The 41937-nt window shown below is 61.6% G+C and carries 32 protein-coding genes, 1 tRNA gene and 4 pseudogenes; 13 read left to right on the top strand and 24 right to left on the bottom strand.

The genetic code is table 11. The features are described 5' to 3' along the window. Window positions 1-32: 32 nt before the first annotated feature. From pcaD to catC, 3 genes are read right to left on the bottom strand one after another with little or no spacing between them, the layout of a single operon-like run. The gene (gene pcaD / locus MKK84_RS17320) at window positions 33-824 is read right to left on the bottom strand and encodes a 3-oxoadipate enol-lactonase (protein ID WP_243921821.1); all 792 of its coding nucleotides are present in this window, start codon (window positions 822-824) and stop codon (window positions 33-35) included. 13 nt (window positions 825-837) lie between these two features. Next, window positions 838-1134, bottom strand: a complete 297-nt coding sequence (locus MKK84_RS17315) for a YciI family protein (protein ID WP_243921819.1) — start codon at window positions 1132-1134, stop codon at window positions 838-840. A 12-nt stretch (window positions 1135-1146) separates the two neighbouring features. After that, complete coding sequence (gene catC, locus MKK84_RS17310; protein ID WP_243921817.1) at window positions 1147-1431, bottom strand: muconolactone Delta-isomerase; 285 nt, start codon at window positions 1429-1431, stop codon at window positions 1147-1149. 215 nt (window positions 1432-1646) lie between these two features. Between catC and MKK84_RS17305 the strand changes: the two genes are divergently transcribed. Then, a complete protein-coding gene (locus MKK84_RS17305) occupies window positions 1647-2702 on the top strand; it encodes an enoyl-CoA hydratase/isomerase family protein (RefSeq protein WP_243921815.1) in 1056 nt (351 codons plus the stop codon). 199 nt (window positions 2703-2901) lie between these two features. Here the strand turns inward: MKK84_RS17305 and MKK84_RS17300 are convergent, their stop codons facing one another. The 4 genes from MKK84_RS17300 to MKK84_RS17285 all read right to left on the bottom strand — a co-directional run bounded on the left by MKK84_RS17300 (window position 2902) and on the right by MKK84_RS17285 (window position 4689). Continuing rightward, a complete protein-coding gene (locus tag MKK84_RS17300) occupies window positions 2902-3198 on the bottom strand; it encodes a hypothetical protein (RefSeq protein ID WP_243921813.1) in 297 nt (98 codons plus the stop codon). Window positions 3199-3355: 157 nt separating this feature from the next. Continuing rightward, window positions 3356-3616 carry a hypothetical protein gene (locus MKK84_RS17295; protein ID WP_243921811.1) on the bottom strand — a complete coding sequence of 87 codons (261 nt, stop codon included), beginning with the start codon at window positions 3614-3616 and terminating at the stop codon, window positions 3356-3358. A 114-nt stretch (window positions 3617-3730) separates the two neighbouring features. After that, the gene (locus MKK84_RS17290; protein WP_243921809.1) at window positions 3731-4129 is read right to left on the bottom strand and encodes a cupin domain-containing protein; all 399 of its coding nucleotides are present in this window, start codon (window positions 4127-4129) and stop codon (window positions 3731-3733) included. A gap of 191 nt (window positions 4130-4320) precedes the next feature. Beyond that, window positions 4321-4689, bottom strand: a complete 369-nt coding sequence (locus MKK84_RS17285) for a hypothetical protein (RefSeq protein ID WP_243921807.1) — start codon at window positions 4687-4689, stop codon at window positions 4321-4323. A gap of 313 nt (window positions 4690-5002) precedes the next feature. On the opposite strand from MKK84_RS17285, the gene MKK84_RS17280 reads away from it, so the two are divergent. Next, on the top strand, window positions 5003-5440 hold the full coding sequence (locus tag MKK84_RS17280) for a MucR family transcriptional regulator (RefSeq protein WP_243921805.1): 438 nt from the start codon (window positions 5003-5005) through the stop codon (window positions 5438-5440). Between the two features lie 94 nt (window positions 5441-5534). Then, window positions 5535-5960, top strand: coding sequence for a GFA family protein (locus MKK84_RS17275; protein ID WP_243921803.1), 426 nt, complete (start codon window positions 5535-5537; stop codon window positions 5958-5960). A 13-nt stretch (window positions 5961-5973) separates the two neighbouring features. On the opposite strand, the pseudogene MKK84_RS17270 reads toward MKK84_RS17275, so the two are convergent. The 3 genes and pseudogenes from MKK84_RS17270 to MKK84_RS17260 form a co-directional block, all read right to left on the bottom strand. Continuing rightward, window positions 5974-6188 (bottom strand): annotated as a pseudogene (locus tag MKK84_RS17270) (putative sulfate exporter family transporter); the annotation flags it as partial. Between the two features lie 10 nt (window positions 6189-6198). Continuing rightward, window positions 6199-6660, bottom strand: coding sequence for a YeeE/YedE family protein (locus MKK84_RS17265; RefSeq protein WP_243921801.1), 462 nt, complete (start codon window positions 6658-6660; stop codon window positions 6199-6201). After that, complete coding sequence (locus tag MKK84_RS17260; RefSeq protein WP_243921800.1) at window positions 6657-7067, bottom strand: YeeE/YedE family protein; 411 nt, start codon at window positions 7065-7067, stop codon at window positions 6657-6659. Before MKK84_RS17260 ends, MKK84_RS17265 begins: the two co-directional genes overlap by 4 nt. 271 nt (window positions 7068-7338) lie before the next feature. Here MKK84_RS17260 and MKK84_RS17255 point away from each other — a divergent pair, with 271 nt between their 5' ends. The 4 genes from MKK84_RS17255 (at window position 7339) to MKK84_RS17235 (ending at window position 12113) form a co-directional block, all read left to right on the top strand. After that, window positions 7339-7545, top strand: a complete 207-nt coding sequence (locus MKK84_RS17255) for a hypothetical protein (protein ID WP_243921798.1) — start codon at window positions 7339-7341, stop codon at window positions 7543-7545. 13 nt (window positions 7546-7558) lie between these two features. Then, window positions 7559-8404 (top strand): serine O-acetyltransferase, encoded by an 846-nt coding sequence (gene cysE / locus MKK84_RS17250; protein WP_243921796.1) that lies wholly within the window; start codon window positions 7559-7561, stop codon window positions 8402-8404. Window positions 8405-8821: 417 nt separating this feature from the next. Further along, entirely contained in the window at window positions 8822-10213 is a 1392-nt protein-coding gene (locus MKK84_RS35490) for a family 2B encapsulin nanocompartment shell protein (protein WP_279599579.1), read from the top strand. Beyond that, on the top strand, window positions 10200-12113 hold the full coding sequence (locus tag MKK84_RS17235) for a family 2A encapsulin nanocompartment cargo protein cysteine desulfurase (protein WP_243921794.1): 1914 nt from the start codon (window positions 10200-10202) through the stop codon (window positions 12111-12113). Before MKK84_RS35490 ends, MKK84_RS17235 begins: the two co-directional genes overlap by 14 nt. A 33-nt stretch (window positions 12114-12146) precedes the next feature. On the opposite strand, the gene MKK84_RS17230 is transcribed toward MKK84_RS17235, so the two are convergent. Together MKK84_RS17230 and MKK84_RS17225 are read right to left on the bottom strand one after the other, a co-directional pair. Continuing rightward, window positions 12147-12806, bottom strand: coding sequence for a carboxymuconolactone decarboxylase family protein (locus tag MKK84_RS17230; protein ID WP_313899346.1), 660 nt, complete (start codon window positions 12804-12806; stop codon window positions 12147-12149). A 225-nt stretch (window positions 12807-13031) separates the two neighbouring features. Next, entirely contained in the window at window positions 13032-14375 is a 1344-nt protein-coding gene (locus MKK84_RS17225) for a tyrosine-type recombinase/integrase (protein WP_243921791.1), read from the bottom strand. Window positions 14376-14510: 135 nt separating this feature from the next. On the opposite strand from MKK84_RS17225, the gene MKK84_RS17220 reads away from it, so the two are divergent. The 3 genes and pseudogenes from MKK84_RS17220 (at window position 14511) to MKK84_RS17210 (ending at window position 18696) form a co-directional block, all read left to right on the top strand. Further along, a complete protein-coding gene (locus MKK84_RS17220) occupies window positions 14511-15152 on the top strand; it encodes a hypothetical protein (protein WP_243921789.1) in 642 nt (213 codons plus the stop codon). Window positions 15153-15552: 400 nt separating this feature from the next. After that, a pseudogene (locus tag MKK84_RS17215) lies at window positions 15553-15732 on the top strand (hypothetical protein); the annotation flags it as partial. A gap of 1662 nt (window positions 15733-17394) precedes the next feature. Continuing rightward, a complete protein-coding gene (locus MKK84_RS17210) occupies window positions 17395-18696 on the top strand; it encodes a hypothetical protein (RefSeq protein WP_243921787.1) in 1302 nt (433 codons plus the stop codon). 1406 nt (window positions 18697-20102) lie between these two features. On the opposite strand, the gene MKK84_RS17205 is transcribed toward MKK84_RS17210, so the two are convergent. The 5 genes and pseudogenes from MKK84_RS17205 to MKK84_RS17185 form a co-directional block, all read right to left on the bottom strand. Further along, the gene (locus MKK84_RS17205) at window positions 20103-23234 is read right to left on the bottom strand and encodes an efflux RND transporter permease subunit (RefSeq protein ID WP_243921785.1); all 3132 of its coding nucleotides are present in this window, start codon (window positions 23232-23234) and stop codon (window positions 20103-20105) included. Between the two features lie 29 nt (window positions 23235-23263). Then, complete coding sequence (locus tag MKK84_RS17200; protein WP_243921783.1) at window positions 23264-24367, bottom strand: efflux RND transporter periplasmic adaptor subunit; 1104 nt, start codon at window positions 24365-24367, stop codon at window positions 23264-23266. Window positions 24368-26023: 1656 nt separating this feature from the next. Then, complete coding sequence (locus MKK84_RS17195; RefSeq protein WP_243921782.1) at window positions 26024-28078, bottom strand: putative bifunctional diguanylate cyclase/phosphodiesterase; 2055 nt, start codon at window positions 28076-28078, stop codon at window positions 26024-26026. Between the two features lie 628 nt (window positions 28079-28706). After that, a complete protein-coding gene (locus MKK84_RS17190) occupies window positions 28707-29387 on the bottom strand; it encodes an OmpW/AlkL family protein (RefSeq protein ID WP_243921780.1) in 681 nt (226 codons plus the stop codon). A 194-nt stretch (window positions 29388-29581) separates the two neighbouring features. Further along, a pseudogene (locus MKK84_RS17185) lies at window positions 29582-30424 on the bottom strand (IS630 family transposase); the annotation flags it as partial. A gap of 281 nt (window positions 30425-30705) precedes the next feature. Here MKK84_RS17185 and MKK84_RS17180 point away from each other — a divergent pair. Next, window positions 30706-31620 (top strand): class I SAM-dependent methyltransferase, encoded by a 915-nt coding sequence (locus MKK84_RS17180; RefSeq protein ID WP_243921778.1) that lies wholly within the window; start codon window positions 30706-30708, stop codon window positions 31618-31620. A gap of 287 nt (window positions 31621-31907) precedes the next feature. Here the strand turns inward: MKK84_RS17180 and MKK84_RS17175 are convergent, their stop codons facing one another. Continuing rightward, window positions 31908-32204, bottom strand: a complete 297-nt coding sequence (locus MKK84_RS17175; RefSeq protein WP_243921776.1) for an acyl-CoA thioesterase — start codon at window positions 32202-32204, stop codon at window positions 31908-31910. An 887-nt stretch (window positions 32205-33091) separates the two neighbouring features. Continuing rightward, the gene (locus MKK84_RS17170) at window positions 33092-34510 is read right to left on the bottom strand and encodes an SEFIR domain-containing protein (RefSeq protein WP_243921774.1); all 1419 of its coding nucleotides are present in this window, start codon (window positions 34508-34510) and stop codon (window positions 33092-33094) included. 110 nt (window positions 34511-34620) lie between these two features. Here MKK84_RS17170 and MKK84_RS17165 point away from each other — a divergent pair, with 110 nt between their 5' ends. After that, window positions 34621-35121, top strand: a complete 501-nt coding sequence (locus MKK84_RS17165) for a histidine phosphatase family protein (protein ID WP_243921773.1) — start codon at window positions 34621-34623, stop codon at window positions 35119-35121. Between the two features lie 441 nt (window positions 35122-35562). Here the strand turns inward: MKK84_RS17165 and MKK84_RS17160 are convergent. Then, a tRNA-Arg gene (locus MKK84_RS17160) sits at window positions 35563-35639 on the bottom strand. 302 nt (window positions 35640-35941) lie between these two features. On the opposite strand from MKK84_RS17160, the gene MKK84_RS17155 reads away from it, so the two are divergent. Further along, entirely contained in the window at window positions 35942-36652 is a 711-nt protein-coding gene (locus MKK84_RS17155) for a L,D-transpeptidase (RefSeq protein ID WP_243921771.1), read from the top strand. 177 nt (window positions 36653-36829) lie between these two features. Here the strand turns inward: MKK84_RS17155 and MKK84_RS17150 are convergent, their stop codons facing one another. From MKK84_RS17150 to MKK84_RS17135, 4 genes and pseudogenes are all read right to left on the bottom strand, one after another. Continuing rightward, window positions 36830-40018 carry an efflux RND transporter permease subunit gene (locus MKK84_RS17150; RefSeq protein ID WP_243921768.1) on the bottom strand — a complete coding sequence of 1063 codons (3189 nt, stop codon included), beginning with the start codon at window positions 40016-40018 and terminating at the stop codon, window positions 36830-36832. Window positions 40019-40026: 8 nt separating this feature from the next. Beyond that, complete coding sequence (locus MKK84_RS17145; protein ID WP_243921766.1) at window positions 40027-41361, bottom strand: efflux RND transporter periplasmic adaptor subunit; 1335 nt, start codon at window positions 41359-41361, stop codon at window positions 40027-40029. A 34-nt stretch (window positions 41362-41395) separates the two neighbouring features. Further along, entirely contained in the window at window positions 41396-41593 is a 198-nt protein-coding gene (locus MKK84_RS17140) for a polyhydroxyalkanoate synthesis regulator DNA-binding domain-containing protein (protein WP_243921764.1), read from the bottom strand. 211 nt (window positions 41594-41804) lie between these two features. Next, window positions 41805-41912, bottom strand: a pseudogene (locus tag MKK84_RS17135) (glucokinase); the annotation flags it as partial. Window positions 41913-41937 lie beyond the last annotated feature (25 nt).

Here is a 41937-nt window from a genome sequence, read left to right as displayed (position 1 = left end):
TCCTGTCTGGACCATCGCGATCGAGCACGGCTCTACGACGCGCGCGTTTCGCCGAAGAACCCGATCAGGGCCTCGTTGAAGCGCTCGACATCCTCGAGATTTGTCAGGTGCGCGCCGCTAAGTTCGCGATACTGCGCACCGGCGATGTGGTCCGCCAGGAAGCGGCCATCCGCCGGCGGCGTCGCGAGGTCGTGCGTCCCGGCGATCACCAGCGTCGGCACGACGATCCGCGGAAGCTCGCCGCGGAAATCGGCGTCACGCACCGCCAGGCAGGCCGCCGCGTAGCCCTCCGACGCCGTGGCAGCCAGCATCCGCCGCAGGCTGGCCGCCAGCTCGGGTTGGGCGGCCGCGTAGCCCGCCGTCAGCCAGCGCGAGGCCACCGCATCGGCGATGCTGCCGACGCCGTTCGCGCTAACCGCCTCGACCCGGCTGGTCCAGTTCTCAGGCGGTCCGATATACGCGGCCGTGTTGCACAGGGCGAGGCGCGCCAGCCGCTCCGGATGGTTCAGGGCGAGCCACTGCCCGGTCAGGCCACCCATCGACACGCCGGCGAAATGCACCCGCTTCAGGCCAAGGTGATCCAAGAGGCCGACCACGTCCCGGCCGAGTCGGGCGATCGTGTAGGGTCCGGTCGTCACCTCCGACTGGCCGTGGCCGCGTGTGTCGTAGCGGATCAGGTGGAAGTGGCGCGCCAGGGGCTCGACCTGCGGCGCCCACATGTCCAGCGACGCACCCAGCGAGTTGGACAGCACGAGCGCGGGGTTCGCGGGATCGCCATCCGCACTGTAGTGCAACCGCACGCCATCGAGTTCGGCGAAAGCCATATGCGCCCCTCCCTCAGAGATAGCTTCTGCCGTCGAGATAGGCCTTGCGCCAGCGCTTGATCTCGACGCGCGCGAACAGGCCCACCGTGTGGAACGGATCCGCCTGGATCAGCGCCTCGGCCTCGGCGCGGGTCTCGACATCGACGACATAGAGGCCGCCGCCCGCATCGCTGCCGTCGTCGTTCAGCTTGGCGCCGCAGGCCAGGAGGCTGTCCTTGATCCGGTCGAGATAGGCCAGATGCTCGGCGCGGTGTGCCTTGCGGATCTCGAGGCTGCCGGGCTTGTCGAAGGTCTCGATGATGAAGGGCATGGTTTCGACCTGTCAGTTGGCCGCGATGGCTGAGGGATGCTGGGCCAGCGGCGTGACGTGGATCGTCATGTACGGGTAGAGCGGCAGCGCCGTCAGGATGTCGTGCAGTGCGTCATTCCCTGCGACATCGAAGACGCTGTAATTCGCGTATTGCCCGGCGATCCGCCACAGGTGCCGCCACGTGCCGTCCTGCTGCAGTTTCTGCGAGAAGGCCTTCTCCTCGGCTTTCAGACGGTCCGCCTCCGCCTTCGGCAGGGTGGCGGGGATGTCGACCTGCATGTGGACCATATAGAGCATCGCGTCTGTCCTATGCCGACCGGATGTCCGTGCGGGCCGCGACGCTTATCATCCCATGACAAGCTGTCGATGCTGTCGCCGCACGACTTGAGCGCGGGATCGGCGACGGTCGGGGGCGATTGTTCCCGATTCCGCCCCGTCGTTGCGGCCATCCGGATGCAAGCCTATTCAGCCGCCCCATAAACCGAAGCTCACAGGGGTGGATGCGTCCGACGATGACGGCACAGGCGACCAACGAGGTGGTGTTCGAGACGCGCGGCGCCCTCGGCCTCGTCACGCTCAGCCGGCCCAAGGCCCTGAACGCGCTGACGCTCGGCATGATCCGGGCGATGCAGGCCCAGCTCCAGGATTGGGCGGCCGACAACCGCGTGACGCGCGTGGTGGTGCAGGGCAGCGGCGGGCGGGCCTTCTGCGCGGGCGGCGATGTCCGGCGCATCTACGAGGCCGCCAAGGCTGGTCAGACGGAGGCGATGTTCGAGATCTGGCGCGGCGAGTACGAACTCGTCGCCGCGATGGCCCGCTACCCCAAGCCGATCGTCGCGCTGGTCGACGGCATCGTCATGGGCGGCGGGGTCGGCATCTCGGTGCACGGGCCGTACCGGGTCGCGTCCGCATCCTACGCCTTCGCGATGCCGGAGGTCGGGATCGGCTTCGTCCCGGATGTTGGCACCACCGCGCTCCTGCCGCGTCTGGCGGGTCGCAGCGGCACCTACCTGGCGCTGACCGGATCGAAGATCGGCGCGGGCGACGCCCTCGCCCTCGGGCTGGCGACCCATGCGGCGCGCGCCACCGACTTCCCGGCGATCCTCGACGCGTTGGCGGAAGGCGGCCCGATCGAGCCGGCACTGGCCGCCCACGCCGCGCCTCCGCCGCCGACCGGGCCGGTGATCCGGGAGGCTGCCCTGATCGAAGCATGCTTCTCGGCTAAGAGCGTCCCGGCGATCCTGGCGCGACTCGACGCGGTCCAAGGGTCGGCGTTCGCCGCAGAAGCGGCCCGCACCCTCCGCAGCCGGTCGCCGACCAGCCTCTGCCTCGCCTTCGAGCAGATGCGGCGCGGGGCCGATCTGGACGTGATCGCGGCCATCCGAACGGAGTACCGGCTGGTGACGCACATCATGCGGGGGCACGATTTCTACGAGGGCGTGCGCGCGGTGCTGGTCGAGAAGGACAACCGGCCCGCTTGGCAGCCAGCCACACTCGACGCCGTCGACCCGGACGCCATCCGGGAGGCCTTCGAGCCGCCAGAGGAACCGGAGCCGAGCTTCATCTGAGGCGTGTCGACCACCCGCCGCGCGCCCTGCCCCTCCGCAGATGCTCGCAGATTCAGATATCGGAGACCAATCGCCGCCGTCCCAGAGATTATGGCCGGGTCCAAGGTGAGAGTTGCTAGATGCAGGTCAGCGGCTCGGCGAACGTCACCGGAAGGGCCGCCAGAGCCAAGGCGGTGCTGTGCGGGATCAGGACCCGCGTTCACCGCCGTGTCGGGCGCGCGTGCCGGACCCTCCGATGGGGCCGGCGATGGGCCCGGGGCGGCGGCGCGATTGTCGGCGCCGCGGCGGGCGGCGGTGCGGCGACCCCATCATGGGCCGCGATCACCCGACGGGCTTCCTCGACGCTCATGTCGCAGGCGCTCGTCATCCCCTGCAACGCCCCGAGGGCGCGATTGTATTCGGGGAGATTGGTGCATCCGGGAACGCCCCAGGCCCAGGCCGGAGCCGCACCCATCGTCGCCAGCGCCAAGCCGGCCAGACCCATCCTGAACGACACGTCCGTCCTCCCGCGGCCGGGGCCCGAATCCCCGGATCCCACCGCGTGCCAAGCGACGAGTCCTCCGATCGGTTCACCCAGCCCGCCCGCGATGCGGCGTTTTTCCAGCACACCGATGCGGAAGGCGTCCGTGCGGCAGCCGGTGGAGGGCCGACGTTCAGGCGGCCTGAAGCAGCGTGCGGGGCTGGGAAAACACGAACTCGCGCTTGTAGAAGTATACGCCACCGTTCCGCATGGCCTTATTGGCGTCGTCCACGTCGAAGCCGAACGGTCGGTCCCGTGTGGTGTCGATGCAGGTCACGTAACGCCACTGCACGCCGTCAATCATCCTGGGGATCGGCTGATCCTGACGAACGGCACAGAAAAGCTGGCCATCGGAGGACTTGGCGAAAATATAGAAGGTCTTCCGCGCGCACATCAGAACCTCCAAAGCCCTTTGGGGTGTATCCATGACGCAACAATCAAGTTTAAAACTGATTCGACGGCAATAGTCAAGCTTCTGCCACAATCTCGCCACCGATCGGGCAGCGGCTCACTCGGCAGCCTCCTGGAGGGGCTTGCCGTTGTCGACGACGGATACCGACAGGATCTTCACGGTCCTGTCGCCGACCACCGTGTAGCCGGCATGGGGGACGCCGCGCCGGTTGATGCCGCGCTCGCCGGCCGGCCGCTCCTTCGGCGCCTGTCCCAGCACCTGCGCGAGGCCGCCCTCCAGCAGGTAGTAGGCTTCCTCGCCGTTGTGAAAATGCCGGCGCGAGGTCGCCCCCGGCGGGATCTCGACCAGCTGCATGACGATCTCGCGGCTCTCATCACCCGAGACTGGCTGACGACCGAGCTCGGTCCGCTTGACCTCCTGAGCTGCGGCTGCACCTGCGATGACCAGGGCGCCCGCCGCAATCAGGTATCTCCCAGCCGATGGGCGGCGTGCCATGTCGTTCTCCCGGATCTTGTCTGTTTCCGAGAGTATGACATCGCCTGCTCCGACCGAGAATAGCTGGCCAAGACGTTGCATTACAGTCTTGCTGCTCGCTTCACCCCAGCCGGTTCCAGCGCGAAGCTCTCAGCGCTCGTTGTAACGCGCTCGCTCGCGGCGAACCGGTGTCCACTTCGGCGGAGCGTGATCTAAAGGCAACCGATACGCCGCAGGGCGCCGATCAGCTTGCGGCCGACCCGGTAGCCGTTGAGGGATTCGGATCCGAGGATCTGAACGGTCTCGGTCTCGGCAGTCCGGCCGTAGAGGAACAGGTGGAAGCTCGGCGCCGCCTGTTCCGGCGGCGTCGCGCTGACCTGACCGCAGAACGCGATGTCGTGGCCGGTCTCGCCCGGCATCGGTCTGACCTTTCGGAACCGGACGCGGGGCGCATCCGGGAACTGGGCGGCGACCCTGGCGCGCATCCCCGTTTCGAACGGCGCGCTGAATTCGGGCGCGTCCGGGGCGATCAGCCCGAGCGTGTCCTGCCCGCGGACGGCGGACGGCGCGAGCAGCAGCACGAGGAGCGGTGCGACCCGCAGGCCGGCGCGTCCCGCCCCCGCCAGGGCACGGTTCGAGGCCCATGGTTGAGACCAACACGCGGCCGGCTCTCCGGCCTGTCGATGCGAGGACAGGGGATCCGCTCCCTGAAGAGACTTCGCACTGCACGAAGATTGTATTGAATCACGAAGCCTGATCGAGAGAAAGCGGCCGACGCCGCGGCGCGCCGACCCGTGCCCCGCGCAACGCGGGACCGCACCGTCCGCCTCCCCACGTTGACTCAGCATAATGTATGAGTATTGCCGTTTGTATGCGTTTTGACGGGAGATTTTGATGAATCGGAAGGATGCAAATCCGTCTCAACCCGATTTCCGGCGCGCGATAGATGACTTCGCGGTGCGCGTCGTCGCGGCGTATCTCTCGCGCAATGCCGTCGCGCCGACCGGCCTGCCGCAGATCCTGACCAGCGTACACGCCGCACTGATGGCACTCGTGCCACCGGCCGATAGCCTGCCGCCGCCCGTCCGGCCGACGCCGGCCGAGATCCGCAATTCGGTCCAGCGGGACGGCCTGATCAGCTTCATCGACGGCCGCGCCTACAAGACCCTGAAACGCCACCTCAAGGCTAACGGCCTGACGCCCGAGCGGTACCGCGCGCGCTACGGCCTCCCGAGCGATTACCCGATGGCGGCCCCCGGTTACGCCGCGCGGCGCGCGGAGATCGCGCGGGCGATCCAGTTCGGCCACGAGCCGGCCCGAACCCACACGTGAGGCCACCTCACAGAACGCGTGCGAATCCCTGAATTGTCCGGTCCCCGCCACGGCGATACGCTCGGTCCGGGGGGAGAGGACGGGTTTGGGCGACATGGACGCAGAGACGGACCTGCATGCCGGCCGGTGCCATTGCGGCGCGGTGCGGTTCGACGTGGCGCTCAGCGACGGCTTCCGATCGATCCGGCGCTGCACCTGCTCGTACTGCCGCATGCGCGGCGCCGTCGTGGCGATGGCGGAGGCGGGCGGGATCCGGATCCGGCAGGGCGCGGAGGTGCTGACGAGCTACCGCTTCCACACCGGCGCCGCAGAGCACTTCTTCTGTTCCCGCTGCGGGATCTACACGCACCATCAGCGGCGCTCGGACAGCACGCTCTACGCGGTCAACGTGGCCTGCCTGAAGGGTGTCAGCCCGTTCGATTTCCCCACCGTACCCGTGATGGACGGCGTCAACCACACGAACGACACCGGCCAGCCGACGCGCCGCGCGGGGACACTGCGCTACGAGCCCGCCGATTGATCCTGCGCCACGCTCAGCCGATCCCGAAGCGGCGGATGAGCAGGACCGCGATCGCCAGGAGCACGAGGAGCAAGGCGGTGACCGCCAGCGTCACCCGGCCGCCGACCCGGGTCAGGACGCGAACATCGCCCCGAGGCCCAGCGCGGCCATCGAGACGATCGCGAGGAAGCCGGCGATCCGGGCGACCGCGCCGTCCGGGACCAAGCCCAGCGAACGCAAGGGGTCAAGCCGCCGCCGGCTAGCGCAGCGACGTCCTGTGCCGCGCAGGCGCCCAGGCCAGATCGTGCGCCGCCATGCCGATCAGCATGGCAACCACGAATACCAGGACCGGCGCCGCACCGGTCGAGAGTCCGGCTATAGCTGGTCCCGGGCAGAAGCCCGACAGGCCCCAGCCGACCCCGAACAGGGCGGCCCCGAGCACCAGCGGCGGATCGATCCGCCGCGCCGTCGGCAGGTCGAAGGTCTCGGCGAGGACCGGGCGCCGGAATCGGCGGGACAGGGCGTAGCCGAGGGCCGACACGCTCACCGCCCCGCCGAGCACGAAGACGAGGCTCGGATCCCAGGCGCCTCCGACATCGAGGAAGCCGCGCACGCGGGCGGGGTCGAGCATGCCCGACAGGGACAGGCCGAGCCCGAACAGCAGGCCGGCGGCGAGCGCCGCCAAGGCATGCGTCGCGACGGAACGCGCCGCGCCGCTCACGACGCCACCCGCATCATCGCCACCGTCAGCATGCCGGTGGCGAGGAAGACCAGCACCGCCACGATCGAGCGCGGCGACAGCCGGGCGAGCCCGCAGACCCCGTGCCCGGAGGTGCAGCCGGAGCCGAGCCGGGTGCCGAAGCCGACCAGCAGCCCGGCCAGCGCCAGGACCGGCCATCCGGCGGCGATCCGCATCGCCGGCCAATGCCCCGCCAGCAGGGCGAAGACCGGCGGCCCGAGGACGAGCCCAATCAGAAAGGCGGCATCCGCGCGCCATCGCGCGCCCGGTCGCGTAAGTCCGGCCACCAACCCGCTGATCCCGGCGATGCGGCCGTTGAGCAGAAACAGCATCGCGGCGGACAGGCCGATCAGCAGGCCGCCCCCGAGGGCCGGAAGATACGCGTCCATTGTTGAGAATCCCGGTGTCTCTGGCGTCGGGATATCGCCGGGCCGCCTCTGGAACAAGCCTTGCCAAACGGCGTTGGATCGATAATTATCAAGCGATAACAATGGCTTAGCGAATAACATGCTCTACTTCGGGCAAGTCGCGAACGAAATCGTCTCCGCCGAGCCGGAGGACGCAGAAGGCCTTTCCTCGGGAGGGACTCCGCTCCCCCCCGCCAAGGCCGAAGCCAGGAATCACGACCGGGCACCCGGACCCGGCAGCGAGGAGGACCGGATGCCGGCAGCAGCGATCAGGCGGGGGGATCAGGTGGTGTTCGAGCGCCTGGACCTCGCGGAGGCCCTGGGGATCTGGCGGCACGCCAGGGGCCGAATCGTCCGCATCCACGGTCGGGACGGGCGCTCGGGCACCGTCGATGTCGCGTTCGACGGCCATGCCGTCCTGGAACGCTATCTGCCGGACTTGTTCCGGCGGGTGCACTGATCGGCCAGCCCCCGTGACCGCACGCGCCATCCTGCAGCCGCCCCTGCGGGCGATCAGCCACAGCACCGAAGAGGCGGAGGTCTGGGCGGAGCTGCGCGCGGAGGCTATGGCCGCCCTGATCGAGGAACCGCTCTACGCAGGGCTGATCCAGGCGACGATTCTCGACCAGCGCAGCCTCGCCCAGGCGCTGGCCTACCGCCTCGCCCACCGGCTCGGCGATGGCGACCTCTCGCGTCTGTCGATGCGCGACCTCTGCCTCAAGGCGTTCGAGGCGGATTCCCGAGCGAGCGCCCACGCGGTGCGCGACCTGGTGGCCATCCGCGAGCGCGACCCGACCTGCCGGCGCTACCTGGACCCTTTCCTGTTCTACAAAGGCTTCGCCGCGCTCGAAGGCTACCGGGTCGGTCACTGGCTGTGGCACCAGGGACGGGCGACCCTGGCGCTGCACGTCCAGAGCCGCATCTCCGAGGTGTTCGGCTGCGACATCCACCCGGCGGCCCGAATCGGTTCGGGGGTGTTCATCGACCACGCCACCGGGGTGGTGATCGGCGAGACCACGGTGGTGGCCGACGACGTATCGATCCTCCAGTCGGTCACGCTCGGCGGCAACGGCAAGGAGAGCGGCGACCGGCATCCCAAGATCGAGCGCGGGGTCCTGCTCAGCGTCGGCGCGAAGGTGCTGGGCAATGTCCGCGTCGGCGAAGGGGCCAAGATCGCCGCCGCCGCGGTCGTGCTGGCAGACGTGCCCGCGCACACGACGGTCGCGGGCGTGCCGGCCCGGGTCGTCTCGCGCCTCCGCGCCGATGAAGAGCCGGCGCTCAGCATGGATCAGTCGTTCGGCTTCGGTGACGGGATCTGATCCGTCCAGAAAAATCCTTCTTTTGAAACGTTGTCCTCAGGTTGCTCCGGCGCGCGCCGGACAACAGAGAATGAATTTCTTTGCTCTCCGATTTTTCTTAACTTGCATTCTCCTTTCCGGACGAACGAGAGGCCATCATCCCATCGAGCAAGGTTAAATAGGAATTCTCTTCCGTTGACCATCGAGCCATCCGAGTCGTACTCAAGCGTTGCTGGTTCTGCAGCAGGCCGATCCAGTCAAAATAGCGACGCAACATTTCAGGCTTACACCGAAACATTTGATTCATTGGACCGTATCCTGCTCGAAAGCTGATCCGGCCCTTACGAAATCCTGCGTCCGGCCCGTTTCGACGACGCGGCCGCCCGCCGATGCGCGGGCCGATGGGGCGCGCCCGCAACCAGACGGAGACAACGAACGATGAGCGGACCGGGTTTGAGCGTCAGCGCCACAGCGGCACGCAATCTTGCGACGGCCACCGTCACGTCGGTCCAGAACGCGGCCAACACGCCGCGTTGGCTCCTGCGGCTTCTACCCTTCGTGGACGTGGCCGGCGGCGTCTACCGCGTCAACCGGCGGGCCGTCGTGCTGGCCAAGCCCGGCCGGGTCGAGCTCACCGCCGAGGAGAACGGCCGGATAATCCGCTCCGGCTCGCTCCGCTCCGTGCCCCTGTTCAGCCGGCTGGGCGATGCCGAACTCGCGACGCTCGCGGGCAAGTTCAAGGAGAGCCGGCACCAGGCCGGTGAGGTGATCCATCAGGAGGGCGCCGCCGAGCGCAGCCTCACCGTGGTGGCGGACGGCACGGTCGAGCTGACGCTGTCGGGCCCCTACTCGGGCCGCCTGCGCCAGGGCCTGGCCACGAAGGGCGATTATTTCGGCGATGCCGGACTCGCCGGTGAGAAGGCCCCCGCCCCGGCCGTGAAGGCCCTGTCGGCTGTGACGCTCCTGACCCTCGACGCCGCCGCGGTAGAGAGCGAGGAGATCCGCTCCAAGATTGCCCAGTATCAGGAGGAGCGCGAGCGCCTGAAGGGCCACTCCAACGCCTACGGTGAGCAGGGTATAGAGCTTCTGGCGGTCCATACCGGCGAGCCGCGCCTGCCGACGACCTTCGTGGACTACCAAGTCGATCCGCGCGAATACCACCTCTCGACCATCCAGACGATCCTCAACACCCACACCCGGGTCACGGATCTCTACTCCAACGAGATCGACCAGCTGCGCGAGCAGATCCGCCTGACGGTCGATGCCGTGAAGGAGCGCGAGGAGTGGGAGCTGCTGAACAACGCGCAGTTCGGCCTGCTGGGCGAGGTCGGCCCGCGCCAGCGCATCCCGACCCGCGGCGGCCCGCCCACCCCGGACGACCTCGACGAACTGCTGACGCTGGTCTGGAAGAAGCCCGCCTTCTTCGTGGCCCATCCCCGCGCGATCGCGGCCTTCGGCCGGGAGGCGACCCGCCGCGGCGTCCCGCCGGTGGTGGTGCACCTGTTCGGCGCGCCGTTCATCACGTGGCGCGGCGTGCCGCTGGTGCCGAGCGACAAGCTGCCGATCGACATCGACCCGGTGACCGGCGCCCAGACCACCTCGATCCTGCTCCTGCGCGTCGGCGAGGGCGAGCAGGGCGTGGTCGGCCTGCAGAAGTCCGGCGTGACCGGCGAGATCGAGCCCGGCCTGTCGGTGCGCTACATGGGCACCAACGACCATTCCATCGCCTCGCACCTCGTGACCCGGTACTTCTCGGCCGCCGTGCTGGTCGAGGACGCGATCGCCCGACTCGATAACGTGCTGCTGGGCAACTACCATGACTACGCCTGAGGTGCCGGCGCTCGGCATCCCCACGGGGAACGTGGGCGAACTCGCCCACGCGGATCTCGTCGGGCGTCTCGCCCGCGAGATCTACGGCCAGGGGCAGGCCGCGAGCCAGCCCTTCGCCCCCACGATCCCGGCAGGGCCCCAGGCGCCTCAGGCTCTGGAAGGCCTGCCGCAGGGCTTCGGCGGCGCCAAGCTGCCGAGCGCCTCGGTGGGAACCCCCTCGGCTCCGGCCGGGGGGCTTCCCGCGGGCTTCCAGCCTGAGGTCTCGGGCCTGGGCGCGCGCTCCTTCGGGGCGCCGCCGGTCGGCGTGCCGGGCCTTTCCGGCCCGACGCTTCCGAATCTCGCACCCGCGAGCCCGGCCTTCGCCGATGTGGCGGCGATCCCGCCGATCCACCCGGCGAGCCCGCGTTCCGTCCTGCCGGACTTCTCCTTCCCCGGCGGTCCGGAGCTGCACCGGCAGATCGCCGCGGACCATCCCCGCGCCAACGCCTTCGCGCACGCGCTGGCCCCGCATCTCGTCCCGGCCGCGCCGACGCAGACCGGCGTGGATGAGGCCCCGGTGGGCGACTACTACTTCCTGAACTTCGGAGCCCCGGCCCGCCGCGCTCCGGCGAGCCCCCGGGTGGAACCCACCCGCCATCCCGGCCCCGCGCCGCGGCTGACGGCGCAGGGATCGAGCCCGGTGGCGGCGCCGTTCGACGTGGAGCATGTCCGCCGGGATTTCCCAGCCCTGCACCAGAGCGTCAACGGCCATCCGCTGGTCTGGCTCGACAACGCCGCCACCACCCACAAGCCCCAGGCCGTGATCGACGCGACGAGCGAATTTTACGGCCGGCACAACTCGAACATCCACCGGGCCGCCCACACCCTGGCGGCGCGCTCGACGGACCTGTTCGAGGGCGGCCGGGAAGCGGTGCGCCGCTTCATCAACGCGCCCACGAAGGACGACATCGTCTTCCTGCGCGGGACCACGGAGGCGATCAACCTCGTGGCCGCCTCGTTCGGCGGGGCTAATATCGGGCCGGGCGACGAGATCATCGTCTCGACCATCGAGCACCACGCCAATATCGTCCCCTGGCAGTTGCTGGCGCAGCGCACCGGGGCGACGCTCCGGGTGATCCCGGTCAACGACCGGGGCGAGATCATCTTCGAGCAATACGCAGCTCTGCTCTCGGGGCGGACGAAGATCGTCTCGGTGACGCATGTCGCTAACGCGCTGGGCACCGTGAACCCGATCCGGGAGATCATCGCGCTGGCCCATGCCTACGGCGTGCCGGTGCTGGTCGATGCGGCGCAATCCTCGCCGCACATGCCGCTCGACGTGCAGGCGCTCGATGCCGATTTCCTGGTCTTCTCGGGCCACAAGGTGTTCGGGCCGACGGGGATCGGCGCGCTCTACGGCAAGACCGCCCTGCTCGAAGCGATGCCACCCTGGCAGGGCGGCGGCCATATGATCGAGGACGTCACCTTCGCCCGGACGGTCTACAAGGGCGCCCCGGAGAAGTTCGAGGCCGGTACCCCGGACATCGCGGGTGCGGTCGGCCTCGGCGCGGCGCTGGATTATCTGGAGAGCATCGGCCTGCCGGCGATCGCCGCCTACGAGCACGACTTGCTGGAGTACGCGCAGGGCGGTCTGGCCGAGGTGAAGGGCCTGCGCCTGATCGGCACGGCGCACGAGAAGGCGAGCGTGATGTCCTTCGTGATCGAGGGGCAGGAGAACCAGGCGGTGGCCCACCACCTCGACGCGCACGGCATCGCGGTGCGCTCGGGCCATCACTGCGCGCTGCCGGCCCTGCGCCGGTTCGGCGTCGACCAGTCGGTGCGGGCTTCGCTCGCCTTCTACAACACCAGCGCGGAGGTGGACGTCTTCCTGAAGGCGCTCCACACCCTGCCGCGGCACTGAGCCGAAGCGCGCCGGTCCCAGGGGCCGGCGCGCCTATCGCTCCCCGGGCTTGAACGGCGGTTCCTTGCCGGGCGGCACGCCCTCCTCGGCCATGCTCAGAAGCATGGCGACCGTCACGTAGGTACCGGTCAGCGCAGTCAGGTCGACCACGCCCTGCTCGCCCAATACCGCCTTGGCCCGCGCGAAAGTCTCGTCCGAGATCGCGTGCTGCGTGGAGAGTTCCATGCAGAAATCGTACACGGCGGCTTCGTCCGGCTTCATGCCCTCCGGTCGCTTGTTCGCCTTGAGGTCGGCCGCGACCTGCTCGGAGAGGCCGGCCTTGATGGCCAGCGGATAATGGGCGAACCACTCTACCTGCGAGCGCCAGAGCCGCCCCTGGATCAGGATGGCGAACTCGTTCAGCCGCGTCGGCACGGAGGTGTGCCAGCGCAGATAGTCGAGCAGGTCGTACATCCGCTGCGCCATCTCGGGGCTGCGAATCATCGGGTTGTAGGGGCCGGCCAGCCCGACGCTCGAGACCTTGAGGATCTTCTCGCCGACCGGGCGTTGCGCAGGCGTGAGCTGCTCCAGGGTCAGTTGCGGAAAGCGCGGCGCGTGCGCGGCCGCCTCACGCGTCCCCTGCGCCGCCAGCCAGCCCCCGCCTGCCGCGAGGACGGCCACAGCCGCACTGCCCCAGATCCCGAGCCTGCCCATTGTCGATCCCTCCGCCATGCGGGCGCGCGTCTCCGCGCCTCTGCACCGGCAATGTCGGCGGGTCTGATGCCGGGGTCCAGTGGTTTCGAGGGGGTTCGCGATGCCGTCGCAGCGCTTGCCTGACCGGGCACACTGGCCAGGATCGATCCGGCGGGCGAAGGGTTGGCGACCCCGGTAGGGCTCGAACCTACGACCTGCCGCTTAGAAGGCGGCTGCTACGGTCGATTAAACTGTTGCTGATGAGCTACTTTCCAGCGCGTTGTCGTTACCGTGTTGCGTTGGTGTTGCCGGTTCGATTGCGCCAAGCACAGAGAGTTCACCTGCGGTGGCGGCACGGCGGTCCATCCGGCCGGCCTTGAACAGGTGCCCATAGACTCGCTGGGTGAACTCGGGCGACTCGTGGCCCGCCCATTCCGAGACCTGCCCAATCTTAGCTCCCTCGTCGATCCAGAGGGACACAGCGAAATGCCGAAAGCTGTGCGCGGTCCAACGCGGCGAGCCGTCGGCCGCCACGATGCCGAGGGTAGCCTGCAAGGGCCTGAGTTGTCGGTTCACGATGTTCGGATAGCCGATCGGCGTCCCCAATTCCGATGCGAACACGAGACCGCCCTCCCCTACTGTCCTCGCACGCCAGTTTGCCAGGATCGTCACAAGTTGGGGACCGATCGGCACACCACGCAGCGCAGCCGCCGTCTTCACGGTGGCTAGCACGTTGTAGCGGTCAACGCCCTCTCGCACCTGCAGGTGCTCGGGCTCGACGTTGGTCCATGACAATCCACGGGCCTCTCCAATCCGCAGCCCGGCAAAAGCCATCGTGGCAAGGAGCGGTCGCAGCCAGGGTGTGGGACGGAAGGTTTCAACCTCTACGTCGGGGTACTGCGCGCGGAAGGCACGCGCTGCCCTAATAGGATGTTCGGCCGGGACCCGCTGCACGTCGAGGATACGAGTTCCTTTTCCGTCTCGTTCGCGAGCGATCAAGAATAGTGCCTCGGTATCGGCAGCCGCGGCGAGCATCGACCTGACGGCATCGCGCTCAGGAATGCGAACCGTCTCTTCAACCTCAAGGATCACAGCGCGCCGGGTCTTGCGCCGGCTTCGGAGCGATCGGACTGGGTTGGTGTAGGCGAGGCGCCGACGGATTGCCTCATCAAAGATCGCCCCCAGCACAATCCTGGCACGCCTGCAGGTGTCGTCGGTGCGGCCCTGTTCCTTTAGTCGTTCCAACCAAAAGCCAACATCGGCTGGGTGGAGTTTCGGGAGCAGCCGGGAGCCGAGAAAGGGCTTTACGTGGCCGCCGTAGTACACACGATAATTGTGCAGCGTGGCGCCTGCAGCTTGGTCCGCTTTCAAGGCGGCGATCAGCAGGACGTAGGCATCGTCGACGGTGCTCGCCTGGCGCTCCGGCACATGGGTGCCAGCGACAACTTCCGCCTTCACTCGGGTCAAAAAGGTGTCCGCCTCTCGTCTGCGCTCGAATTGTTTGAAGCGGCGCTTACCGTTGTTGTCGAGGTAGGCTGCCAGCCACGCTACTTTCCCGGACGGCAGCGTTCGCTTTCTGAGGGTCGCCATGTGTATGCTCCTGCAAGGGAATCCGGCGAACGGAGGCGTAAAGTTCTTCTAAACCCAACGCCATGTAGAACGATACGACATGGGCCTTGACGTGTCCATGAGGTCATGTATTTTGGTTGGACATGGAGCCGGGGAATGGCGTTCTTCAACGACCTCGTTCGGACTATCGCGGCCGTCGAGGGTATGGATGAGATGACCGTCCGTGGCATCGGCATAAGGATTAGAGATGGAGGCTACATCTCTAAAAGTGGACGTGGGCTCTCTGCGGCCCAGATGAATAACCGGGATAAAGCGAACTTGCTGATTGGAGTAAATGCAAGTGACACGGCCATCGAGGCTGGAGACAGCGTAGGTCATTACAGAAATCTGAGATTGGCGCAGGTGTGGCCACCACGTCCGAAATTCAAGGGCGTCATAAAAGACGTATTTTCCTCAAATCGAACCTTTGGTTCCGTGATGGAAGATATAGTCGAATTTTGCGCGTCACCCATCAGCGATATGGATGTGCTTGGCCACCACTTTACCAACGGATTCAACTTCAAACATGAAGTTTTGACTGAGTTAGATGATGCAAGCGGCTTCGATGAGGTTATAACTGTGGCATTAAATTTTCGAAAACCAGAAAAGACCGCCACAATAGAATTGAAATCCGCTGACGCCGACCAAATATATCTCAATGTTCAGTATGGTCTTCCCAGCAAAGAGGCTACTTCAGACCGTCGAGACGTAACCACTATTACTCAGAAAACCCTTCGGGCTGTTGGTCAGCTCGTATAACATCTTCAAGGTGCTCAAATGAACGCTCCGGTAGCGCGCCCGCTGGGCGCAAACGATCCCGGCTTGTCTCTCGCCCACGACCTCATGTCCGGTGCGGAAGCAATCGCCCTATTCATGTTCGGTGACGGCTCAGAGCCCAGCCGTCGAAAAGTGTATCACGCAGCGGACAAACTCGGTCTGCCGTGCTTTAAAATTGGCGGCACCCTGTGCGCTAGGCGTTCGACTATCTTGGCATGGATCGAGCGCCAAGAGAATACCGATTGAGAGCTTCTAGCTCAGCCCAAGATGATCGCGACATCTCTTCTGGCCAATCTTTATACGCCGGAGCGCGAATTATAAAATTTAATTTTGTCGCGCTTTTGCATAATTATGCATGACACGTGGGGATTCAGATTTCTGTTCGCTCGGGGCCGGAATTAGATTCATGTCCTGGATCTGGATCTCGATAGCCATTGTGCTTCTTGGCGCTGAACTCAATTCCGAGATGGCGCGGCAAACCGCGAGAGACAGCACTGTTGGCCGGCCTAAGCCGTTGGGTTCTCGAAAGGCCTTCGCTGCAGATACGGTCGGTCCGCTGTAGGATCACCCGACCTCTTCTCCATTCGAATGTCGTCTCAGCCAGATCAACAAGGATCTGAACGTTCCGCCCACTTAGCCGAACCGGTCAGCCACAGCTTGACAGTAAGGGGCTTCAAACCGCAATTTCATTGACAACTTCTTGAACGTAAGCACGCGCAAAGGCTACGGTTTGGCGCGCGGAGCTAGAACTCCAACGTGTACACGAGTTCGTCAAAACCTATGACGTCATCATCTTCTACAGTGTTTTGAACTTATCAAACGCTTAGAAACTTCACTTCAAGCTGAACGCGAACAACCTGATGGCAAAATAGGCGAAATGCCATAGGGAAAGCCGTTCCTTCTCATGACGAAAATAAGGAACCACGGCTGGGCAGCCAACCAAGTGGCTTCCCCTGATCGAGTTCGAATTGATCCTGCGACGCGGACCGTAGCAAGGAGGCTGTGCCAGCGACTGTGATACCAATCTCAAGGGCCGAAGGGTTTAGATCAGCAAGAGCGGAGCGAAAACGACCGAACGGCTGGTAGCGAACAGGCCGCGGTGACGGCGCACCGCTGACCCAAGCTTAAGTGCGATTAGGACATGTTGAGAACCGCCCGCCGGATGACGTCTCAACGAGACCGTCTTGTATCTGTTGGTCTGCCATTCAGCCCGAACCAGCCAGCATAAGCTTGACAGTCGGTGGCACGGGACCGGCGTTCCAAGGGCAATCAGTCTGAGCAGGGCCATAAGCCAATGGCGGTCCGGCGGGTAGATGTTCGCAAAACATCTTCAAGAACCGTAACGCACCTATGTTTCCTGCTTTCCTACATTTTAGGCGTCACTTCTCGGCCCACGGTCGACCTCAGCTTGATTTCGCGCAACTTAGCGGTGGAATCGGCGAAACGGCTTAAGAAAAGCATTCCTTTTTCGAGGCAATAGAAAACGATCAGGGATTGAGCGGCCAACCGAGTGACCTCGTTGGTTCGAGGCCGAGTTGATACCGCGATGCAGATCAAGCTGCGGGTGAGCATTGCCAGCGGCTGTGCCGCCACTCGTAAGGTCGAGCGGTTCAGATCCCCAAGAGCGGGACGTTAATGACTGAACGGCCGGTTGCGAACTGGCACCGGTGGGGGCTCACTGCCGACCCAAGCTTGAGTATGATCAGGACAGGTTGAGTAAGGCCTGCCTAATGATGTCTCAACCAGGCCGCGTTGTATCTGGGCGGTCTGTCATTCAGCCCGAACCAGTCCGCCTTAGCTTGGCGGTGAGTCGCATGGCATCGAAGTTTCAGCGCAATTCCTCTGAACGGGGCTACAAGCCAAAGCGGAGGTCTGACAGGCCGATGTTCGCGGAACATCGTCACAAGCCCCGACAGCCTCGTGCGTCATACAATTGGCAGTTCTAATGGGTGTTTCCTCATGCGAAGTGCCGCCCGAACATGACTATTCCAATCTACTAGTATGATGGCAACCGATAAACACAGGCGCCCACATCGCAATTTCAATTACAACGAAATCTGTGACTGTGAGCCTTCCTCAAAATGAGTATCAGATTTAGGCAATCGTCTTTCGAAGCGCCGTGAAACGCTCATAGCGAAGGTATTCATTGTATAAAGCGACCATCAGGCCAAAAACGAGACCCGATGTTCGTCGATCTCTCGCGATAAGTAAAAACGTCATAGATATGCCAGCAAAATACAGAGATAAGTCACGTAAAATCAGAAAGTATTATTCGGATAATGAAGAGCAACGAGACCGACCGCTGCTGTTTGAAAACTCATACCTTGGCGATCTCCATTTTGACCTTCGTATAGGCCAGCTTCCGACCAATATTTCCGAGCACGCATTAAGGTGTGTGCTCGGCGAAGCTCTGCTTAGAAATCCAGAAAATTCTTGGATTTCATACAGCCTGAACTCGAACAAATACATCGGCGTCGATCGATATGGCGGCCCGGACTTCCGGAGACTCAAAGTAAAAGGTGCCACTGAGTATGCTGCTTCACTGGGCTTGATATGCATCGATGCGGGCAAGAGCTGGGCGCAAGACGGCTACGGCAAACAATCGAGATTCACCGCCACTCCGACCCTCATCCAAATGGCGGGACTCGAGCCCGCTATCATCAAACATCCACGCGAGTTGATCCGCTTAAAAGATGAGAAACACACTCTCATTGGATATGTAGATACTGATTTTACAATCGAACTACGCAACGACCTCCGAGAGTGGAATGATCACATCTCCCAGTTTCACATCTGGGTCGATGATCCACATGTGAAATGGACGAACACGGGTGTAGTCAAGATCTGCTCGCAAAGAGAGAATGGAGGCCACTTCTTCATTCGACCCGACTCAGTCGCTATGCACCGCGTGTTCAATGACAACTCATTCAAACTGGGTGGCCGCGCTTTCGGTCCATTCTGGCAATCGCTGCCTAAAAGCATGCGGAAGAACGTCAGGATCGACAATAGCTACACGGCATCCGGGGACTATTCGTGCTCCCATCTACGGCTGGCGTATGCCGAAGCTGGTCTCGATCCTGGGGTGGAAGACGGTTATGCCATTCCGGGCTACGAAGATCCAACCGGTCGATCACTGGTAAAGATCGCTACCAACATAGCGATCAATTGTAAGAACAACAATCAGGCACGAAGGGCTGTTTCAGACCAGGTCGCTTGGATGGAGAACGGGAGTCTAGGGCCACAGAAAGGTAATACGAACCATAAGGATGCGGTAAAAGTCCTTGAAGCAATCCTTGATAAACATCATCGCATCAGCGAAGCTTTCTACTCTGGATCAGGACTTCGATTCATGGCTATAGAAGCTCGGATCCTGGCAGATGTTGCCAGGGCGGCTCGGCAACGAGGGATCGTTACCCTACCAGTTCACGATGAACTGATCTGTCAATCACAGCATATTGATATCGTGAAGGACCTGATGACGGAAAAGTGGTCCGAGACGGTTCCCGTCAGACCGATTGTAAAGTAATCTATCAACAGTGTATTACATAGGGGATGGGGGTTTCGGCCCCCTCCCCCTGGGATGGCCTTGGACGCTGTGCCTGAGCAGCTCTATCAGGTGGCCCTCTGATAATGTTGACACTCTGCTGATTTCTCTATGTCCCTGTAGAGACATTTATTTGTAGGCGGTCGATGTCCTTTTTTTATTTAGAGCAATCTGGTACTTTATTGCTGTAAGGGAATGTTTGTTTTTTTAAGATCTATTAATTAATCTACATTGTATTACATAGGGGGAGAGGCCTATGTGGGTATGGACTGTGTCCCCTGATGGGCTCTGGCCTCTCTAGACCTACCAGAGGCTAACCATTGCTTTCTTCTTGTCATAGTTCCGAGGCTCTAGCCTCCCTTGGATAAGACGCTCTCCTCTTCCGTCTCTGATTGATTAGACGGAGGGTTGCTCCCTCTGCTCTAGTCCTGTCCATCTACATATGTATCGCGAAGAAGTGTTACGCTATCTGATCTCTGATCGGGGTTATTATGTACTTCTAGCTGTCTTAATGACATGAACGATGATTCGTAGAAAGCTATGAACATATAGAATTCGAAGAACACTCGTCGTCGACGATCCGAATAGATGAAAGCCTTCCCTTATATCCCCGAGAATTCCATGCCGAAAAGCAATGCCCGAACGAGTGGGGACTCTCGATCGGCATATTTAGGAAAGTCATTTACTTTGTCTCTTAGTTATTTTCAAAAGTCAGCTCGCTACCTTAAATGGAAGAAATTTCGTGGCAAATGGACCATCGCACACCAACGTGGCAAGACCGGTTCTCAGCTTATCATGAGGGACAGCGACTTCTATCTCAATAATCGAATTGACTCAACAAGTCGCAGAAAAAATTTCTACTGTGATGGATTAGCTCAGAAATACGATAATGTGCCGTACTCGGTGAGTTGTATTTGCGGAAACGTTGTCACCTGCTATGAAGTCCAAACGAATTATGCCCAGCCTACCTTCATGTGTGCTAGCTGCGGTCAGAGTAGAAGACAAACTATCGGATCCGCCGGGATCGTGTGCACCACTTATGCGGATCTATTTGTGGCACTTCCAGGTAGAACTGCAAAGGACAGGGAGCTACGTAACGAGACCCTTCGTTATATGAGGGAAGCTAAAGATTTCAGAAAATATGTTACGGCGGGAAAGGCAAAGAAATTCCTTGCGCGAGGGAAGCTCAGACGACAAATGAGCCAATATAAGAACGCGATCTAGCTGTCAGCGGCGATGCACTTTTCTGAGTGTGTCGCCTTTTTTCGTGCTTAGCGAGCTTGAAAGCTCGATCAGGGCTCGCCGGGCTGCGTTGCCACTCTGCGATGTGAACTGGCTACCGCCGACATATGGACGGATGGTGCTGTTCTTCCTGGCAATCAGCAGGATCATTCCGCGGCCAGGGACAAAGACGGCCTACTGGTGGGCTCAGCATCGCTGAGCGTTCTCGAACACTCGTCGAGATGGCGCCGATACCAGAGGGCGTAGAGAGCCGGAAAGAACAGCAGCGTTAGGAACGTCGCTACGAACAACCCACCCATGATGGTGATCGCCATCGGTCCCCAGAATGCGCTCCGCGACAGCGGGATCATCGCCAAGACCGCGGCAAGAGCAGTCAGCACTACGGGCCGAGCCCGCCGCACGGTCGCCTCCACGATCGCTTCGCGCAAGGTATGCCGTCCCGACTTCCGGTCAGTCTCGATCTGATCGACGAGGATCACGGCGTTGCGCATGATCATACCGGCGAGCGCGATAAGCCCGAGCAGGGCTACGAAGCCAAATGGCTTGCCGGACAGGTTCAGTGAGAACGAAGCGCCGATCAGGCCAAGCGGTGCAGTCAGGAACACGAGGAACAATCGGGCGAAGCTCTGAAGCTGGATCATTAGAAGGCTGAGCATCGCCAGCACCATGACGGGGAAGAGGGCGAACAGCGAAGCGTTGCCCTTGTCGGCTTCCTCGACAGCACCGCCGATCTCGAGACGATAAGCCGGTCCCAAGCTGTCTCGGATCGGCTTCAGCAAAGGCCAGATCGCGTTGGTTATGTCAGGCGGCTGGACGCCATCGACGACGTCGGTGCGCACCGTGATCGCCATATCGCGGTTGCGCCGCCAGAGGATTGGTTCCTCGTCCACGTATTCCAAGCGGGCCACCTGAGCCACGGGAACGGCTACACCGTTGCGAGACACCACCGTCAGATCGGATAGGCGCCCCAGAGACAGACGCTCAGACTGCGTTGCACGAGCTACGATGCCCACCTGCTCGATGCCCTCACGCATCGTGGTGACAGTGACTCCAGAGATGAGGGTTTGCAGGGATTGGCTGATGTCCTGGACGTTGAGACCGAGAGCCCGAGCCCTCTCCTGATTGACCACCAGGCGGATCGTTGGCGAAAGTTCGTTCCAGTCGAGTTGCGGCTCGACGACCTTGTCGTTGCTGCGGACGACGTCTCGGACTCGGTAGGCGATCTCCCGGACCTTAGCTGGATCCGGTCCAACCACGCGGAACTGTACGGGAAAGCCGACAGGCGGACCGAAGTTGAAGCGGTCGACGCGAACACGCGCTGCGCTCAAGGCGCCTTGCGCAACAAGTTTTTCGATGCGAGCTTTCACCCGCTCACGAGCTTCCGTGTCCTTGGCGACGATGACGATCTCTGCGAAAGCCTCGTTCGGCAATTCCGGATTGAGTCCCAGCCAGAAGCGTGGGCTCCCACGGCCCACATAGGCGGTGTAGGTGTCGATATCGGGATCGTCGCGGCCAATCAGCCCTTCCGCCTCTTCCACAGCCTTCAGCGTCGCACCGATGGCACTTCCCTGCGGCATGCGGATCTGAAGGAACAGCTCCGGTCGTTCCGAGAGAGGGAAAAATTGCTGCTGCACGTGACCGAAGCCGACGATGGAAGCCACGAACACTCCTAAGGTGGCGAGCGCCGTCGTTCCTCGAAAGCGGACACACCAACCTACGACCCGCCTCAACCCGCGGTAGAGGCGGGTATCGTAGACCGCATCGCCATGAGCGTCGTCATCGTGCTTGACTAGGTTTCGCGGCAATAGGAGCACGCCGAGATAAGGCGTGATGATTACCGCTACGAACCAGGAGGCGATGAGGGCGATCGCAACCACCCAAAAGATGCCGCCGGCATACTCGCCTACCGCCGAGTTAGCGAAGCCCACGGGCAGGAACCCAGCAACCGTTACCAGCGTCCCGGTGAGCATCGGGAGGGATGTTGAGTCCCAGGCGAAGGCGGCGGCCCGCATCCGGTCCCAACCCTGCTCGATCTTCACCACCATCGTCTCGACGGCGATGATGGCGTCATCCACGAGAAGACCGAGGGCGATGATGAGAGCGCCAAGCGTGATCCGGTGAAGCTCAATCCCGAGCGCCTGCATGACGATGAAGGTCAGAGCCAGGACCAATGGCACCGAGAGCGCCACGACGATGCCGGTCCGCCAACCCAGCGAGAGGAAGGTGACCCCGAGTACGATGACAAGAGCTTCGACGAACGATCGCTCGAACTCGAACATCGCCTCATCCACGACCTGAGGCTGGTTCGCGATACGGCTGAGCACAAAGCCTTGCGGCACAGCTTCCATGAAGCCATCCTTGGCCGCCTCGACCCCTGAGCCGAAAGCCTGGATGTTGGAGCCCTTGGCCATCACGACACCGATGCCCAGGGCTGGGTGACCCTCTTGACGAACGAGGTTGTCCGGAGGATCGACAGTGCTACGGGTGATGGTAGCGAGGTCACCGAGTCGAACGATGCGCCCGTTGGCTTCTACGGGCGTTTCAGCGACGGCCTGAACACCGTCTAGCGCACCAGTGACCCGCAAGGGAATGCGCTGGGCCGACGTCTCTACAATACCAGCAGGCGTTATGGCGTTCTGACGACTCAGAGCGTCGAACAGCACCTGCGGAGCAATGCCTAGGGTAGCCAGCTTGGCATGGCTGAACTCGACGAAGATGCGTTGGTCCTGGACCCCATAGAGGTTAACCTTGACCACGCCCTCGACCTTCAACAGGCGCTGTCGTAGTCCATCTGCGACAAGCTTAAGCTGAGCGTAATTCGCACCCTCGCCGGTGAGCATGTATAGCAGTGAATCCACATCCCCGTATTCGTCATCGACCGAGGGTCCGATAACTCCGGCCGGCAACTCTCCGCGAACGTCGTCGAGCTTCTTCCGGATCTGATAGAACAGAGTCGGGACCTGCGCCGACGGCGTGTTGTCCCGAAAGGTGACCTGCATCGCCGTGAAGTTCGGCTTCGAGTAGGTCACGACCTTCTCAAACCAGGGCAGCGTCTGTAGCCGTTTCTCGATCCGATCGGCGACCTGGTCCTGCATTTCCTTGGCTGTAGCACCCGGCCAAATTGCTGTGACGACAGCAACCTTGATGGTGAAGTTCGGATCCTCAGCGCGGCCCAGCCTCAGAAATCCGAGGGTTCCCGCAGCCGCGATGGCGAGAATCAGGAACAGCACCACCGGGCGGTGGCGCACGGCCCAATCAGAGAGGTTGAAGCGCCGCATCGGGCCGGTCTCTTCCCCTAGGGCCGCAGTCAGAACTGGAGAGAGTCGACGATGCGAACACGCTGGCTTGCATCGAGCTTCTGTGCGCCCAATCGCACCACCTGCGAGCCCTCTGCAAGGCCGGATGTGATCAAAGCGTCCTGGGCATCGTAGCCAGCGAGGCGCACCGGCTTGAGGGAGAGACGACCCCCGTCCTCCACGATCCAAACGGCTGGCCCACTCCCCTGGTTGATAAGCGCAGAGAGAGGAACCCGCATCACACGTTCGCCCTCAGATTGGCCGAGGGTTATAGTAGCGGTCATGCCAAGCTTCACCGTATCGTCTGCTCCTGGCAGCGAGAAACGTGCGAGGTAGGTCCGAGTCATGGCATCCGCGGCCGGCGCCAGCTCACGTAGGCGAGCCTCATAGGTCACACCCGCATTCGACCACAGCCCCACGCTGGCCTTGCCAGTGCGGGCAAGCGATACTAGCGCCTCAGGGATGGCGACCACCGCCTCACGCTCAGCTGTGTATGCAACGCGAATTGCCGCCTGTCCCGGTGAGATCACCTGTCCGGGCTCGATGAGGGTTTCGGTGACCACACCAGCACCATCGGCTCGCAGAACCGCATAGGACGCTGCGTTTCGTGCAAGCGACAAGGCTCGCTCCAACCGAATCGTACGGCTCCGCACCTCTTCTGTAGTAGCCCGTTGCCGGTCGACGATGGAAGCAGGTGTCCAACCCTGGACGGAAAGCGTAATGGTCCGCTTCAGGTCCGCCTCGGCCTGAACCAAGGCAACCTTGGAAGCACTAAGCTCGGCGTCCGCTTGTTCGATCTGAAGGCCAAGGTCCGTCTCATCTAAGGTAGCTAGGGCTGTTCCGGCCTCGACGATGTCGCCGACGTTGATGAGCCGCTTAGCAACCTTGCCTTGGACACGAAACCCGAAGTTGCTCTCGATACGAGGGCGGATCGTGCCGACAAAGCTGCGTTCCGGAACGCGCAGCTCAGAAGTGACCCGTTGAACAAGAACTGGCCGTCCCACCTGTGGGGGATCAGAGCGAACTCCGCTTGATTCCGCCTGAAAGCCAACGAGCGAAAGTCCAAGCGCCACCGACAGCGGCAACAACAAACGATCTATTCGAGGCTTCAACAAGATCGGTTCTCCGCAGAATAACCGGCGACAGACAGCGTTGGGCTAGGCGTCGCAAACCTCTGCCTTCATCCCCGGTCTCTATTTAGCTTATAGGCTTCTTTACGATCGTTTATCAAAAAGGCGAAGATGCGTCGATTCGCCGACAGCTTGCCTTCCGTCATCTGGTCGTGGAACTTCCCCTGGATTTTGCCGCAGCCGAGGCTTCAACCGTGCTCGAAGATTCTGTTCATTCGAGATATCCGAAAGTGAATGCGCACGATTGCTTCACCACATCCGGTAATGACTGCTGACCTGCGTTCGCGCAAGCGATAATACGGTAATGAAAGCGGTTGAACAAGGCTGTCTTTGGGTAAATTACTTCCGCTCTTCAAACATTTGTCTCTTGCCACTGAGTAAGGCCTGTCCTTCGGTCGTTTCAATGCCTTCGGAATCGATGCTGAACGACTTCTGGGTCTCCGGGGATGCAGGGTAATCCACGCCTCTGCACTCATTGAGCGTCATCCTGATTCCAAGCGACATTCCGAGCGATCCGCCGGCTCGCCTACGGACGCCGTTGCATTAAGGCACCGATTGTGTCCGAACTCGACCGGTAGATTGAAAGGTAGAACCCTTTCAGTCCAAGCCCAAGCAGTAGAAAGCCACCAATCATGCACGCCTCGAAAACTAGTTGCTTGGGTTGTGTTGTAGAGAATTTACCAAGAGTGCCGCCACTGAGCGGAGTAAACAGTCATACCAAATATCAAACCATCACCCCCCCCTAAGAGCAGCCGAGCTCAATAAACCTCAATCAAGGCGTTGCCGCAGTCCCCACAAGGCTATGATTTGCTGCAAATAAAGCCGCGCTGAAATGCCGCGATAGCGACCGCTCGTGAGCAAGTCTCGTTGCGATCAATCGGTCTCAGTAGACGACCGGGCTTGGCATCGACGGGACGCCCAGAATGACGCAACTGCTTCAAACCCAATGGAGCTATCGAACCGTTCCAAACAGAATTTTGTCCGAACTATTTATAATAAACGCGTAATCATTACCGTGATTTATTGACCGCCCAGTCTGTCTGCAGTATTTTTTACATAGCTGAGACAGCGGCGTCGCGCCTGCCGATCCTTTATCCGCTCGAAATTTTCGAGAAGGTCGGCGATTTCCAAAAATCTTTCCGACTGCATCTGCTCGGTCGAAACTAGCAGTGCCAATTTTTCAGCGGGAACTCCTAGCAAACTCGCAACTCGCAAGTATGAAGTTTCTGCGTCCACCTTCCTCGCTCCGCTGTATCCGATCCTTACTATGAAGAACGAAGGTAAATATTCTATTCACAGAGCCGTGTAGTTGCAGCCCGACCCGTCACTGTTCCAACGAGATTGAAGGAGAATCAAGTCTTTGGTATCCCAAATAGAGACCGGTTGATCTAAGCGCGAATCTGCTAACCGATAATATTCCTAACCGAAGCGAGCTCGCCGACAATAGACCACTCAAACCTTCGTCTGCCGACTGACTGCAGACAGTTGTATGGCTTCCAGCTGTGCATCGATAAATTGTAGGGCAACGAATGAGTATTGACGCAATGCTAAGGTAACAATATCATTGCTAATATTCCTATCGCGCACTGCGGCAAAGATGCTCATCTATAATAAAGTTCAAAGGCGCGGACATAGAATACCTCAGCCGAACCTCGCCCGCCGTAGGTCTGTTGGCTCGGCGTGGGGATGTTCGTAAGACTCTGCTGGAGCAGGCCTGCCGAGATAATATCCCTGGAGATAATCAACCTCGTGCTCGACACAAAGGCGACGCTGATCCTCCGTCTCAACGCCTTCAACGACGATCGCACATCCTGTACTGCGGACCAAATCGATAATACTCTTAAACATTTCCGCTCCCTTCAAAGTATTTGTTGAATGCAAAAACGAGTGATCCACCTTAACCGCGTCGAATTCAATCTCACGAACACAAGACAATCCGGCGAATCCAGTTCCAAAATCGTCAAGCCAAATCTTGACACCAAGATTCCTTAATTCGCGAATGCTGCTCAAAATCTCAGGTTGACCCTCTATTTGAAGACTTTCGGTAATCTCGATCACAAGTCTATGCGGGGAAACGCCAGCATCGCTCATAATCTTGGCTACCATTGCCGAAAAAGTTGTCTGCTTAAGTTGGACCGGTGAAACGTTGACGCTCACTAGCGGCACTGCGTCAGTTGCGAGAAGCTGTTGACAAGCAGTCCTGATCGCCCAGAGTCCGAGCTTCACGACAATGCCCATCCGCTCGGCTAACGGAATGAAAACCGCTGGAGAGATGGGTTTGCCAGAGGGAGTCGTCAGTCGCATCAACGCCTCCGCACCCACGATCTCTCCAGAAATCGCGTTTACGAGTGGCTGGTAGACCAGCGATACGAGTTTTCGATCCTCCGCCGTACGGAGCAGATCGGCTAAGTTTTCTTCAGTTTCCGCCCGCGTCGTACTTTCTTGATCAAACAATCGTACGCAATTTCTACCAGTCCTCTTCGCGTCGTACAGGGCTCGGTCGGCTTCGGTGATCAAACGCTCCACTCGCGTACCTGGAACGTCTTGACTGAACGCAGCACCCACACTCACAGTGACCATCGAGGTGCTGTCGGGCCTCTGTTCGTGCGGGATAGCTAAATTTTCCACTGCCCGCCGGATCGTCTCGGCGATGTGTTGAACATACTCTCGATTTGGAGACGGAGCGACGAGAATGAACTCTTCTCCGCCGAAGCGACCCACCATGTAGCCGTTCTCAGCACCAGCAGTTGCCATTGCATTTGCGACGGCTTCTAAACAACGATCGCCTTCCTGATGCCCGTAACGATCGTTGTAGATCTTGAAATAGTCGACATCAACCAAAACGACCGCGAAACTGATACGTTGGGTTTGCCAATCCCGCCAATAGGCGCCGAGTTCTTCGTCAATCGCGCGCCGATTGGCCAACCCCGTCAGCGCATCGGTCGTGGACAGGCGAAGCAAAGCCGCGCCACGCTCCATTGCTTCCTTTTGCCGGATTTCCGCACGAGCCGCGTTGAGAAAGACCAAGAAACGCTCTGAATTTAAGCTCCAATTGACGTAAAGGGTGAGAATGTAAGTCGAGAAGTATAAAGCGCCGACCGCTACGACATATTCGAGGCTAATATGTCGATTTATAAATATGTCCGCTTGCGACAGCAATAAAATCGTTGTAGAAGAAACTATCGCGATCCAGAACCGGAAATTGAAAAAGACATTCTGTCCGATCATGAATACTACGCCGTAAGTTGCGTAATACGTCATGTTCGTTTTGTACGAGCTCAAGTCGGAAATTACCAGCCATGCTAAATAAGCAAAAACAGTCGCCGCGGCGCAGTGCAGCTCGATAGACAAAGAACGTACGCCAACCTTAAATAGGAGTTCAGTGCCTATGATGAAGATAGCTCCTATGGTCAGTCGAGCGAATAGATCCGGAACGAATACATCGTTGATGAGAATGTAGTCGGTGAACGCGAATAAAATATAGACTGCCCCAGCAATATGAGCGGAAATCCGGGCGCTCTGCCGACGCCATTGCTCCCGTTCAGCAGCATAGAGTTCCTTTACCGCACGACAGCTTCGGACGTACCACGGCCTGCGTAGCTCTTCGTCGAGAAAATCCGGAAGAGGCGACACCATTGCTGTTTCGTTCCAAGCTTTGCCGGCAGGCTCACTGCCTCGAAGCGCCAGATGATCCAAAAGCAGACCGTCTGCGTGAAAAACAAATCCCGATCACAGTGGACGGTAGCCCTTCACAGATCCTTAGCGAGCGCCAGTTTCGGAACTAGATCCATCAGCGGTCTGCCACCATGTATGTTCAAGCTTACCGATTGCTTCCTTTTTGAGGCGTCAGCGTATGTTCTGGCGAAGCGAACCGAGACCGGCCGAGCACCGCGCGATACATCATGTAATTAACAACCGAGATTGCGTTAGGCAAATCGCCTTTTAGCTTCAACCATCATTAGGTGACCCAGGGCGTTTCAGAGCCTTTGCACCATCGGTCAGCGTATCTTACAAACGGCTAATAATTATCTCGAAGACGGGCGTACGCCTCATTCCTCGATTGTTGTCAGCCAGAGTGGCCACCCGAATTTTGAGATGCTGGCATCGTCGGAACTGACGACGTCCTGGTCAGTCAGCGTCTAACAATCAGCGGACATAGCATGCACCTAATGCACAGACGCTGACGATCACATCACGTTTTCAGCCGTCAACCCGCTGCCAGTACTTCAAAATCGTGTCGCTTTGTGTACGCTTTGTTGGCGTCGGAGCACTAGGCGGCCGAAACGGGCACAAATTGCTGGATAGATACAGGCAGTGAAGCTCTTTAGAAACGATAGGTCAGCCCTGAGTGAAGAACAACGGGATCAAGGCTAACACTGGAACGAACCGGTAAGCCAGACAGATATCCTTTGGTTGTCGTAGTTACAAAACCTTTTTTGACGTCAAAGAACGCTCCCCAGTGCGCATCGAACATGAAATCAAAGCCGGCTTGGAGAACGGGTCCAATGGCGTCATCCGTCCGGTAGCGTCGAATGAGCCTATCTTCGTCCGCGAAAATCAGGAGCACTGCGACGCCGACACCGATATAAGGCTGGAGGGGTCCGAGGCCATCGAAGTGGTAGTGAATTGTTGCGGAAAAGGGACCACCTCTCGACTTTCCAATGGTACCAGAGCCACTTAAAGAGCCAGATGCTTCGATTTTTGAGAGGGGCGGAACGCCGCCGCTCAATGATGCGGCGATATTTGAGGTCAAAAAGTATCCCGCCTCAGCGGCGAATGTCGCACGATCATTAATTGTCACCGCGGCTCCTGGAACACGAGCATTGGCGATGCTGATCCGCGCACTGACGTCGTTGAATATCCCAGCCAAGCCGACGTGCAGGTAGAATGATGGCGGCGCGAGCGTTGGTATCTGCGCGGCGTCGGCGGCAGCGAAGTCGGCGGCCATGGCGGCCGTGGTCGCTAAGAAGGACGAGACAACCGTAGCCAAAAGTTGGGTCGACATGTGGAACTTCGCCCGATCAGATTCCTCTGGTTTGTACCCCTTTGATTCTCGCCAGGTAGTTAAGAACAGCATCGTTGACGGAAGTTTGAACGGGCAACCCGGGTAAACGCACAGGCAAGTTCCTGTGGTTGGAAGGGGACACTTGCACACGCAAGTGGTCGAGGACGGCTCGGAACATGCACCAACAATGCAATCTAGTGGATTGAATCCAACGTTTGATGCCCACGTGCTGCGGCCGCGATGATGGTGTCTGGGTCGGCTTTCCAGCGGAAGGGGGTCGGGTCGAGGTTATGTTCGGCGAGGTAGCGGTTGATGGCTGCCTGGAGATCGACGACGCCGAGGAAAGTGCCACGCCGGAGCCGGCGCTTGGTGAGGGCAGCGAAGAAGCCCTCGACGGCGTTCAGCCAGGACGCACTGGTTGGGGTGAAGTGGAAGGTGACGCGCAGGTGGCGAGCCAGCCAAGCGATGACCTTGGGGTGCTTGTGGGCCGCGTAGTTATCGAGGATCACGTGCATGGCCTTGCTGGCCGGGACGGTTTTCGCGACGGTGTTGAGGAAGCGAATGAACTCCTGATGGCGATGGCGTTGCATGCAACGGCCGACGACCTCGCCATCCAGCACGTCGAGGGCGGCGAACAGGGTCGTCGTGCCGTGGCGCTTGTAGTCGTGCGTCATGGTGCCGACCCGGCCTTTTTTCAGCGGCAGTCCCAGTTGCGTTCGGTCGAGAGCCTGGATCTGGCTTTTCTCGTCGATCGACAGCACGACGGCATGGGCAGGCGGGTCGACGTAAAGCCCGACGATGTCGCGGACCTTGGCGGCGAAGGCCGGATCGTTGGAGAGCTTAAAGGTCCGGATGCAGTGCGGCTGCAGCCCGTGCGAGTGCCAGACGCGCTGGACATAAAAGAGGCTCACGCCTGCCGCCTTCGCCATGGCCCGCCCGGTCCGCTGGGTCGTCTCGCCCGGCGGCTCGTCCAACGTCAGTACCGTGACATTTAGAGGCGCACTGACCAGCGGTCCCGCACCATACCCTCGCGGCTTGTAAGTAGCAGACGCCTGTTCCCCCCGCCCTCTCGAGTCCAGTCAGGCGGCGGCCATGGGCTTTGATCATCGCGACCGATCCGAGGGTCGAACGAACCGATTTGCTCGTAATTTTGCGTCGTCGCCTACTAAACAGGCATGCCGGGATCGGATCGGTGAGCTCACTCAAGCCACGCCTACGAAATTGCTTGAACGTGTTGTATCTTTATCATTGTAGTTAACAAAAACCGTATGGTAACCATGCTTCGGAGTTAACGCATATTAACTTTCCGGAGTTGGATGTGGATCGCCTCAAGGCTGTCTTAACCGAGGCTCATGAGAGACTTTCATCAGAGCCCGAATTAGGTGTCATAGAGTGGTTGGCGACGGAACTCAGTACGTCTTTCGATCAAGCGGTGACAGATGGTGACGTAGAGGAATTTCAAAGCTTCTGCCGTTCTCATCCGCTCTCTCAAATTCTACTAATGGACCCATATGCCCGGCGTGCATTCGAAAAGCCTCGCGGATATGCGGGCGATGCGGTCATGCTTGACTACATATATAGGCCAAGCAGTTCTTCTTTGAACGGACTAGCTGGCGTGATACATCAAGCCACGACGACCTTGCCAAATGCTAAAAGTATTTTATGGCGCCGTGACTACCTCGCCAATCTGATAAACAGCACCATGCTCTCCAGGGAGCAGGCAGAAGTCCTGTCAGTCGCCTCAGGCCACATGCGGGAGCTCGATGGCCTAAGAGACATTACCACAGATACCAACGTCAGGTTTACCGCGCTTGACCAAGACGCGGATTCCATCGCTGAAGCTAAAACGACATACAAAGAATATATCATATCGGGAGAAACCAAGAGCTTCGCATCATTGATCAGAGAGCGTGCCGTTACTAAAAGATATGATTTAGTATATTCCGCAGGTCTATTCGACTATCTGCAAGACAGCACTGCAGTTGCTTTAATTAAGGCGATGTTCAGCCGCTTGCAGCCTGGCGGAGTTCTCTCAATCGCGAACTTTACACGCGACAGTCACGGCCGCGGCTTTATGGCTGGTTTCATGGATTGGTGCCTTATTTACCGGAACGAGGAAGACCTAAGGTCCCTTGCTGACGCCGCTTGTCCAAAAGCATCTCACAGAATATTTCGGGATCAGCCGCGTAACGTTGTTTATCTGGAGCTCTTCGCAGACCGCAACGAACAATGACAAGCACGGGGCGCCTGCGGTTTCTCGCGAGACGTCATCTACTGCATATGAAGGTTCTGGTGTCGTTCGCGGCCATATCACTACGGATGGGGTGAAGGAAAGGCTTAGTAAGCGCCTCGCCTTCGTCTCGGAGGCCAGAGTATGCTCCAGAGTTCAATTCGATCGGCGGAAACCTACGTCGGGGCCTTTACTCGCCTATTCGAGGAGAGAGCGCGGGGCTCTCCGTCGTCGCCTAAAGCCACGTAGGTCAACACGCCCTCGGTCACCTTCTCCATATTGGTGCCGGCTCAGTCCCGAACCCAGGTCTCGATCTTGACCGCTATGGAGGTGCCGCCTTCCTCCTGAAGGGTGCAGTAGACGCTCACCTCGTCCCCAACCGAGATGGGCCGAAGGAAACGCATGGCCTCGATGCTGACGGTCACGAAGCACCCCTGAGTGTGTTGAGCGACGAAGGTCCCGCCAGCCAGATCCATCTGAGAGACGGTCCAACCCCCGAAGATGGCGCCAGAGGCGTTGGTGTCCCGGGGCATGGCCACGGTTCGTAAATGCGGACCACCAGGGACGTTCGGGATCTCGTCGGCCATTCCTGCCCTACTCGTCCTACTGTGCCGTCCAGGAGGCCGCCTCAGCAGGCGGTGAGCCCTCATGGGCGAACTGGTCAGCAGGGTCTTGGCTCGCCAAGCCTCACGCCCGGTGTGCGGTCCAGCTTCCGCTGCAGGTCAGCAAGCTACTGTCTTGGGTCCGCCATGTGCCACGACCGACCTGATCCCCCTCGACCCTTCCAATCACAAGCGCCGTCGTTGCGGCCGTGGATATGGTCCCGTGCACAGCCCCTGCCTGTGAAATTCCGCCTCTCACGGAATACAGGATGCTGGAGGACACGGTCGCTTAACCGCTCGCGACATTCATCTCAAGGCTTAGGTTGGCAGGGCAACCTCCGCTCACGGTGGTCGCCTCGATGGTCCATCGTCCGTCATACTTGGCTGGCACAGAGACCGGATTGCCCGCCGCCAAGGCTAGCGGAGCACTAGTGATCCACATCAGGACCGCTGCGGAAAACGCTTGTCGACGCATTGTATGAACCGCCGTCGGATCCCCCACAATAGACCTACGTGGCGCGGCTTTCAGCACAAAGCCGCCATCCGTCGCGGCTATAAGGTTCGCAGGGACAAACCCGCTTATCTAGATCGAGACATCTGCCTATGGGCGACGCCGCCACCGAAGGGCTTGCACTTCTGAGCTGGCGGAGATGGTAGCCATGCAACACTTCGACGCGGATCAACGTCCGTGGCGATGACCTTGTACCTTTTAAAGACGATCCGAACCTCCGTGGATCGCTTTGACAGCAACGGGAATGCCATGCTTGTGCTGGCAGCACAGTGGGGGCACTTCATCAGTTACAAACGCCACAAATGGCCGGACGAACAATCCGGCTATCGTTATAGATGAATAACAATTTATCAAGTATGTTCTAAGGCTTTGTGCCGATGGTGTCCGCGTGCACCAAGTGTGCGGGGCTCAACGAGTGATGATCGAAGCGTGGAATTCTGTCTGAATTCTCCGTGATTTTCTGAATTAGCGCACGGAACTCATTAATGTCCCGAGTGCCCATCATGCCCTTGATCTTGTCGAAATAGACCAGCGAAATGGCACGGGCGAACAGTTCGAAAGACACGGAGCGGAACGATGCGTAGAGCAGGGTGAACGGGTACCACCTCATTCCCCTTTTCTCGCTAGCCAGATACAGCACGAGATCGGCAGCCATGATGTGCCGGAAGTCCACACCCACTCCCTTGCTGCGCTCCTCAATCATGGTGGCTTGTAAGGAGATCTTACGAAGGTTCAAGCGCCGGTTGCGGGCTTCCAGAGACTGCAGGTGGTCCATAAATTCGCGGAACGTGCTCATGGGTCGGTGGTCGTTGTTGACGATATTGCCCACGTAGTAATCGGTTTGGATCATGTGCGCGGCCATTCCGAAACGCTCGCGCGAGATCATCGCCGCCAAGAAGTACAGGAACAACTCATTGCAGATGAATTTGAAATTATCGAAGGTCCAACTCGTGTAGCCCTGGCTTGGCGTGGGATAATTGAATGCAATAAGCCGCTCAAAGAACCGATGGATCACCGATGCCATCTCATCCGTGGGACGGAATGCTGCTACGATGAGGAAGAACTCGATTAGTTCGTTGCGGTAGGGCAAAAACTGCTCGATGCTCTCGACCACTGTGTCGTCGAAATTCTCACCGCCGCCTTGAAGGCGGAACTGTTCCATCTCCATGATGACCGTGCCGAGATACTCGCCAGCGAGAGCCTCGCTCTGGTCCCTGCCAGCCTTCATGGCATCCATCACGCGCCGGAAAGGCACCGCAGTGGCAAGTTTGATCGTGCTCTCATTAGAGAGGAACGCGGGAGCCTTTCCCAGGTCGGGCTTCACATAAAGAGGCTGGTCGTAGATCCAACGCAGCAACCGGTCGAACTCCTCGGCATACTGGGCTTCGTTGAGCAGATCGATGTAGATGCGACCCTTGTAGTAAGTCGGCAGGTAGGCATTACCTTCCTCATCGCGCTCACGCACGACGGCGACGAACTTATCTTGATTCGTCTTAGTATAGAGGCTGGCCGAAATAATCTGTGCTTCTGTGCCAGCGCCGCCTGTTCTATTATCGCTCTTTTCTGCGTACTTTTTATCGCACACCATGATGACTTTGCTGATGTCATCGCGTGACACCATTTGCTCCATGAAAGCATTGGCATCGTGGCCCTCGCGCAGATCCCATTTGTCGAGGATGACGTCGACGGCTTGGCTTCGCAGTTCCTCCGCAAAGTGCAACACCCAGGCCTCGTGATCGGGCGTGGTCCAACTGTAGGAGATGAAAGCCTTGGGCGGCATGCACTGGCTCCGCAGGGAAACGAAAAGTGAACATTACCCAACCGTTGGCGCGATGCAATATGGGGTCAGCCGGGCGGTAGCTCCCAGGCAATGGCACAACGGTTGATGGCATGACCGACGATAAGTCCCTCGTGATCCGTGGGTGGCAGAGAGCCGGTGCTTGGGCGGCACTTTTTGGATCGGACCTATGCAGCGCCGATTACCCAAGGCCGAACGTCATCTACGCGGCCAGGCCTGAGCCCGTGACGAAGAAGGCCAAGTTCAGCCACCGACCATTCGAAACCGCGACACCCTTGGCCGAGCGCCTCCAACTCACGCTCAGAGCGGATTATGGGGTCTCACAGGAACAGGAACTGGTGGAGGAGATCCGGAAGCTCACCGGGGTCATCATCGTCTTCTGGGAGCACAAGGCCATCGTTACGGATCTGATCCCGGCCTTGAAGGGTGACCAGATCATCCCCGGAGTTCCGACCAAATGGGATGGCGACCGATTCGACGTGGTGCTTCGGTTCGATAGGGCCGTTCCCGACGCACCCTGGTCCTTCCGCCAACTCTCTCCGCGCCTCATGAGCGGTGATAGCGATGCCCCGTTCTCACAGGTTGAGGGTTAAAGGCAAGCCGTCTGATACCAATACGTCCCAGCTTCGGCCTGACCCTGCTTCCTAGTTTGATACTCATCCTACGCGTCGCTTGGGTTTCCGCTTCATGAAGAGGAACGTCGGCGTCCTGCTGCCACCAGGAACCTTCCGATCTGGGTTTCATCACGGCGCGGCACTCAACAGCGGCCCGGACCCTCAACCAATTAGCTGGCCAAAATCACGGAGTCTTCGGCCGGCAGCCAGCTCGATCCAGCTTCTTCGTGCGGCTTAAATAAATGTGATTTTGGCCGCCTCCGTGTTGCGTCCATGTTGCATGGAGTACCCGCAAGCGCCTCGGCTCGTATCGTAACCCGTTGTAAAATAAGGCTCCGTGTTGCGACGTGTTGCGGACTCGAATGATGCGGTCGCAGCAACAAAAAGCCCGCCAAGTCACTGACGAGGCGGGCTAATTTCTGGCGACCCCGGTAGGGCTCGAACCTACGACCTGCCGCTTAGAAGGCGGCTGCTCTATCCAGCTGAGCTACGGGGTCTGGTGCCGGGCCGGGTTCGTAGCAGCCACCCCGTCGCCTGTCATCAGGCCCCGAACGCACCCACGAGGCGGCCATGCCATCCGCAGGGATTGATCGACCGGGTGCGCGCGGCACGAAGACCCGTGGTCAGCGCACCATTTCATTGCATTGGCCGATCAACTCTGGACGACAACCGATATTGGCCACACTCCCGACGCATTCCCCCTGCTTTCGACTGTAGACAGCCGAGCTTACCCGCTGCGCCGCGGCGCAGCACCATTCAGTTCGACGATTGCGCGGCGGGACATGGGACGTCCAGAGACATGACGATCGACGCTCGGAAGACCGGTGCCGGCGCAATGGATGCGTCCGCGCGACCCGGGTCACAGGCGGCCCTGCTCAGCCGCCGGGCCTTCCTGGCCGGGTCGTCCCTCGGGGTCGGCGCCCTGGCGCTCGGCGGGTGCGGGACAACCGACACCCTGTTCCTCGCCGAGGCGACGAAGACCTACGGGCCGATGCCGAATGAGAAGTTCCCGATCCCGGCTGCCGACATCAGCAAGGTCGATCCGAAATACTATCGCCGGACCGTCAGCTACGACACGAAGGAAGCGGCCGGCACGATCATCGTCGATCCCGCCAATTACTACGTCTATCGCGTCGAGGGCGACGGCACCGCAACCCGGTACGGCGCCAATGTCGGCCGCCAGGGGTTTCTGTGGAACGGCGACGCCTATGTCGGACGGAAGTCCGAATGGGCGACCTGGACGCCGCCCGCGGAGATGATCCGGCGCCAGCCCGAAGCGGCGAAATACGCCCGCGGCATGCCGGGCGGCCTCGAGAACCCGCTCGGCGCCCGAACGCTCCACCTCTACCAGAACGGCGCCTATACGCTCTACACGATCTACGCGAGCAGCGATGCCGAATCGATCGGCACTGGCATCACGAGCGGCTGCGTCGGCCTGCTCAGCCAGGACATGATCCACCTCTACGCGCGCACGCCGGTCAAGACGAAGGTGGTCGTCCTGCCGGCGTAAGCAGGTTTCGCGGAAGTGACAGCCGGCTTTGCGATGAAAACCTGCGAGCGGACAGGGATATAAGCGGCGGATGCGTTGGCGTGCCAATGCAACTTTGTATCGTCGAGCACGATCAGGTCCGGAGCCGGTCCCGCCGCGAAGAGATGCACTGGAAGCAGCCGGTCTATTACGGGTACCTCAGCGGGCTGTTCGGCGCCCCGCAGGTGGCGGAGCCGACGCCGCCGCGCCTGGGCGAGACCGGCCCGCCTCCGCACTGCGGTCAGCCCTCACCCGACGCAGGCGCAGGCCCGCCACCCATGGATAGACGGCCGGCAGAACCACGAGGGTGAGCAGGGTCGCCGAGATCAGCCCGCCGATCACCACGGTGGCGAGCGGGCGCTGCACCTCGGCACCTGCACTGGTGGACAGAGCCATCGGCAGGAAGCCCAAAGCCGCCACCAGGGCCGTCATCATCACCGGGCGCAGTCGCATCTCGGCCGCCCGGGTGGCCGCCTCCCGGGGGTCGAGGCCGGTCGCCTCCAAGTCGCGGATGTAGCTCGTCAGCACGACACCGTTCAGGATCGCGATGCCGAAGGTGGCGATGAAGCCGATCGCCGCCGAGATGGAGAACGGCATGTCACGGAGCGTCAGCGCCAGGATGCCGCCGGTCGCAGCGACCGGCACGTTGAGGAAGATCAGCCCGGCGAGGCGGATGTCGCCGAACATCACCACCAGCAGGAGCAGGATCGCCCCGAGCGCCGCGGGCACCACGACGGTGAGCCGGGCGGTCGCCTCCTGCAGGTTCTGGAACTGGCCGCTCCAGACCAGCGCGTAGCGCGGCGGCAGGGTCACCTGCCGGGCGACCGCGGCCTTGGCGGCGTCCACGAAGCTCTGCACGTCGCGGCCGCGGACATTCGCCTGTACGGAGATCCGCCGCTGCAGGCGCTCCCGGCTGATCTGCGCCGGGCCGGAGGCCACATCCACGCTGGCGACCATCGACAGCGGCACCATCATCCGGCTTCCCGCCTGCCGAACGGGATCCCCGCCGGACCGGCCGACCGGTAGGGCGCGGATCCGCTCGATGTCGCTGCGGTCGGCCGGATCGAGCCGGACCACGATCTCGGTGATCGAATTGTCGTCGCCGTACACGACGCCGCTGGTCCGGCCGCCGATGCTCTCGACCATGTCGAGCACGTCCGACACGTTGATACCGTAGCGGGCTGCCTTGGCGCGGTCGACCTGGATCGACAGCGCCGGCATGCCGGCCTGCGCCTCGGCCTTCACGTCCGCCGCCCCGTCGATCCCGGAGACGGTGCGCACGATGGCGTCGGCTGTGTCCTTCAAGACCTTCAGGTCGTCGCCATAGAGGCTGATCGCGACGTCGCCGCGCACGCCCTCCAGCAGGTCGTCCATGCGCATCTGGATCGGCTGGGAGAAGCTGTAGGCTACGCCCGGCACCTCCTCCTTAAGGCGCTTGTCGAAGGCCGCCACGAGGCCCTCCTGCGTGCCGGCGGTTGTCCACGTGGCGGGGTCGGTGAGGGTGATGAAGCTGTCGGTCGATTCGACGCCCATCGGGTCGGTGGGGATCTCGGCGCTGCCGGTGAGCGAGACGACACGCTTCACCTCCGGAAACGACTTCAGCACCCGCTCGATGCGGGTCACTGTGGCGAGCGAGGCGGAGAGATCGATGCCCGGCAGCTTCTCGGAGGTGATGACGATGGAGCCCTCCGACAGCTTCGGCAGGAACTCGCCGCCGAGGCGCGTCGCCAGCACGCAGGAGCCGGCGAACAGGGCAAGCGTCGCCAGCACGGTGAGCCCGGCGTGCCGCTCGGCCGCCTTCAGCAGCGGCGTGTAGGCGGCCCGCATCCCATGGACGAGGCGGGTCTCGCGCTCGCCGACGCCGCGGCCGGCGAGGAAGATCGCAGCGAGCGCCGGCATCAGCGTCATGGTGACAACGAGGGAGCCCGACAGGGCCAGGATGACGGTCAGCGCCATCGGCACGAACATCTTGCCGGCCACACCTTCCAGCGCGAGAATCGGCACGTAGACCAGGATGATGATCGCCACCGCGAACATCACGGGCTTGGCCACCTCGGCGGCAGCGTCCCGGATCAGGTCCTCGGGCGGCCGGTCCGGATGCTCGCCGCGGGCGCGCAGCACGTTCTCGACCATCACCACGGCGCCATCGACGATCAGGCCGAAATCGATGGCGCCGAGGCTCATCAGGTTGCCCGACAGGCCGAGCAGCCGCATCCCGGCGAACGCCATCAGCATCGCAAGCGGGATCGCGGCCGCCACGATCAGCCCGGCGCGGAGGTTGCCCAGCAGCAGCAGCAGGACGACGATGACGAGCACCGCGCCTTCGAGGAGGTTGTGCGCCACGGTGTGGATCGTGCGGTCCACCAGCGCGCTGCGATCGTAATAGGGAACGATCTCCATGCCCGGCGGCAGTTGCGGTCGCAGGTCGTCGATCGTCTTCTTCACCTGCCCGACCACCGCGCTGGCATTCTCGCCGATCTGCATCAGCGCGATGCCGACCACCGTCTCGCCCTGCGCGTCGTGGGTCACGGCCCCGAGCCGGACTTTTGGAGCCTCGACCACCGGGCCCAGCGTCGCGAGCGTCACCGGCACGCCGCCGGGTCCCGTGGCGACCACGATGTTGGCGATGTCCTCCGGGCTTTTTGCGAGACCGAGGCCGCGGATCGTCTCCTGCTGGTCGTTGTGCTCGATATAGGCGCCACCCCGGGCGGCGTTGTTGTCGGCGAGCGCCGTGAAGACCTGGGCCAGGGTGATGCCGTAGCGGCGCAATGCGTCGGCCGAGACCCGGACCTCGTAGGTCGGCATCTGGCCGCCGTAGATGTTCACGTCGACGATGCCGGGCGTCAGCTTCAGCTTCGGCGCGATCGTCCATTGCAGGGTGCGGCGGAGCTGCATCGGGGTGTAGGCGGGCCCGCGCAGCTCGAACTGGTAGATCTCGCCGAGCCCCGTCGCCATCGGGCCCACCTGCGGGTCGCCGACGCCCGCCGGCATCATGCCCTTGGCCGCCGGCAGGCGCTGGAACACCTGATTGCGCGCCTCCGTGATCGGCACGCTTTCCGCGAAGGTGACGTAGACCGCCGAGACGCCGGCCCGCGAGGTCGAACGGATCCCGGTCAGGCCCGGCGCCCCCGCCATGGCGTTCTCGACCGGGAAGGTGACGAGCCGCTCCACCTCCAGCGGCCCGAGGCCCGGCGACAGGGTCAGGATCATCACCTGCTTGGGCGAGATGTCAGGCACCGCGTCGATCGACAAGCCGTCGAGGTTGGCGATCCCGCCCGCAGCTGCGGCGAGCGCGATCATGAGGATGAGGAACCGGCGACGGATCAGGAGGGCGAACCACGTCCGCATGGGAGGCCTCAATCCGTCGAGCCGAGCAGGCTGCGCAGCAGGATCGCCTTGAGCCCGAAGCTGCCTTTCGTCGCCACGATGTCGCCGGCCGCGACGCCGCTCTGCACCTCGACCCAGTCGGAGCGCTGGATTCCGAGTGTCAGGGCGCGCCGCTCGAACTGGTCCTCGGCTACGCGCACGAAGGCGATTGGCCCCTGCTCGGTCTGCTGGATCGCGGCCGCCGGGACGGTGACGCCGTCGCGGCCGAGATCCGCCGCGATGGTGACCGCGACGAACATGTTGGCGCGCAACAGGTCGCCCGGGTTGGCGAGTTCGATACGCGCGGGCGCCGTGTTGGTGGCGGGATCCAGGGCGGCGTTCACCGAGCGGACACGGCCCTCGAACGGATCGTGGCCCGGGACCGGGCTCTCCACGGAGGCGCCGTCGCCCGCCTTCACCCGTGCGGTATCCGGTCCGTAGAGGTTGGCCAGCACGAGGATGCGGGTCGGATCGGCCACCGTGAAGGCGTCGCGGGTGGTGTCGACGACCTCGCCCAGGGTCACGCCGACGCTGGTCACGACCCCGCCGATCGGGGTCACGACCGCGCTCGTGCCGGGGGCCGCCCCTTCGGCGGGGGCGAGGCGTTGGTACTGCGCCCGGTACATCTCGGCATTGGCCTGGCCCGATTTCACCGCCGCCTGCGCCTTGGCGAGATCGACCTGCCGCCGCTCCACCTCAGCCTGGGCGACGCCGCCGAACTTGAGCTGTTCCTGACCGCGCTTGAGCTGCAGCGCCGCCACCGCCTCGGACGCCTGCGCCTCGACGAGGGAGGCCTGCGCGGCGAGGTAGCCGTTGCGCGCATCGAGCAGCCCGGCGGCGTCGAGGGTCGCGAGGGTCGCGCCCGCCTCGACCCGGTCGCCGGGCTGGACCGCGAGGCTCAGCACCCGTCCTTGTGTGCGCGGCTTGAGATGCGTCACACGCCGCTCATCGAACGCGACGGTGCCGGGCACGCGCACCGGCAGAACGACCCGGCGGGTCTCGGCCGTCCCGAAGGCCAGGCCGATCCGCGTCTGCCCCTCCGCGTCGAGGGTGACGCGATCGGGGTTCGCCGGCGCCGCGTCGGGTTTGTCCGTCTCGGCCGCCGACGTGGCCGGCGCCAGGCCGAGCGCGGACAGGATGGGTGCGCGCTCGATCCAGCCGGCAGCGGCGAGGCCGGTCCCGACCAGCAGGAGGAGCACGCGGACGCCACTGCGGCGGGGCGGCACCACTGGGCCGGGCTTCGAGGCCACCTCGTCGTCCAAGCCCTCCGGCTCGACGGACTCAGCTTCCATGGCGCGGGCATGCGCCTCGCCGTTCAGCGTCATGGGCGCACGCGCCGCTGGCCGGGGATCGGCGACCTCATGCGTCGAAGCCAGGGCGCAGCACCTCCTCGCTCACGAAACGTCCGGTCTCGACCTCGCGGACCACCACCTCGTAGCCTTCACTGCGCAGTTCCTTCAGCCGGTCCATGGAGACGTAGCTCCGCGTCTCCACGTCGTAGAGACGGGACTGGGCGTAACGGTTGATCAGGCGCCGGGGACGCTTCTTCCTAGGCATGCGTGGTGCCCGTGGGATGGCATCGGACCGGGCGATGACGGTCAGGCTTCGAGGTTAGCCGCTGAAGCCGGCGGGAGAGCGCGACAGTCCCCCTCTCCCGTCCGGGAGTGGTTACGGGTGAGGGATGAGAAGCGTCAGAACCGAGCGCGCCATCACCGCGCGTGAAGAACGAGCCTTTTCCTAAACGTTCTCGACCCTCACGCTGGTCCGCGGTCGCCTCGTGCGACAGTCGCCGGGGCTGTTGCCCCTGCGCCTCGACCAGGCGGAACCGGTCATTCGTGCCGCAGATGTCGCCGACCAGGACCGGAAACTCGAACATTGCAAGGGGCCTCTGCTCGCTGAAC

The organism is Methylobacterium sp. E-065, assembly GCF_022829605.1.
Lineage (GTDB): Bacteria > Pseudomonadota > Alphaproteobacteria > Rhizobiales > Beijerinckiaceae > Methylobacterium.
The sequence above is the reverse complement of the archived record's forward strand: the minus strand, read 5'-3'. Positions and strand labels throughout refer to the sequence as shown.

Excerpts from the sequence above, each read along its gene's own strand:
- pcaD (WP_243921821.1), bottom strand. The coding sequence starts at position 824 with ATGGCTTTCGCCGAACTCGATGGCGTGCGGTTGCACTACAGTGCGGAT.
- MKK84_RS17205 (WP_243921785.1), bottom strand. The coding sequence starts at position 23,234 with ATGCGGCGCTTCAACCTCTCTGATTGGGCCGTGCGCCACCGCCCGGTG.
- MKK84_RS17190 (WP_243921780.1), bottom strand. The coding sequence starts at position 29,387 with ATGTCGACCCAACTTTTGGCTACGGTTGTCTCGTCCTTCTTAGCGACC.
- MKK84_RS17155 (WP_243921771.1), top strand. The coding sequence starts at position 35,942 with ATGACGATCGACGCTCGGAAGACCGGTGCCGGCGCAATGGATGCGTCC.
- MKK84_RS17165 (WP_243921773.1), top strand. The coding sequence starts at position 34,621 with ATGACCGACGATAAGTCCCTCGTGATCCGTGGGTGGCAGAGAGCCGGT.
- MKK84_RS17150 (WP_243921768.1), bottom strand. The coding sequence starts at position 40,018 with ATGCGGACGTGGTTCGCCCTCCTGATCCGTCGCCGGTTCCTCATCCTC.
- MKK84_RS17280 (WP_243921805.1), top strand. The coding sequence starts at position 5,003 with ATGAATCGGAAGGATGCAAATCCGTCTCAACCCGATTTCCGGCGCGCG.
- MKK84_RS17295 (WP_243921811.1), bottom strand. The coding sequence starts at position 3,616 with ATGTGCGCGCGGAAGACCTTCTATATTTTCGCCAAGTCCTCCGATGGC.
- MKK84_RS17230 (WP_313899346.1), bottom strand. The coding sequence starts at position 12,806 with ATGGGCAGGCTCGGGATCTGGGGCAGTGCGGCTGTGGCCGTCCTCGCG.
- MKK84_RS17305 (WP_243921815.1), top strand. The coding sequence starts at position 1,647 with ATGACGGCACAGGCGACCAACGAGGTGGTGTTCGAGACGCGCGGCGCC.
- MKK84_RS17315 (WP_243921819.1), bottom strand. The coding sequence starts at position 1,134 with ATGCCCTTCATCATCGAGACCTTCGACAAGCCCGGCAGCCTCGAGATC.
- MKK84_RS17290 (WP_243921809.1), bottom strand. The coding sequence starts at position 4,129 with ATGGCACGCCGCCCATCGGCTGGGAGATACCTGATTGCGGCGGGCGCC.
- MKK84_RS17210 (WP_243921787.1), top strand. The coding sequence starts at position 17,395 with ATGCCAGCAAAATACAGAGATAAGTCACGTAAAATCAGAAAGTATTAT.
- MKK84_RS17260 (WP_243921800.1), bottom strand. The coding sequence starts at position 7,067 with ATGGACGCGTATCTTCCGGCCCTCGGGGGCGGCCTGCTGATCGGCCTG.
- MKK84_RS17140 (WP_243921764.1), bottom strand. The coding sequence starts at position 41,593 with ATGCCTAGGAAGAAGCGTCCCCGGCGCCTGATCAACCGTTACGCCCAG.
- MKK84_RS17255 (WP_243921798.1), top strand. The coding sequence starts at position 7,339 with ATGCCGGCAGCAGCGATCAGGCGGGGGGATCAGGTGGTGTTCGAGCGC.
- catC (WP_243921817.1), bottom strand. The coding sequence starts at position 1,431 with ATGCTCTATATGGTCCACATGCAGGTCGACATCCCCGCCACCCTGCCG.
- MKK84_RS35490 (WP_279599579.1), top strand. The coding sequence starts at position 8,822 with ATGAGCGGACCGGGTTTGAGCGTCAGCGCCACAGCGGCACGCAATCTT.
- MKK84_RS17170 (WP_243921774.1), bottom strand. The coding sequence starts at position 34,510 with ATGCCGCCCAAGGCTTTCATCTCCTACAGTTGGACCACGCCCGATCAC.
- MKK84_RS17275 (WP_243921803.1), top strand. The coding sequence starts at position 5,535 with ATGGACGCAGAGACGGACCTGCATGCCGGCCGGTGCCATTGCGGCGCG.
- MKK84_RS17235 (WP_243921794.1), top strand. The coding sequence starts at position 10,200 with ATGACTACGCCTGAGGTGCCGGCGCTCGGCATCCCCACGGGGAACGTG.
- MKK84_RS17225 (WP_243921791.1), bottom strand. The coding sequence starts at position 14,375 with ATGGCGACCCTCAGAAAGCGAACGCTGCCGTCCGGGAAAGTAGCGTGG.
- MKK84_RS17220 (WP_243921789.1), top strand. The coding sequence starts at position 14,511 with ATGGCGTTCTTCAACGACCTCGTTCGGACTATCGCGGCCGTCGAGGGT.
- MKK84_RS17175 (WP_243921776.1), bottom strand. The coding sequence starts at position 32,204 with ATGGCCGACGAGATCCCGAACGTCCCTGGTGGTCCGCATTTACGAACC.
- MKK84_RS17145 (WP_243921766.1), bottom strand. The coding sequence starts at position 41,361 with ATGACGCTGAACGGCGAGGCGCATGCCCGCGCCATGGAAGCTGAGTCC.